Here is a 56,892-nt window from a genome sequence, read left to right as displayed (position 1 = left end):
TCTAAGTGAGTAAAGGAAGGCGGCTATAAAAACAGCCACCTATGATAATTCAACTAACAAATAACGTTTTATTTAAGGTAGGAAAGCAAGGTTTCCTCGTCTGCACCTAAAACATTCTTTTTCACTTCTTTGTCGACGACGTCTGAACATTGAGATGACATTCCGCCTCTCAATTTGCCAAGGAACCCAGGCCCACTAATAATATCTATCGAGCCCAACGCACCTCGTTTACGCTCACCATCTAGCCAGTCAGCAATGTCGCTAGCGAAGCGCTCATCTTCGAGTTCAGCGGCATCTTTTCGATTCATGCTATCAACGCCCGGCACCTGCGAAGCAGGAGCCGATTGTCTGCCGGGTTTATCTGTATAAATGTCTTGGTCACTCGCGCCACTAAACTCATTGTGCCATTTTTTTACTTCAACAAGCGCACTTCCGTGGTTGGTATAGGTGTAAGCTGTGGCGTCGTCGTGGTTGGCCACAATTACGTAGTGTTTTTGAACTGTCATACAGCCTCCTATGTCCATTTATGTAAAACATTCACGTTTATGATGTTCGGTAAAAGGCAAGTATGAAAAATATGCCTGAAACCCGAGATAAAACGCTAATGTAAGAGGGGAGTTGCAATATCAACACCAAAGCTAAAGCAAATAACTGTAGGGCGGCTACTCTGCTCGCTACCTCGAATCGGGGTTCAACCCGTGCAAAGCGCTTGGTAGGAATAATAACTAGGAAGAAGCGAGTTATGCTTAATCCATAAGATTAAGGTAATTTATCTAATCGTAATATATGTTTTTGAACAATAATATTGATTGTAAGGGGGTTGCAGTCTACATTAACCATTATAAGAAATAGGACATAAGAAATAAGAGATAAGGACTTTTCAATGAATAAAATAGGAATTTTAGCGGCGTTTCTATTCTTACCCGCAATAGTGAATGCTTCGACCATGAATGAATCTGAGCAGCCAAACTCCCTTAATAGCCCGAAAAAGGCCTCTTTTACATCAACTACAAAGGCATTAACTGAAACATCAGCCACATGCTATGTTGTTTCTGAATACTACAAAGGAGCAAGGAGGCAAAAAGTGGTCAGCAACCAAATTGAAAATCGCATTATAGACCACGTGAACGCTAAAGATTTAAATCTCAATGATTTAGGTAAAGGTGAGGAATTGACTGGTCTAGAAATTGAAATTGATGGCCATTCAGTAGACCTTAATGTTCATCGTGACTTAAGTGGAGAGTCTAGCATTGCTATTGTTGGTGACGCTGAGAATCGCTTAGTTTTTCGACTTGGCTTTTTGTCGGAACTCTCTACAAATCATAAATATAAGTTAAATTCGGTAGCATTAAGCCTAGAGAGAGGCATGTCTAAAATTGATGGGATGACCCATGCGCTAGCATTTATGGATGGCGAAATAGATGAAACAACTAATACCATTGCTGACGACGAGCAGTGCCGAAGAGAACTTGCTAAAAAACAGGCAAAAAACCAATATTGGGGGGCTTATATTGGCCCAGGTCTAGATTCTTCAAATATTTTAGATACCATTTCTCCAGGAATTTGCAAAAGAACAGTGAGTATGCGCACTTGCTATGCGAGTAATGGCCAGACTCCTTGTACAGAGACAGTGTACGCTTTTCCGGAGCGGTGCGATTGACGGAAAACAGAACTAAATTATGCCTGGCCTTTTCAGCAACGCCTTTACAAGCATTTGGCAGGTTTAGGTAATCCTGCCAGTTTGGTGGCTTGCTTAGCCGGGCCTTTTTTAAAGAGTCGCTGCAGGTAGCGGCTATTACCTTTTTCTGGCCCAAACTTATTGGCCATAGCTTTCACCAAAGCACGAATTGCTGGGCTGGTTTCGTACTCTTCATAGAATGCGCGTACGAAGCGCACCACTTCCCAGTGGGCTTCTGTTAATTCAATGTTCTCTTCTTGCGCCAGCAACTCAACCATATCTTCTTCCCAAAGGGTATAGTCGAGTAAATACCCGGCTTTGTCTGTAGGGATCGCTTGCCCTTTATAATTGAAGCTATAGGTTTCTTGTGTCATGAAAGGGGTATCCAGTGCTGATTTTTTGCTGATATTGCAGCAAGTTCTTTGTGAGAAATAGGATTAATATGTTCGGGAAGATATGCGCCCCTGGTATCCGCATCTGTACTCAAGAACGACAGGTTAAGCGTTGGTTTGTCTTTTGCCGTGCCTTTTGTCGTACTCTCTACCGTGCTTTTTACCGTATTGGCCAGCCGCTCAAAAAACGCGGTGTTTAATGCAGGGGCATAAACGCCATCACCAACAAATACAACATAAGTAGAAGTCGATTGCTCATAAGTGGCTTCAATAAGCTGTTTGTATTCAGTGCTCAAAATTGGCGTTGAAATAGTAATAAGCATTAGAATGTCACCACATGATCTACGCTTTGGATAAGCGTGACCTTTTCTTCTGGGGTTATCCACTCACAGTCTAACTCATCAACTAAACTGTTATTTGAAAGAACCTGCTCAATGTCGTAGGTATCTGCACTTGCTTTACACACAAAGCATTCTTCGATATCGAAAAACGGCATGCTAGCTAAACGTTTGGTGTGATTTTTTATTCCTTTGGTAGACGCTGCCTTAACAAGCTGCAGTACACCTTGGCTTTCAAAAAGCACTTTAACATCGTGCCCATAGTTTGTTGCAGCAAGCGCAAAATCTAAACCGTCTTGGCTTTTAGCATTGGAAAAAGGGCTTTGCGTAAACCTAATAAGTAGTTGCGCCATTAGAATTGTACCAACCTGTTGCAATCATGGAGCGCAGTGAAGAATTCGCCCAAGCCAGCTTGCTCGAAAGGCGCGGTTAAGTTGGCCTGAGACAACCCATTCTCTTTCGCCTCTAACTCACTAACAATACCTCGCTTAACGGCGGCGGTAATGCATACAAGTAATTTCACGTTGTGCTCAGTAGCTAGAGTCTTCCAGCTATCAAGTACGAACAGCTCGTCGCCCGTCTTTAGCATTAAGTTATTGGTGTGGTGTACACCTTCGCTATAAAAGAAAACGTTGTTTATTACATCACCATTATCGATTACACCTTGTGCAAAGGAGAGGGCGCGTAACGCTGTATCGCCTTGAAACGGTGATGATGTGATAAGTACTGAATATTCTGCCATACAAATAAAAACACCCCGGTTAAGGGGTGTTTCTCTTTAAACCTTAAACGCTGTTTTAATCGTCGCCACCAAACGCACCTAGAAGGTGAAGGATAGACGTGAACAAGTTGTATATGTTCAAGTATAGCGAAACTGTTGCACGAATGTAGTTTGTTTCACCACCGTGGATGATACGACTTGTATCAAACAAGATGAAACCTGACATAATAAACACAATCGCTGCACTGATTGCTAAGCTTACCGCTGGAACTGCGAAAAAGATGTTCGCAATAGCAGCTACAAGCACTACAACTAGACCTACTACCAAGAATCCGCCCATAAACGAGAAGTCTTTCTTAGTGGTAAGTGCGTAGCCAGAAAGCGCGAAGAACACAAGGGCTGTTGCACCTAGCGCTTCCATGATCAAGCCTGGGCCCGCAACGCCTAGATAGAAATTAAGCGTGTAACCTAGTGATGCACCCATTAGACCTGTGAATGCAAACACCCAGTAGATACCAGATGCTGAATCAGCTTTTTTCTGAACTACAAATAACGTAATAAAAGCGCCGATAGTCATAACAAGAGACATCATAGGAGAAATGCCTACTGCCATTGCTATACCAGCACAAACCGCACTAAACGCCAGTGTCATCGCAAGCAGCATATAGGTGTTGCGTAGAACCTTGTTCGTCTGCAATACCGATGGTTGAGATGCACTTGAATACATCGAACGTTGATCCATTGTTTCCTCCAACAGGACTTATGATATGACCAAAATGGTACACAATTATTTAGTGTATGTTGTATGGGTTTTAGTTCCCATTTTCAAGTAGTTTCAGATGAAAATGGTGTCAGGTGAATATAAAAACATCTCTTATACGTGCTAAACAGTCTATTTGATTGAAATCTCGGCACTTAGACAAATTTTTTAATTTTTCGCTTTACAGTCATAAAAATATCATTAAGATACGCAGCACTTCAGGAGAGTTGGCAGAGCCCGGTTTAATGCACCTGACTTGAAATCAGACGTGGGGTCAAACCCACCGGGGGTTCGAATCCCTCACTCTCCGCCATATTATGAAAGCCCGCACATTGTTGCGGGTTTTTTTATGCCCGTCTACCTCGTTAGACTTTCGTATAAGACCACAGTCGCATTGTTACATTCCGTTCACATGTTTAGGCTTGCGCTTTTCTTCGCGCAATCTAAAGGTGTTATGTGTCACAAGAAAGTTCTTCTTATCAAAATCTTCACAAACCGAGCAGTAGTTTTAAATCAAGAGACGAATATTTAAATCACGAACTTCAAATACTTTCTCCAAAACGTTGGCGGTTGAACCTGCCTGGTAAAGACTACCGCGTTGAGTGGGAAGACTTTGTGCCAGGCATGGCGGCGACCATAGGAAAAATCGTTATGGTTGCCGCCGTAGTGGGTGCATTCGCAGCACCGCTGGGGCTATCTCCTGAGTTTGTTATTGAAAACGTGCGCTTTGAATTACTCATTGCAGCAGTCTTGTTCGTTGTTCTGATTTCCGGTTTCCTAAACCCGTCAGCTAATTTAGCAGGTACACACGGCCCCTTACTGCCCTTGGTACCCCTTATTGTTGCATCTGGCGGCCATCCCATGGCGCTCGGCCTGCTCATTGGACTATTTGGTTTTATTTTAGGAATAACGAAGGGCGGCAGTGTGCTTGCTAGGCTAACCAGTAACGGTGTATGCGGTGGGTTGCTGTTGTACTTAGGGTTTATTGGCATTACAGGCCAGGTGAAGAAACTCTTTGCGTGGGCAGAAAGCTTCGATATGGCTTTCTTAGCCTTCGTGGTGATCATTGCCACTATTTTAATGTATGCATGGCTAGAGCATATTCAAAAGCGCTGGCTAGCCATTCCGCTTGGTGCGGTGATGGCGGCGGTCATTGCGTTTTCCTTCGGTGCGCCATTTGAGTTCACAACGTCGCCGGGTATGCCTAACTTGAACCCTGCTTATTGGTGGGGGGAAGACACAGGTTGGAAACTAGGCCTGCCAGACTGGTCACATTTCATTGCTGTGCTGCCTTTTGCTGTGCTGGCTGTGTCTATGTGGTCGCCAGATTTCTTAGGTCATCAAGTCTTCCAAAAGCTTAGCTACCCTAAAAAAAGTGAACGAGCGCACATGAATATAGATGACACCATGATTGCTGCATCTAGTCGTCAGGCAGTGGGAAGCCTATTGGGAGGAGGGAATATCTCATCTTCGTGGGGGACCTACATTATTCCGGCTTCAATCGCGCGCAGACCCATACCCGGTGGTGCATTAGTTACTGGCTTTTTATGCGTTGTAGCGGCACTTTGGGGTTACCCCATGGATCTAGCAATTTGGCCGCCAGTACTTTGCGTAGCGCTTATTGTTGGGGTCTTTCTGCCGCTAATGGAAGCCGGTATGCAAATGACGCGTGAAGGTAAAACGACGCAATCTGCAGCATTGGTAGTGATCTCCTCTGTATTAGTTAATCCAGTATTCGGATGGTCTTTTACTATGCTTTTGGATAATTTGGGGCTCGTTGGGTGCAAAGATAGAGCTGGAGAGCTCGGCAAAGCAGGGCGTTGGCTAATTCCAGGAATTACGTTTTTGGTGTTATGTACCGTTATGGCACTAATTGGTATGTTCCCGGGTGTGCCCGCGATTATGGAAACCTTCAGAATGTGATGAGGGCTTTAGGGTAAGGTTACTTCTTTAAAGTTCAAGTTACTGAAACCAGATATGCTATTACGCGAACGGCGTCGGAGGTGTTTCTCCACGCCGTTTTTATTTAATTTATTAAGCTGATATCTCTCATCCACTGAAGTTACGTTTTTACCACATAAATTAAGCGTTACGCGTACCGCAATTTACTTGTCCCAGTAGGGCGTACTTTCAAAATAGCTTGATAAAAAGTCAATGAAAACCCTTAGCTTATTAGAAATGAGCTTACGATGAGGATAGACCGCATACAAAGAGATAGCTTGCGGTACGAAATCGTCCAGTATGGACACGAGTTCCCCGTTTTTGAGCGCTTCACCGGCAATGAAGGTAGGTTGAAGTACATAACCTTCACCCTGCTTTGCTACATTGGTTAGGACTTCTCCATTATTCGCGGTTAGCTTGGGCGTCACAGTCTGGGCATTTGCTTTAAGCGCCGCAATAAGCACTGATTTATCGTTATCATAGTTGACGTAGGAGTACTCAAGATAGTGTTCTGGTTTTAATTCGGCTGGATGTTGCGGTGTGCCATATTTTTCCAGGTAGGCTGGTGAAGCGCACAGGGCCAGCTTTATCGTTGTAATTTTCTTGGCCACCAGCGACGAGTTAGCTAGGTGACCTGCACGTATTGCTACATCAAACCCTTCGTCTATCACATCAATCTTTCTGTCGTTTAGCTGCAAGTTTATCGATACGTGAGGGTGTGCTTGTTGAAACGCACTGAGTGCACTCGCTAAATGTAATGTTGAGAAAGAGACAGGGGCACTTACGTGCAGAACTCCCTTTGCTTCTGTATTGAGCAACCCAAGCTGACTTTCCATATCGGTTACGCTTTCAAGAATGTGATTTGCATGTTGCAAACACTGCTGACCAGCCTCGGTTAGGTGAATTTTTCTTGTAGTGCGATTGAATAAACGCGTATCAAGTTGCTTCTCTAATTCGGCAACATACTTGCTTACGAGTTGATTTGACGTGTCTAGCTTTTCTGCAGCTTTTGTAAAACTGCCTTCATTCGCAACAACGCAGAAGGTTTTCAGTAGCGATAATTTATCCATCGTTTAGCCATTCGTCTCAATAAACAACAAATTGTTGGTAATCATTCAATATTTAACCGCTTTATTCAATAGGTGTTGGTAACTATTCTATATGCATCAGGTTAGCGCTGTGCCAACTCAATGAAGTCAGGCGGAGCGTTCATCACTTTTTAGATATGACACTTTCAATTACGAGAGACTTTGAGGATTCAACAATGAACAAGCAATTTCTGAAAAACATTTTTACTTCTAACAGCAGTATTTCTAGTTTGGTTTTACGTGTGCCTGTGGGCATTATTCTTACCGCACACGGCGCACAAAAGCTTTTTGCGTGGTTTGGTGGTTATGGACTAGAAGGCACAGGTCAGTGGATGGAAAGCATTGGTTTAGCGCCAGGCTTTTTAATGGCATTGCTGGCCGGCAGCGCTGAGTTTTTTGGCGGGCTAGCGCTTATTATAGGTTTTCTAACACGCCCAGCCGCTTTAGTAAGTGCATTCACAATGGTGATTGCGATTTTTAGTGTACATGCAGCAAACGGTTTATTTATGACTAACAACGGTTACGAGTTTGCGCTAACGCTACTTGCTGCAACAGGTGCGCTAGCTATTCAAGGTGGCGGTAAACTTTCAATCGACTCTCTTATTAGTCACAAGCTTAATAAATAGCGGTTGTGAGATTCGACGACTAACGAAACCGGCCCAAATGCGCCGGTTTCAATGGCTATAGAGCCCTTATATCAATCCGCATAGATAATTGCCCACTCATAAGACGCTGGCAAGTTTCCTAGCGAAGCTTGGGAATGCAGGAATGGTATTCTCTACATCTAACAAGGTATGGTTTTATGCAACAGCTAACGCAAACTCGCCCGTCTGTGAGAATTAACACCGCTTATATTTCTCATGGTGGTGGGCCGCTTCCACTTCTTGAAATGCAGTCAGTAGGAGAGGCGAGAACGCCTGCCTATCACATTGAAATGATTGAAGCGCTCAAAGCATTATCAACAGATTTACCCAAACCTGATGCAGTCATAGTGATTAGTGCCCATTGGGAAGATACTGAAGTCTGTGTAACTACTCACCCAGAACCTTCCTTGATTTATGACTATTATGGCTTCCCTAAAGAGGCGTATTCCCTTGAATATCCGGCCAAAGGGGAAGTAGCACTTGCAACTTTATTACTAAAGCGTTTAGCAGGACAAGGCATAGCTGTACGGGAGGATAGGGCACGAGGTTTCGATCATGGAATGTTCATTCCCCTAAGTATTATGTATCCCAGTGCCGATGTACCCTGTATTCAACTATCCATTACGTCTGATTTGGATTCTAAAAAGCATGTTCTATTGGGGGAAGCAATTAGGAAAGCTGTTGAACTCGGGGTAGAGCCTGTAAATAGTGAAGCAAAGAACGAAGTGAATATTTTAGTATTGGGCTCGGGGTCTTCTTTTCACAATATGCAGGGCTTTTTTGATAGCTCCGGTGAGGCAATGCGAAAAGCAACGCGCTTTAATAACTGGCTTCAGACAACTATGCAGACCAGTGCCTACAGCGAGAATGAACGCAAAGCTCGTCTTGTTGAATGGTACAGCGCGCCGGATGCCCGATACGCCCATCCTAGAGAAGAGCACCTTCTTCCACTCCATGTTTGTTATGGCGTTAATAATAGAGCAGCTGATAAAGCTCTGTCTTTAACGCTTCTAACCAAACCTGCAAGCATGTTTATGTGGTGTGATTGACCAGTGCTTCACATTGCCGCGTCAGTGCAACACCTGATTGAAAAACGCCTGCGTTAAACGAGAGCAATTAAATTTTGAACACTTTGATTATCAATTGGTCGTTTGAGTAAAAATGTTAAAATTAGTGCTTTACAGTCCCACATAAATCATTAAGATACGCAGCACTTCAGGAGAGTTGGCAGAGCCCGGTTTAATGCACCTGACTTGAAATCAGACGTGGGGTCAAACCCACCGGGGGTTCGAATCCCTCACTCTCCGCCAAATACGAAAAACCCGCACATTGTTGCGGGTTTTTTTATGGGCTAAATTTACGCGCTTTGGTGTATGGCTAAACCTACGCAAAACTATATTGTTCAAAGCTAAACGAACATTATCATTTTGGCCTCATGAACTGTCGACGTGCATAGAATACCTAATGAGAATTTTTGAGTGAGAACTTCAATCGCTTTTAAAAAACGTCGTTTTAAGTTTTACGTGCATTTATAGTAGGTTAACGCTAATAGTGTTTTTAAATAATGAGAACGCAGGTCATTTTCTACCAAGATGGTTATTATTCTTGCGAAAAGGTGAATATTTCACCAGTTGATTGATTTAATTGAAATTAGTGCTTTACAGCGTCACGTAAATCATTAAGATAAGCGTCACTTCAGGAGAGTTGGCAGAGCCCGGTTTAATGCACCTGACTTGAAATCAGACGTGGGGTCAAACCCACCGGGGGTTCGAATCCCTCACTCTCCGCCATATTATGAAAACCCGCACATTGTTGCGGGTTTTTTTATGGGTGAAATATTTTCTGATCTCATCCTGTCTGTATCTTGTAATTACAGGACATTCCATAAAAACCTAGTTATGTCGCGCTTTATTCATAAAAGCTTGGTATACATAAAGGGTTAGCAATCAACTGAAATCATTACGGCATTTTAAAGCGCTCTTCTTTTAGTCTTATGGCGCTGGTCCTACGCAGTTGGTAGTAATAACAAAAATCGAGAGGACATTATGCAGGCAATGCCCACACTTAATTTACGGGACGGAACAGTTGAGCAAAAAAGACAGGAAATTAAGGCTTATTTCCTCGATTCCTTTGATACCTACGAATCGCTTTTCTCTTGTCTTGCCAATGATGACGTATTTTATCAACGACCTGAAAAGTTGCGCCATCCGTTAATTTTCTATTTTGGTCATACTGCTACTTTCTTTATCAATAAATTAGTACTGTCTAAGGCAATAAACGAGCGCATTAACCCAAAATTTGAATCGCTATTTGCCATTGGTGTTGATGAAATGAGTTGGGATGATCTTAACGATGAAAATTACGACTGGCCGAAGGTGGAAGAGGTGCGTCAATATCGTAATCAAGTGCGCACATTGGTATGCGATTTAGTAGATACCATGTCTTTCAGCATGCCTATTGACTGGGAAAGTCCAATGTGGCCCGTTGTAATGGGAATAGAGCATGAACGTATTCATTTAGAAACCTCATCTGTTCTAATCAGACAGCTACCCATTGCATCGGTACGCCCCAGCCCAGAATGGCCTGCATGTAGCACTATGCAAACTAATGCTGAAGCGTTAGAGGCTAATGTTTTAATGACCGTTCCGGCACAGAAAGTCATAAATGACAAAGCGTGGGACAGTGCTTATTACGGCTGGGACAATGAATATGGTTCTCAGCAAGAATCCGTTAGCGAGTTTAGTGCGTCTAAATTTCTTGTAAGTAATGGTGAGTATTTATCGTTTGTGCAAGACGGCGGCTATAACAACGCAAAATACTGGGAGGCTGAAGGCAATAAGTGGCGCGAATATACTAAAGCTCAGCACCCTGTATTTTGGATTGAAAAGGGTGATGATTATTTATATCGCAGCATGCTTGAAGAGCATCCACTACCTTTAGATTGGCCTGTGGATGTGAATTATCATGAAGCGAAAGCGTTTTGTAACTACTTGAGTGAAAAAACGGGTGATCTTATTCGTCTGCCGACTGAAAATGAATGGCAAGCGTTACGACAGCAGGCTGGTGTAACACAAATCGTATACAGCGAAGGATTCAACATAGCGCTGCAAAAGTATGCGTCGAGTGAACCTGTTAATGTTAATAAGTCCGGCGAATTTTATGATGTTGTTGGCAACGTATGGCAATGGACAGAAACACCCATCTATCCGTTTGAGGGCTTTATCGTTCATCCTCTATATGACGACTTTACAACACCAACATTCGACAATAAGCATAACCTCATTAAAGGCGGTAGTTGGGTATCTACAGGTAACGAAGCAATGAAAGATAGTCGTTACGCTTTTAGGCGCCACTTCTTTCAGCACGCGGGGTTTCGGTATGTTCAAGGAAAGCGAGTTATAGCAGTGAACGATTTTGATTATGAAAGTGATACACAGGTTTCGCAATACAGTGAATTCCATTACGGCGACGAGTACTACGGCGTCCCTAATTTTGCTAAAGCCAGTGCGCAGTTTTGTATTGACGCTATGCAAGGGCGTCAACACGCTAAAGCATTAGATTTGGGGTGTGCCGTTGGTCGGTCTACCTTTGAACTTGCAAAATACTTCGATCATGTCGATGGCATCGATTTTTCTGCACGCTTTATAAAAACAGCGTTTGAGATGCAAGAGCGTGGTGAAATACGCTATAACCTTATAGAAGAAGGTGAACTTACGTCGTTTAAGGCGCGTAAGCTCTCTGCGCTCGGTTTAGATGACAGTGTAGACAACGTTGCGTTCGCACAAGGTGATGCGTGTAATTTGAAGCCGCAATTCAAAGGCTACGACTTGATCTTCTTAGGCAACCTTATTGATAGAGTGTATAGTCCAAGAAAGGTATTAACGGACATGGCCACGCGGCTAAATAAAGGTGGATTGCTCGTTGTCGCCAGCCCCTTTACATGGTTGGAAGAGTATACCGAAAGAAGTGAATGGTTGGGCGGCTATAAAGATGAAAATGGTGAAACGCTTAGTTCTACTCAGGCGCTTGAAGATGCATTAGGTCAGAGCTTTAAACGAATTGCTGAACCTAAAGACATTCCATTTGTCATTCGAGAAACAAAGCGGAAATACCAACATACCCTTTCTGAATTTAACGTGTTTGAAAAGATAGAATAACACGGTGTCTATTAAAGTGTGTGTGTAGCATAAAGTGAGCGCGGTACGCGTGTTTCGCGCTTATAAATATAATAGATTTCAGAAGGCCTTTAGCCAATAGTAAATGCGTAAGGCTATATAAATAGGATAATGTGAAGGTGAGCAACGCGCTAAGCCATCTCCCCGTGTTCAACGCTATGCAAAGCGAGTTTATGCCTTACAAGGATGTATGGCAGGCACCTTCTCACCTGAAACTCGATCAAACCCGTCTTAAATATTCAGCGATATTTCGCCGCTTTCAGGGCGCGTCTTCATCTCAAGCGAACGTTGTCGCGTCTCAGCAAGACCCTATTCCAATGTGGATAGCGGATATGGACATCCCGCCTTGTGATGAAATTCTCAGCGCGATTACACAAAACCTTCGCTCTACTTATGGATATCAGTCCCTTGATATCGGTGACGCGGTAGCAAAACGTTTTGAGCGTACCACGCAAAAAAGTAGTCGATTTAAAGTGGAAAGTGGCGATGTTGTGGATGTTGCGAGCGCAATAGGAGCAATAGACGTTGCACTTCACACTTTTTGCCAACCTGGTCAAAAAGTCATGGTTTTAACACCAACCTATTCCCCTTTAACAGAGACCATTCATAATAACGGCTTAACGCCAGTATCTATTCCAGTCATTCAAAACACGCGTCAAATTCAGACTAAGCTTTCTGAAGTTGCCGCGACAAAGGGTAGCGACAAGAGTCGTCAGGAAGACGTCGAAGGTTCTAACGCAACTATAGATACTTCAGCCTTCGATAGTGCTGCGGCTGCATTCGTGATTTGCCATCCTAATAACCCTACAGGTACAGTGTTAAGTGCAGAAGAGCAGCGTGTTATTATGAGCTTCTGCGCCAAGAACGATATTTTAATGATCACTGATGAGGTGCACAGCGAGTTTGCATTTAACTCGTCAAATGAACCAACGCTAATCCCCATGTTTGGTGCAGAGGTAAGCAATAAGAGCGAAAGGCGCCAAGAAAGTCAAAACGGTGGTAACACCCATACTCATCAACTGCCACGCATTATCCACATTAATAGCGTGTCCAAGGCGTTTAACCTAGCGAGTATTCCAGGTGCATCGTATGCGGTCATTAAGGATGAAACGATCAGAGAGACGTTTGCCCAAGCTATTAATAGCAGGCACCTGAACGCAAGTAACTTAGGAAAAGTTGCGTTGATTGCCGCCTATGAGAAGGGAAGTACTTGGTTAGACAGCGTAAAAAGTGCGTTGAGCTTCAACCGAAAGCTTGTTGTGCGCTTCTTTGAGCACTATGGTTTATCTGTTAATTATACAATGGGCAGCGCTGGCTATTTCTTGTGGCTAGACCTTTCAACATTCCCTTCGCATTTAACACAGCCGAACAGTATCGCTTCTGTGCATGAAGCTCCTTTAGGTGACGCTTCTCGTCAACCTCTCAAATATTCACCCGTGACCACTGTGGAAGGATGTATTGAGCGAGGCGTGATAGGTAACGACGGCGCGACCTTTGGTTCTCCACACCATATTAGGCTAAATTTAGCCTGTCACCCTGCGGTTGTAGAAACCGCGCTGCAAAGACTGTGCTTTATTTCTTAGCGTAGCTTAACCCGCATCTGTTGACCGATAGTTAGTTTAATTCTAAATATTAGAATAATATGCTCAAATATATGACATTTTATTTCTATTAAAGAGGATTAAAATGGCCTTATTAAATAATTAGCCCTTGACACATGTTCTATCGCCCAGCGTTACTCCTGCTGGGCAGAAGAGTCAGTGGCGGCTTACGGTTATAAGGAATGCAAGATGATGTATTTGAGAAAAGCGAATGAAAGAGGAAAAGTGAACTTTGGCTGGCTAAAAAGCCAACATAGCTTTTCGTTTGGACATTATTATGATGCAAAACATATGGGGTTTTCAGCGCTACGGGTTATCAATGACGATGTTGTTCAGGCCGGCAGAGGTTTTGAAACCCACGGTCACAGAGATATGGAGATAATTTCATATGTTGTGAGCGGTGCTTTAAAGCACAAAGATAATACCGGTAATGAGTACGTAGTGCCTGCGGGTGACGTGCAAGTAATGAGTGCAGGTAAGGGTATTATGCATTCAGAGTTTAACCCTTCTACTGAAGAGCCTGTTAACTTTCTGCAAATTTGGATTGTGCCCAATGAAAAAGGCGGTACGCCCAGCTATGCGCAAAAAACCTTTGGCACACAGGCGGGTGGAAATAACCATGATTCAAAGCTTGAATTATTAGTAAGTGATAACGGTAGGGAAGGGTCATTACGCATTAAGCAAAATGCGGCAATCAGCCGTTTAACTTTGAAAGCTGGCGAAACATGGGAGCATGGCACTGAAGACCAAAAGGGTTACCTTCATATGATTAGCGGTAATGTACAGGCTGTGGTAGACAGTGAAACGAATGCAGTTGAAATAGAGGCAGGCGATGCTTTGGGTATTTACGAGCAAGACATCATTCGTCTGAAAGCCTCAGAGGAAAGTGTGGCCTTGTGGTTTGAATTACCTAGATAGCTGCCTAAAAGTAATCTAGATCAATAATTTAGTTTCAAATTGTGTATCTCTACTTCACGAATTCTTATCTCGTGGTATGATGACTTGGATAAGGTTAAAGGCTGGTAATACTTCTCATTAATGAGCATTATCAGCCTTTATTCCAGTTGTATGTAAAACTGAAGTCAGTGAGATACTAGAGTGATAAAAATAATCCTAGCAGATGACCATGATTTGGTCAGAACAGGGATACGCCGGATTCTGGAAGACGTAGACGATTTTACTATTCTCGCAGAAGCGAAGAACGGTGAAGACGCGGTACTTTTGTGCCGAAAAAAACGCGCCAGATGTGGTACTCATGGACGTGAATATGCCCGGTATTGGTGGACTGGAGGCGACAAAGAAAATTGTTCGTATGTCTGAAAATACGCGTGTTATTTGTGTTTCAATGCACAAGGAAAGTCCTATTCCAATGCAAGTTATGGACGCAGGCGCATACGGTTTTCTGACAAAAGATGCAGAGCCAGACGAAGTAATACGCGCTATCCATAAAGTTGCGGCAGGACAAAAGTACGTTGATCAAGAAGTGGCCAATAGCATCGCCATCGGTAAGTTATTGCCTAGTTCGGATAATCCGTTTGACGAGCTATCGAGTAGAGAACTTACAATAGCAATGCGATTAACCGAAGGTCACAAAGTGCCGGATATAGCCCGAGAACTCAGTATTAACTCAAAAACGGTTAATACTTACCGTTACCGAATGTTTCAAAAGTTAGGCGTAAATTCTGATGTAGAGCTAACGCACTTGGCCTATCGTCATAAGCTTATCAATCCTAACACCTTTTAAGCGTCACTAGACGCGCAACGTCAAAGTGATTATGTCTGCATTTGATTCAGCAGCATTTCTTAAGAATCTAACCTCTCAACCTGGCGTGTACCGCATGTACAATAGTCAGGAAGAGGTTATTTACGTAGGAAAAGCCAAAAACCTTAAAAAGCGTGTATCAAGCTATTTTCGTAGTAATCTTGATAACGCCAAAACGCGTTCGCTAGTTAGTCAGATTGCGAACATGGATGTCACGGTTGTAAACAGCGAAACCGAAGCGTTCTTGCTTGAGAACAACTTCATCAAGAAATACAAACCGCGTTACAACGTGGTCATGCGTGACGACAAGTCTTATCCCTTTATCTTCTTATCCGACCACGAACATCCAAGGCTTTCTTTCCATCGCGGCCCTCAAAAGAAAAAGGGCGAATACTTTGGCCCATACCCCAGTGCGTGGTCGGTGCGAGAAAGCTTGCGTTCAATGCAGCGAATCTTCCCCGTACGTCAGTGCGAAGATAGCTATTACCGAGCACGCAGCAGACCTTGTCTTCAGTATCAGATGCAGCGCTGTAGTGCGCCGTGTGTAGAAGGCTATGTGAGCGATGAAGAATATAAAGAGCAGGTCAATTTTGCACGCTTGTTCTTGAAAGGTAAAAACCAGCAGGTCATTGGTGGGCTGGTGGAAAAGATGGAAGCAGCCAGCGAGGCACTCAACTTTGAAGCTGCTGCCCGTTACCGCGATCAGATTAATGCACTAAGAAAAGTTCAAGAACGACAGTGGGTTGCCGGTACTCAAGACGAAATGGATGTGTTTGGGTTTGCGTTCAAAGGCAATATGGCGTGTATTCAGGTAATGTTTATTCGTGAAGGGCAGTTGTTAGGCAGCAAGGCCTATTTTCCCAAAGTACCCAACACTGCCGATGAACAAGAAGTTTTTGAATCTTTCTTCCTACAGTTCTATCTGGCGGGTAACAAAGTTATTCCCAAGCAGATAGTACTTAGCAATACATTAACTGACGAAGACGCTATAGCAGATGTACTAGCCAGTGAAGCGGGACACAAGGTCCAGTTCTACAAAGGGGCGAGGGAAGAGAAGCGCAAGTACCTGCAGCTGGCGCAGTCAAATGCGCAAACTGCGTTAGATGCTCAATACAGTCAGCAAAAGTCTGTGTTTGCACGCTATCTCGACCTAGAAGCGGCACTGGAAGTTGATACGCCTATTCAACGCATGGAGTGTTTTGATATATCACATACGTCTGGCCAGCAAACGGTTGCTTCGTGTGTGGTATTTAATCGTGAAGGTCCGCACAAAAGTGACTATCGCCGATATAATATAGAAGGCATCACCCCAGGTGATGACTACGCGGCCATGGCACAGGCGTTAAAACGTCGCTACAAGTCAGTGAAAGAAGTGCAAAAAATACCTGACCTTCTATTAATAGACGGTGGTAAAGGACAGCTTTCCCAAGCAGAAGCGTTTTTTGAAGATTGGCCCCATGATAAAAAGCCTATGCTGTTAGGCGTGGCAAAAGGCACCACCCGTAAGCCTGGCTTAGAAACACTAATACTGGCAGGTAGCCATCAGGCTCTGCCGATGGACAGCCATTCGCCAGGGCTTCACCTAATTCAGCATATTCGCGATGAATCTCACCGATTTGCCATTACTGGGCACCGCAACCGACGCCAGAAAGTTAAAACCACATCGAGTTTGGAAAGCATACCTGGTATTGGTGCTAAACGCAGACAAACACTGCTTAAATTCATGGGGGGATTGCAGGGTCTTAAGAAAGCCAGCAAAGATGAAATTTCAAATGTACCTGGTATAAGCCCTGAACTGGCGGAAACTATTTACGACCACCTTCATCAATAAATGAATGAGTAACAAGCAATGCATTACAAATTAAGGTAATGTGTTAGAAAAATGAAAGATGCAGAGCTTATACGCTACCGCGCTAAAACGCCCATAGAGGCATAACACCGAGACGTACTTTTTATGTGGACTGTTCCAAACTGTATTACTTTATTCCGAGTAATCCTTATTCCTGTATTTGTAGTTGTTTATTTTCTTGATTGGCGCTGGGCGCACGAGGCAGGCGCATTTATTTTTTGGCTTGCGGCAATAACGGACTGGTTTGACGGCTATCTAGCAAGAAAACTACAGCAGTCTACACCCTTTGGTGCATTCTTAGATCCTGTAGCAGACAAGCTCATTGTGGGCGCTGCTCTTCTTATGATTACTCATAGTTATGCAAACCTGTGGATCACGTTGCCATCTATTGCGCTATTGGTTCGTGAAATTTATGTGTCGGCGTTACGTGAATGGATGGGTTCGAATGGTGTAAGGGATGCGGTTAAAGTGTCTTTTATAGGTAAAGCAAAAACCACTGCGCAAATGTTAGCCTTAATTGGCTTGTTGTCGGGATTAGAAACTTTCATGGGCATAACTATTTATTGGGTTTCTTTAGGTTATATTCTTTTATATTTCTCAGCAGTGCTGTCAATTTGGTCAATGTTTGTTTATACAAAAGCGGCCTGGCCACACCTTCGAAGTGGCGCAGTAAAGTGAAATTGATCGTACATTAATCAAAGTGAATAAAAAAATAGCAAACGATCATAAAAAACCGCATTTATCTCAATTTAAACGCTTTTTTGTGTTGACAGTTTTGAATGGGTAGGTAGAATGCACCCCACATTTCGAGAGGACATCAACCAAACGAAATGGTCGATTAAGACATGCGGGAATAGCTCAGTTGGTAGAGCACGACCTTGCCAAGGTCGGGGTCGCGAGTTCGAATCTCGTTTCCCGCTCCAATCTCTTAGAGATGAGTTTTAATCACGCGCCAGACGCATCTGGCGGAATGGCAGAATGGCTATGCAGCGGATTGCAAATCCGTCTATCTCGGTTCGACTCCGGGTTCCGCCTCCAAACGCTGCATCGCAGCATCAGGTTCTACGCCTGACACCTTTGCTGAAAAGCAACCCGATGCCCGGGTGGTGAAATTGGTAGACACAAGGGATTTAAAATCCCTCGCTGGTAACAGCGTGCCGGTTCAAGTCCGGCCCCGGGCACCATTTCATAGTTTTTAATAGTTTCTTACAGTCAATCTAACACCTCAAACTCCCTATTTTTCAGCATTTACAGTGTCTACCTGTATATTGTCGTCTATTGTCATCTCGTGGTACATGGTGCTACATTCGGTGCTACACAGGTTCAATTACGACTAAATAGCACCAGCAAGTAAGCATGTTGGTAGCACCAGTCGATTAATCAGACGATAGGTAGCACCACATGCCCTTAACAGACATTCAAATAAAGCAAGCTCAAGCAAGCACAAAGGATATTTGGCTCACTGATGAGAAGGGCCTGCGTTTGCTCGTGAAAAAGAATGGCTCTAAGTACTGGCGTCTTAAGTATCGTTTTCAGGGAAAACAAAAGACATTGGCAATTGGCGTCTATCCAGAAGTATCGTTAAAGGATGCACGAGAAGCAGTTTCAGAAGCTAGAAGACAATTAAGAGATGATATTGACCCTAGCGCTATAAAGCAGGACAAGAAGCACCTTTCTTCTGTAAGCGAAATAGAACTGTTTAACACTCAAGCACGGCTTTGGTGGAACAAACAAAAGGGCCAGTGGAGCGAGGGCCATGCCGCCCGAATTTGGACTCGTTTAAATGATAATGCGTTGAAGACGCTAGGCAAGCGGCCCATTGGTGAAATCACACCTCAAGATATAATTAGAACCGTTCAAAAAATAGAAACGCGTGGTGCGCTCGATGTTGCTCAAAGAGTACTTCAAGACATTAGGCGCGTTTGTCGCTTCGCTGTACAGACTGGCGTTTTACTCCATAACCCTGCTTCTGAGCTATCCGGAATACTGGAAAAGCGTAAAACATCGCACAGGGCCTCTTTACCAAGGGAAGAATTGCCACAGTTTCTACGTGATTTAGATGACTACCACCAGCAAGGCCGCTTGCTCACCAAGCTAGCTATTGAACTATTGGTACACACTTTTGTTAGACCTGGTGAGTTAGCCGGTGCCCGTTGGGATGAATTCGACTTAGAAGAAAAGCTATGGCGCATACCAGCGCATAGAATGAAAATGAAGTCTGATCACATCGTGCCACTTTCTAGGCAAGCACTTGCAGTATTAGAAAATACCAAGCCGTTCAGCGCTCGTTTTGAGTTCGTTTTTCCTTCTGAAAGAGATAGGTTTAAGCAAATGTCTGACAATACTATGCGGATGGCTATTTTTCGCATGGGCTATGATGGTGAAACTAAAGGCAAAAGCAAGGCTAACCCACATGGGTTCCGTGCTACTGCATCTTCAATACTAAATGAAACTGGCTTTAACCCAGACGCAATAGAGCGTCAGCTTTCACATATGGAAAGGAATGGTGTTAGAGCTGCTTACACGCACCATGCTCGTTACTTAGAAGAACGTAAAGAAATGATGCAATGGTGGAGTGATTACTTAGATAGTCTTAAGAATAACGGTAACGTTACGCCCATTTTTAAAAAACAAGCCTGATGAGTGTCGTGCAGGGTCAATTAACTACGGTAGGGAATTAATATGGAAATCAATAACAGATTGAAGAATTACTTAGACGCAGGTGAGCATGAGAGTCAGCTACTAGCGTTCACCAGTTTGTATAACACCATGCAGCTTGTTATAGATGGTGGTCGCAGCTATACAGACTCACAGTCTCAGACGTTATCAGAGGCGCTCAGCTTAATGTTACCCGCATTTAAAAGTACGTTAACTCAGCTTGAAAGCATTGGTAAGGGTGATAGTTCTAAAGACCTAGCGTTAATCATTAGGACAAGAGAAGCTTCAAGTGCCCTAGCAGATGAAATGCTAGGCATTCTAGAAAACGGCGTATTCCAACAAAAAGATTCATCTACAGAGTATCAATCTTTTAGAAGTGCCTGTTATAGCGTTAGTTCTCAGATATGTGACGCTTCACACGAATATCATGCGATTCTTCATAAGTATATCGACCCTGACTATAACGTGCTGACTATCACCGCAGCTTAGCCTTATAAACTGGCGCTAGGGTAGCTCCCGAAAAGTGACCCCAATCACCTGTGCCAGTTCCTCTTTATGGGATTCCGTAGGGGTACGGTATGACAAAAATGCTTGGTTCATTAGATGAAGCATTATCATCGTGGGAAAATGAAATTCTTCCTGATCTACAACACAAGGCCAGAAGCATACAAAGCCTTAATAAGGAATTAGCCACGGCACAAAGCGAAGGTAGCCGTGAATATCTTAGTTTACTTATTGATAGGGCCGTGCGCGCTTCACAAGCTATTAGCGACATACCTAGGCTCTTTTATGATAACCCTGATAACGCTTATATCTGGAAAGATGCTATATCCTGTAGCGACTACACAGCTTCAGACTTACTTGCTGTAATTGTAATGGGGTATTTAGGGCCTGATAACCCCCAGGGCAAGCTAACAGCAAAGGATAGGCAAAAGTGGAAAGCTGATGTGGCTCAAACGTCGCAGAAACTCGCCGCCCTTCTATCTGGAAGCGACTTACAATCAGTATCTGACGAAAGAGTATTTAACCTATACAAAGACCTAGCGTGGCTTATTGATTTTCATGTAACGAATAGAGAAGAGGCGAAGGTCTTGAAAGGCGCATTAGAAGATAGAGTATTTGAGTCTTCATTTGGCTTTATGTGGGACTTAGATAGGCTTACTAAGGTTAATGCTGCTTCTGAACGTTTTAAGTCATGGCATGACTTACAATATACCTATGAGCCTTTCTGGCCCGAGATCATCCTAAAGAAACCTAATGACGCCAATGCACCACGGGCTTACTTTATCCGATATGTCACTTACTGTTTGCTTAACCTAACAAACAAAGCCCAAATAGACCGCGTAAAGCGACTTTCTGACACTTTCTATAGTGAGGTCGATACTAAGTCAATACGGGGCCTTACAGCGGATTTAACCGCAGCACACAAAAGGTAGGCCTCTGTGTAATAGGGGAAATGTGATAATTACCGTTTTAAAACCTTTCTAGCGTTTAATGCTACAATTCATGATTTATCGCCACTTACTAGGTATTATGAATTTGCTCGGCGTTACCATGCCAGTAAACCCAAGTCTTTAGAGCGCTGATTGTAACTTTACAAAGCTATTTTACGCGAAGCCTCTTTTGGCGAATTACTGGCAATATGAATACGAAGTTATGCGGTCCCATATCATGGTTTCTAAGCTCTTTGCTGTACCTTGCCAAAAGGTGCTGTTTCGACAGAGTAGCATAATCAGAGATGCAAAGGAGAGTCACAGCGTTGAAGGACTAGTTTCTAACTTAGTCAGAGGCCAGGCTGCTGCATATGTTAGCGGTACATTGCGACCACTAAGTGTTGTGAATGTAAGTTCAAAAAAGTTGTATTTTCATAGCCCGACTAGAATGTCGGGCTATAGGGGAATGAAAGTTAGTCTAGGTTTGAGTGCGCCGGGTTGGCGCTTCCGACGTAGGAGTAATTTCCGGTGCTCTTTGCCTAGAGCGCATCAACATAAATAACTCAGTTTGAAGTTCTTTCTTATGTTCAGCCAGCAAGTTAGTGTTTTTTAAATCCTTCTCACAGCGCTTTATTTGGTCGTCAACCTTCTCATGGTACATTTTATAAGCTCGTTTAGCGGATGCTTCACTAAATGATGACCAGCCTAATAAGACTCTTAAGTACTCGAATAAAAACAACGCACCTGTTATTGTCGCAGGAACAATCGTCATTAGCAGTTCTTTTAAGTCACCGCCTATTTTGAAATATGCAATGATTGCGAGAAGTCCAGATGAAACCCCTCCCGCTCCTAATTTTTCAATTTTCCCTAGTGCCATGACCAAATCCTAATGACTGTAACCGTTTTTCGAGGTCCAGCGCGTAGTCTGTTTTTGGGTCAACTACCACTGAATATGTCTTATCGCCATCCTTGAATGTAAGCTTCAAGTAACGCTTTTGAAATAAACGAGTCCAAATAGGCATTGTTATCGTGAAAGCAATTTTTGCAATCAAGGGCGCAGCTAAGATCGAAGAGATCAAGAATACACCTTCAAGCAGCAAATTAATTTCATGAGAACTCATTAGAGTACCTTTTTAGATTCTTCCACACGATGGCGGATAACTTGTTCAATAGACCTTGTTGTTGTGGTCTTTCCGTCAACGATACGTTCGACAGTCTTTAGTTTTACTTCAAACATGTCACCTTTAATGAACTGACGCTCTCGGTTCGTTATACGTTCCATGAATGCCTCATCGTTCATTCTAGCCGATACTTCATCATTATTGGGCAGTCTGATCTTCCAGCCCGTTTTACTTTCTAGTGCGACAACTGTAAATACTACGTTAATGGCTTTTTCTGTAGTTATTTCCTCTGCCATAAGTCTTCTTGAGGGCGCTTTGAAGTACTCCACTTCTTCCGGTGTTACTTCTTCGACGACCTCGTTGTTATCGTCCAACAGCTTTACTGTAGCACCATCCTCAAAATCAGATGCTTTTTTCACTACTTCGGAAATATGCTTTCTGATTGAAAAGTTAGAAACTAACTTGTCTACAGTTACGGGGATCTTTACTTTTTCACCGTCATCAAATGTAATCTCTGCAACATCATCAATAATTTGCTTTTCAACTTGCTTCCGATTGCGCAGGGCTTTTAGCGCCCCAAAAACAGTACCAATTGAAACAGATGCGGTCGTGGTTGCAATACCAAGCGCACGAAGCACTTCAATACCACCATTATCTAGCCACGCAACAAACTCTACAATGAAAGAGCCTGGTTCGTGTGCTTGAACTTCGACCCTTGCGTCTGCTTCCTCACCATGTAAGACCTTTGTAGACTCTTTTATTAACTGAGACATATTAATCAGGCTGGTGCCCAATATGGATGCATCAATCGTATTATCTGCAGTTGAATTAGAATCGTAAGAAAGCTTGAAGACGTATTTGTTATCCGTAGACATTGAATTTCTCCCTGAAAATTTCGGCGTAATATAATTCATTGTGAGATGACAATACAGAGTTTCTTAGTCCCTGTTCGAATCTCATTTACAATGTTTTAGTTCTTATAAGGTTTAAATCTCATCTATATAGACAAGTCTTTCTAGAATGGCTTACAGCTCGCCGATATGCAATAGCAGCTAACAACCGTAATGTTTTGAATCTCCAGAACGAGAGTACCTAGCTCATTCTTTAGTAGCTCCACAAAAAAATCATTTTTCCGACAAGTATTTCAACAAGTCGAAACCAGCATCTAATTTCCCTTCCCATAATTCTACGCATACTTTCCTAGACATGGTGTTACGTATTGACCAACAGAGAATATAATCCAAAGGCTAAAAGGGCTAGGAAGCAATCATTAAGAATATCAATTTCCGCTACTAATGTGACGTGTGACGTATGTTCTTTTAAATGCTTAGAAGAGTAGCTTCATAGTGAGCATTAAATGTGAATATAGATGGCTAGCTAAATACAGCTTCATTGAGGATTGGGTTCGCAAAGCGACCATCGACGATGGTTATTACTCATAGGTTATCTCTGTGAAAGTACTTTCTTACTGGTTCGAATAGAGAGTACACATCAAGTCATATGGTCATGATTAACCGAATAGCTAATTAAAAGTAAGTTACAAAAAGTTAGGGGGATTTCTTCCTTATTTCCGTGTAAACCCCCTAGGGGGGTTACTAACCATCTGCAAAGTAAACCCCACTTATTATCATTGTTAGAGTGTTCATAATTGTTTCTTCATCAACTGAGAAAGTACTTAAGAGACAATTATGAACAAGAATGTAGCTAACGATTACCCACAAGACGACCCGATTTTAAGAATGAGGGACGTTGAAAAATCCGTAGGTCTGAAAAAGCCAACTATCTACAAGCTTATAAAGCAATCTCAATTCCCTTCACCTATTAATCTAGGTGGTAGAGCAAGCGGTTGGCTTCTTTCAGAAATTAATCAATGGAAAGCTGAACGTATAGCAATATCACGGGGGCAGTAATGCAAAAGACAATCCCGTATAAGCCTGATCACTTCTATTTTCTGGGTTCTACTGTAAATCAAGTTTTAGGCTTTCGAGCTGCTCGCGGTACTGGCCCATGCGAAGTGATGGAAACAGAGAACGAGGGCTATTATTTGGAATATGTCCCCTCTAGTAACTTAGAGCTTCAGTTCAAGTTTAAACACAATACATTGGCTAACGGTGGTAAATGCCTGGTCTACGAAATCCCCGAAACTTTCAACCTTCTTTCAGTAAGCGACAAAGCTAAGCAAATGGGGTTAGACCTATGAAATTACGAGAGCTAACAAGTAAAGAGCACCTCAAACCCGAATACGTGTATATCATTGGGGATAGTGAGCATAGAGTACTCGGTTTTCTTGAAGTGTTACGCGTGGCCCGTCAGCCTATAGAGCAATTCACAGTTAACAACTTAATATACCTCTGCTACCCACCAGCAACCGAAATCAATCAGCTACCAAGGGAAGTCATTAACTTACCTTGTGGCGCTACGTGTGTGGTGCATTGGCTAACCTTCAAAGCAAAAAAACGAAAACCCCAAAAGCCTGTAGCCCTTTTCTCAGCTCATGTGAAATCGCAATCAATGAGCAGAATAAACAAAGCTAAGTCTTGCAGTAAGAAGAGGTATTAATGGGTAAGTTAGATTTTAAAGGCCTAAATGAGTATGCGTTGAGTAATATTGATAGCGTATTACATCATTACTTGCCTAACGGAAAGCATGAGGGCCATGAGTACAAGCCATTAAACCCAAGAAGAGCAGACAATAAATCTGGTTCATTCAGTATTAATACCAATACAGGTGTTTGGGCTGACTTTGCAGATAGTGAAGCGAAAGGACAAGACGTTATATCTTTGGTGGCTTATGTTACAAACAAGTCCCAAGGCGAAGCATTCAAAGAGCTTAGCGATTTACTCAACTATGGTAATAGAGTCGCAACAAAGACAAATAAAAGCGCCACAAATACCCGTAGGAATAGTGAGGAATGGTTACACGTAACGCCTGTGCCGCCCGAATTTGTTAAACGTTGCTTTAAAAAACACCTAAAGCACGGCTTACCTACTTTTACATGGGAATACAGGGACGCTAACAATCAGCTCATTCTTAAAGTACTGCGCTTTGATAAACAAATAGACGGCAAAAGAGAAAAAGTATTTGCTCCGTTAGCCCTATATAGAAACCGTGATACTGGTGAAATCAAGTGGCGATGGTCTATGCCAAAAATAAACCGTCCATTGTACGGCTTACACGAACTAGCCAAGCGCCTCAAATCCACAGTAGTGCTTACAGAGGGGGAGAAGGCCGCAGACGCGGCAAAAGCATTGTTCCCTAGCTGTGTTTGTATGACGTGGCCTAATGGCTCTAAGTCTATCAGTAAGGCCGATTTCACACCGTTGGCTAGGCGCAATGTAATCATATGGCCAGATAATGATAATGCCGGTATTAAGTGCGCCAAAGAGCTTAAGAACTTACTCACTTCACTAGATGCAGCAAGCATTCGAATTATTGATTTAGACAGCTTAGCTAAAACCCCTCTTTCTGAAAGCGAAGGTGGCCCCTTATTTGGTGAAGGTTGCACGTGGCCCGATAAAGCGGATGCCGCAGACGCTATTGAGGTAGGCTGGGGCGCTACACACTTAGAAGCGTTAAAGAAAAGTGGTGAACTATTCATAAAAGAGGCGGTTACACACGCCCCTAGCGATATTAAGCCTAACGTGCCTCAAGGCTTTAAATTAACCGATAACGGTGTAGAAGCGTTTTACAAGTCTGATGACAAAGGCAATGAGATATACAAGCGAATATGTGCCCCTTTAGAACTGTTAGCCTTAACCCGTGATGCTGGTGGCTCTGGTCAAGATTGGGGTGTACTTGTGCGCTTTAAAGACTATGACGGCCAAGAGAAGCGCTTAAATATTCCTAAGCGCCTGTTTGCTACTGACGGTGGTTCAGACATTAGAAAACAATTGCTTTCAGAGGGGCTTCATATAGAGCCACGCTCGCAAGAGAAAGGAAAACTCATTGATTACCTTAACTGCCCTGACATAACCAATAGAGTAGGTTTAGTTAAAAAGTTAGGTTGGCATAAAAACGCTTTCATTTTGCCCGACCAAACAATAGGCGAAACAGAGTCACCGCTTCTCTACGACAATGAAAACGCCCGTGATTGTAAATTAAAGGCCGCTGGCGCTATATCAGATTGGCAACGTGAAATAGCGTCATATTGCGAAGGAAACCCCTTGCTTACTCTTGCTGTATCTTTGGCCTTTGCTGGCCCCCTAGTTAGCTTGATGGGGCTTTCTGAGAATGTTGGTTTTCACTTCTACGGTGACAGTTCGTTAGGTAAGTCCACGTTAATGAATGTTGCTTGTTCTGTGTATGGTAAGCCTAGCGAATTTAAAGGCTCATGGCGTACCACTGATAACGCTTTGGAAGATACCGCAGCTTTACATTCAGACATGCTATTGGCGCTCGATGAGCTGAACGAAGCTAACCCCCTTACTATTGAGGGGATCATATACATGGTTGGTAACGGTAAAGGAAAGAACCGCTCTGGCCCTGACTATGCTAAGAAAAAAACACAGCGTTGGAACCTAGCGTTCTTGTCAAACGGTGAAAAGACTATTGATGACTACTTAGGCAGCATTGGCAAAGCTGTTAATGGTGGTGTTCACATGCGTTTTCTTTCTTTGCCAGCTTCTCAGCACGAAGATGAAGCACTTAAAAAGCGTAATGGCATATACACCAATACACATAACTTTATTAACGGTGCTGCATTGTCTGACCACTTAAACAAGGCGTGTGAAAAGTACCACGGTGAACCGTTCTTAGAGTTTATCAAGCAATTAACCAGTACCGACTTAGGCGAACTAATTAAAGTACATCATGCAGAGATTGCAACATACAGAGAACGTGTGCTTGGTAATGATGCAGGTGGACAAGCGGTAAGGGCCTTTCAAAAATTTGCGTTGGTGGGCTTAGCTGGTGAGCTTGCTTCAACTTTTGGCATTACTGGATGGAGCGAGGGCCATTCTATTCAATCGGCTATATCGTTGTTTAAAATGTGGGTAGATATTCGCGGTGGTACTGGGAACGTGGAAGAAATACAGCTTCTTAATCACCTGGCGAAGCAAATAAAGCTTTATGGTGAAAAGCACTTTAAACGGTGGGATAGAAGAGGGGCAAAAGACCCTATGGTCATTGATGAGCACGTACCATCTAAATTAGAAATGTGGGGCTATAGAGAGCAAATTACTATTAGGCACCCTGACAAAGACGCCACCACAGACCATATGTATTACGTCTATAAAGATATTTTTATGGATGTCATGTGTAAAGGGTTTGATGGTAAGAGGGCCGCTCGACTGCTTAGAGACCTAGGCGTTTCTATGCTTAGACCGTCAGAGTTAGAACGTAAGAAGCTAAACACCTCTGAAGCTCTACCTAATGCTGGTGGTAAGTCTCAACAGGTGATTAAGTTCAAGGCATCTTCACTCTTTGAAGCTGTAGATAGAATGGCTTTAAGCGATAGTGAACAAGACGAAGCTGAACATGCTAAGTCAGCCTGATTATGTGTATATATCAATGGATGATGCTTAATATACTAAGCCTGTTTAGATATACAGGTTTAGTATTGTTACATGCAATTAACTACCTAAGTGCATTGCTCCAACTGCTCATTTCTTTCTCTGTAAGCACCTATAACACACCATCTATCTTATTAAATTTGCACTATGCAGTACCTATTTGCACTTTGTTTATAGCCGTTTGCAGTAGTGCAAATTCTAAATATGTACTTATAAACATAGGGTTACAACTCCCGTTTGCACTATTTGCACTTTTTGCACTCTATTTTACTAGGTCAGGGGTTCGTCCCTTCTACCCTGCGCAACGGGGCATAACGCGCTTTCAGTTGTAAAGACTTCTAAACAGACTTCACACAAGTGAAGTGCAATGGTGTACACCCACCACCATAACCTTTGCCAACAAACTCACTTCACAATGCTATTTGCCTATGCTTTTTCACGGGTCCTTTTGGAAAGGGGGGGTTGTACGGCACACGGAACCGCGTATCTTTAACAGCTATAGAAAATTTCAAAGGGGGGTTATATTTTAATTGAGATAACTTCATTAAAATCATTGGTTTAAATGATATGTAAATTCATACTTAGTTCGATTTATATGCTTTGGCTCAATTTAATGGTGGGCACATTGCACCGTTAAATTGAATGTTTGCACTAAGGTATTGTATACCAGACCTAATTTATAAATATTACTCAAAGGGTAACTGAGTTTTACCTCGTTATGGTTGTCCATACCCAATACAACAACACCAAAATATAGTGTGTCGAATCGGGCTTCTCTTCGCGTGAAAGCAAAAAGTTAAGGGGCACGGGGTTAGATAGGCATATTTCTACTGCAAAAAGTGCAAAAAGTGCAAAAAGTGCAAATGATAGAAATAACTGTATATTTATCAGTTGAATATTGTGTTTGCACTTTTGATTAACGTTTAAAGTAAAGTGCAAATTTAGAAACGATAGTGCAAATTTTTAAGGGCCGAAATATGCTTTTGATAAAAGGTGTAAAGATATGACTGAGTGGGGCTACGGGTTAGTAGTATTGGTGCATGGGCTCATTGCAGCGTATTTATTAACTTATATCAAAAAAAAGGCTAGTGACCTGGCTACAAAGGAAAACCTAGAGGACTTAAAATTACAGCTGCATGAGACAACTACTGTGGTGAAAAGTACCGAACAGCACATAATGTCTGACGTATGGGTAGCGCAGAAAAGGTGGGAAATTAAGAAAGAGTTTTACTCTAATGCACTAGCCAATTTCGAAATAATACTTGATGCGCTCAAAGTCGTCGAGAACAGTCTAAAGCCCAGTGAAAATGACAGGCCGCAACCATCAAAAACATTGGTTAGTGAAAAAGAAAAGATGATCAAGTCTGCCAATTCAATGCTTGAAAATGAAGTGAAAACTATCGGTACTCTGTTTCTTGATAAGGAAGTGCTAAGCGCAATAGACAGGTACCTTAAAGCGGAGGAAAGGAGACAGGCTAAAATTGATTTAGAGCTTCTTGATCCCGACTGCACAGACCCAAGTGTGGGTGAAGAATACCATAGCTGGTCCTCCTATATATGCCACCAGCTTGCTGAGTGCATAGAAGCTCATAGGCTGCTAGTGGAATACGCCAGAGAAGATCTACAAGTGATGTGGCAAAGTGATAACAGGCATTCGAAAAATTACGACAAATAGGAAGCAAATTAATGGAAAAAATACGGGTTACCACGTTTAAAGGTTCCACTGAATCATTTTGCGAAGTATTAGACGAAGCGCAGCTCAAACATAGCAAAGTATTTCATCTATCTGAAAGCGTAATGGCTTCCGGATTAACCATAGAGATTATATTGCACGGCGGCTTTGGGGCACTGGCTGTGGCTTGTTTGGCGTGGGTTCGTTATAAGAAAAATAGGCGTATTAATATCAGAACCAAAGAAGGTACCAGTGTTTGGTTAGAAGGTTATTCAGCAGAGGACGCTACAAAAATCTTGGCGCGAGCTGAAAGTATCGCTGTTATAGAAACGGAGCCGAGTGAAAGCTCGAAAGAAAGAGCTACAAAATAATACCGTTTCGCTATATAAAGTTAATTTTTTATAACCACCAGCGATACCTTAATTATGTAAGGCAAAGCAAGTTAATTGGTGCTACATTTGGTGCTATAAATGATGAGGGTTATATAAAATAGCTAGTTAAATCAATTTGTTAGGTTTGTTTTTTAACTTCGGCCCCGGCACCATTTATCTACTCCCAATTTTCCAAACTTTAAATCAAAAAATTGATAAGATAATTGCGCTCTTTTATCACACGTTTCTATGGTAAAATCCATAAAAATTTTGGCAAAGACGTACTATCTTGAATTCTGTTATGTCACTTCGTTTAGACGAGTTATCTCGTGCTGAACGTCCATTCCACGCTCGTGGGAGTAAAGTAGTTCGCTGCGACGCATGTCTGCTTCCAACGCAAAACTGTATTTGTGAATTTAAGCCTGAGGCTGGCACTGATGTGGCGGTTTTGTTCTTGATGTACAAAGGCGAATATTATAAGCCTACTAATACCGGTCGTTTAATTGCGGACGTGGTTAAAGATAACCACGCATTTTTGTGGAAGCGCACCGAGCCAGAAGAGGCGCTATTGGCGTTACTTCGCAACGAAAAATATTTTCCTATCGTGGTATTTCCACACGAATATGCTGCAACTGAACGTTGTATTGATACGCCACCATTGAATACTGGGAAAACGTTACTATTTATTTTCTTGGATGGAACGTGGCGTGAAGCAAAAAAAATGTTCGTGAAGAGCCCTTACTTGCATGACTTTCCTGTGTTGGGCGTGAGTATGGACGTAGCGTCAGATTATTTACTACGCGAATCTACCCATGATTTCCAACACTGTACTGCTGAAGTTGGTATTAGCGTTTTAGACCTTGCAGAACAGAAGCAAGGGGCGCAAACCTTAGCGCATTATTTCAGTGTGTTTAGACGGGAATATTTAAAAGGTAAGCCGCATTTGCAGCATAAGCTTGCGTTTGCAGAGTCGCAGGTTAAAAGTAACATTTAAAAAGCGTCACTTTTATTTGCGAAAGTATTGTTTTACATCCACTATTTCATATTAACAAAACACGGAGAAAGCGAATGGCATCAGTTACTTTTCAAGGCAATACAGTTACGACAAAGGGTCAGCTTCCTGAAGTAGGCACATCTGCACCAGACTTTACATTAGTGAAAGCAGATTTGGGTGAAGTAACACTGTCTGAGCTTGCAGGAAAAAATGTGGTATTAAACATTTTCCCTTCTATCGACACGGGAACATGTGCAATGTCTGTGCGTAAATTCAACGAAGAAGCGGCAAAATTGGATAACACTACAGTTATCTGTGTATCGGCAGATCTTCCGTTTGCAGCGGGTCGTTTCTGTGGTGCTGAAGGTATTGAAAATGTACTTACAGGCTCGACTTTCCGCTCAAGCTTTGGTGATGACTATGGTGTTACCTTTGAATCAGCGCCGCTTACTGGGCTGCTGTCTCGTTCAGTAGTGGTTATCGATGCCGAAGGCAAAGTGGTTTACACAGAGCAAGTTGCAGAAACAACAGAAGAGCCGAACTACGACGCGGCTATCGCAGCTCTTAGCTAAGTAGATCCGCAACATAGGTTAGTTGGTTAGCTAACTATGTAATGTGTTTGAATACGTACCGATTTGTTTTATCGGGGTATTACAGGGCACTCACTGATGTGGGTGCCTTTTAGGAGAATGTAATGGCATCGGTATTGCTCTCAGTTGGTGAATTAGCCAATGTAATGCAACAAAAGCCGGTAACGCTTGTACGAGCGTTAATGGACGACCCCGTTTCAAAAACACCAGATACGCGCACGGCAATGGTTTTACCTGCGTCAGTCGACTTTGACTTAGATAGTGAAGGTAGCGATCACACTACAGGTCTCCCTCACAGTATGCCTTCTGCAAATGACCTTGCAATTTATCTTGGTAATCAGGGTATAACAGCGAATACACCTATTACGGTATACGATACCCGTGGAATATATTCTGCGCCAAGAGTGTGGTGGATGTTAAAAGCGTTGGGCCACCAAGATGTTTATATATTAAATGGCGGACAGCCTGCATGGGAAAAAGCAGCGCTGCCGGTTTCAGAACAACAACAATACGGAAAATTAACCTATCAAGCTACACCTAGGCCTGGTTGGTTCGCAAATTCCGGTGCAGTTCTTCAGGCAATAAATACTGAAGCACAACTTGTTGATGCGCGTAGCGCGCCGCGATTCAAAGGAGAAGTGTCAGAGCCTCGTGAAGGAGTACGTTCAGGTCATATGCCTGGAGCGTTTAATATTCCTTTTGACACCTTACTCAAAAGCGGGCATTTTTTGCCAGTTGATCATCTTAAGGCTATTTTTGACCGCGCTAATATCGATTTACGCAAACCTATTATTTGTACGTGTGGTTCTGGCGTTACCGCCTGCATAATTGGTGTGGCGGCATTATTGTGCGGCGCTACTCAGGTTTCAGTATACGATGGCTCTTGGTCAGAGTGGGGCGCTGATACTCAATATCCTGTGGTCAAAGATATGTAAAGAGTCGCGGCTTTTAACTAAGTAAATATACAACATGCTAATCGTATAATTAGCGCTATAACTACAGAGTAAGAACAACCTGATGCCATCTGATCAATCTCTACCCAATATTGTTATTCTTACCGGTGCGGGTATTTCCGCTGAATCTGGATTAAAGACATTTCGGGATAATGACGGCCTTTGGGAAAATCATCGCGTAGAAGAGGTGGCCACCCCAGAGGCTTTTGAACAAGATCCTAGCTTAGTTTATCGCTTTTACAACGCTCGACGTGCGCAGTTACAGCAAGACGACGTGAATCCTAATGCAGCGCATGAGGCGCTGGCCAAACTTGAGAAAGCGTTCGGTAGCAACCTGATGTTGGTTACTCAAAATGTGGATGACTTGCATGAGCGCGGTGGAAGCCAGTCTGTTTACCATATGCATGGCAAGCTGCTATCTGCGCGCTGCGCTATAAGCCAGCAGACTTTTGACTGGAGTGATAGTTTTGATCACACCACTAAATGCCCGTGTTGCAACAGAGTAACCTTACGACCGGACATCGTGTGGTTTGGTGAAATGCCCATGTACATGGAAGAGATTTACGATGCGCTTTCAAAGGCTGATGTGTTTATTGCCATTGGCACATCAGGTAATGTCTATCCTGCCGCGGGTTTTGTTCAGATCGCTAAAGAAAGTGGCGCACACACTATAGAGGCAAATTTGGCGCCGGGCGTAACTAATGCACTGTTCGATGAATCGCTAACAGGCCCTGCTTCTCACATCGTCCCACAATGGGTTGATCAATTAATATTAAAGTACGCGCTGTAGGAGGCGCATAACATGCAGTATATGAATGAGTTTCTTACCATTGCGTTGGTACACCTTGTGGCTGTTGCTAGCCCAGGGCCAGATTTCGCGGTGGTTGTTCGAAACAGCGTGGCCTATGGCAGACGTATCGCCATGTACACCAGTATAGGGATTGGCTTAGCTATATTACTGCATGTGGCTTACTCGTTAGTGGGGCTTAGTGTAGTTATTGCAACTACTCCATGGTTATTCACCACATTTAGCTATGCCGCCGCAGCTTATTTACTGTACCTTGCGTTTGGTGCGCTTAGAAGCGGGCCTGTAAAGCAGGACCAGGCAGTTAACGCTGAAAAGAAAACATCCCACATATCTGCAAAGCGCGCAGTTTGGATGGGCTTTCTCACAAATGGACTAAACCCAAAAGCAACGCTATTTTTCCTCTCATTGTTTACTGCAATTATTAGTATTGATACTCCATTTACAGTGAAACTTGGCTACGGTATCTATTTAGCTATAGCTACTGGACTGTGGTTCTGTTTTCTTTCATACCTTTTGAGCACCAGTAAAGTAGCTGAGCTTATTGGTAAAAAAGGGTATTGGTTAGACCGTGCGATGGGGGTGCTACTCGTCGGTTTAGCTGCGAAATTAGTACTAGGTTAACGTTTGTTTACCTTACAAACAGGCATTTGTTTTTGTGAATTGGTATAATCGCGCCGATTTTTCAAAAAGATAAGAGAGTTGTGTGAAAGACGTAAACCAAGACCGCCTGAACGATACGTTGTCTAAACAGTATCAATTTGATACCAAAGGTCTATTGCGCCGCGCTGCCGGTTTAACAAAGGCAAACTTTTCATCATTGCTGCAGGGAAGTGTTGTTCTATTTTTGACGTTTGTCGTGTTAGGTGTATTTGCTCAGCAGTACATCACAATAAATGACGATGGGACCTATGTATTCGAGCATCAATCTATCATAGAAATTGTTGCAATCTGCATCGTTGCCCCGCTGTTGACTGGGTTGTATATGATGGGCGTTTTTGTTGCCCGCGGCACTAAAACTTCAGTATTTACCGTATTCCAGTTTTTCCCCTTGATATTTTTGCTGGCGCTAACTCAGCTAGTGAACAGTATTCTTGTTCAACTAGGTATGATGTTGCTTATTATACCCGGCGTTTATTTTTATTTAGCCTCGTCCTTTTCACTTATGTTGGTTGCTGACAGAAAGTTAACGCCAATTAGCGCGATCATCCTGTCGTGTCGCGTATTTAATGCATACTGGGCTCAAATCGCCAGCATATTTGGTGTGTTCTTTTTACTGTTTGTGTCGGTGCCATTAACGCTGGGCTTTTCACTTATTTGGGTATTACCTTTTTATTTTAGTATGATGGGCTTGCTCTATCAGGAACTGATTGGCGAGCAGGGAGTAAGCACGGAAGCATCTGAAAACGATGTGAATGAGTCTAGCTTCGATGCATAAGCGTGAAACCTTTAAAATTGTCCTCATTACGTTAGGCGTATTGGCGGTAATCGTCATTAACGCCATAATTTTTACTGAGGACGAACCGGATATTTTAGATATACCGCAAACGGTTGAAGCTAAAAAGCCGGTGCCTAACTTCTCTGCCTATACAGATGTAAAAGAGAAGAAAGAGGCATTTTTTAACTATTTACGTCCCGAAATAGAGAAGCAGAATGCGTATCTACTCACGCTAAGACATTACGTACAAACCTTATATAGAAAGGCGTTAGCTAACGATACGCTCTCTGAAGAAGATATGGCAAGGCTTGAATGGTTAGAAGAGGAATATCGAGTTAAGCCAACGCAGCCGCTAAAGTCAAAATTGCTAGCTTTACTACAAAAGATTGATGTTCTACCAGCCGAACTCGTGCTCGTGCAAGCCGCGAATGAGTCAGCTTGGGGCACCAGCCGGTTCGCAAGAAAGGGCTATAACTTCTTTGGCTTATGGTGTTTCTCTAAGGGGTGTGGTTTTGTTCCTAACCGTCGAAACGATGGGGCATCTCATGAAGTCGCCAAATTCGACAGTTTGTCGCGTGCAACGTACACCTACATGCGAAATTTAAACCGCCACGACGCGTATGCGGATTTAAGAGAGATCCGCAGTCGACTGCGTGCAAACCAAATTCCTATTACTGGTGTTGCGTTAGCTGAAGGGCTAATGAACTATTCTGAGCGAGGAGCCGCTTATGTTGAAGAGCTTCAAACTATGATCCTATTTAACGAGGAGTTTTTATCCGAATGATACGCGCTGCTTTATTTTTTGCTTCATCTCTGTTTATTGGTGTAGGCAGTTCTTCCGTTGCTGCTGAAACGATAGATGTTGAGTACAGCCGTTTCTATAGCCATGTTAAAAAGCTGGATAATGAAGATACCCAAGCACTTCAGTTTGCATTCGGGTTTGTTCGTGTTGGCGAAGGGCGTTTATGTGAAGTTAACGGAGCGTCTATCGTAACCGATAAGAAAACAATGCCCTTAGAAGTGAGTGATGAAGGGCGATTCACGGTGCCTACTGAAAAGGCCCTGAAACTTGCCAACGCACTGGTTCGCATCGATTTAAACGAACGCGCGAACGTGTGTGATATGTCGGTACAACTTGAAACCAAGCCGGAATATCTTAAGCAGTATTACACAAAAGACGACCTTACGTTTTTGTATGGTCAGTACGAAGCTTTCTTTAATGAAATGGGAAGCTTCTTGTCTTTCATGATGCCCTCGGTAAAGGGCTTGATGATTCAGTTTGATGACAAGAATTTAGATTTCATTACACCACAAGGTGTGCAAATCAATAACGGCGTGTTGCATCTAGAACAAGATTGGATCAACGACGCAAAAGGCTTAACACTGCCTCACGCGCCGCTACGTGTTACCGCTATGGCTTCAAGCTAGATGCATATTTGGGATTAGGTAAGAAGCTGATACCTAATTTGCTCTGCTAACCGCGCGATGGTTTCTTCGCCCTTCGCGCATAGCTCTTCGGCTCTGTGGAATTCCATAATACCCACGTCGGTAAGCTGAGGCTCAATAAGAATGTCAGGCGGGTCGCCAGCCAAACGTGAACGTGTGACGCGAGCTTGAAGTATCTCAAGTGAACTGCTCATCACGCTCATAATACCCGGCGGGTTTCGCTTGTTCACTTTAGCGGGGACTTCGGTCAACTCTTCTTCCACTTTTTCAATCACATCAGAAGCAATGCCTTCTTCAGTCTTTACATTGCCAGCCGAGACGCTGTCTTTTTCGTCTTTTTTCTCTAGGGCTTTTTCTTCTTTGTTGTCAGGGGAGAACCATTGGCGTAGTACGTTTTGACTCTTTGTAAAAAAGTCCTCAGTTTTGCGCTGGTTTTCTTCATGATCTTGTCTCAACTTTTCAAGACGAAGTGGTCGGAAATCGGCGTTAAGGTTAACCGCGATTACAAAATCGGCCCCTAATTGGCGACATAAGTTCACCGGTACAGGGTTTACAACGGCACCGTCTACCAACCAACGATCACCGTGTGCTACGGGCGCAAAAAGTGCGGGAATAGCGCAGGATGCTTGAATGGTGTCTCCGATAGGACCAGAGTTAAACACCACTTCACGGCCTGTATAAAGGTCGGTAGCCACAGCCGCAAACGGCTTAAGCATGTCTTCATAAGTCGATTCACAAAACTCGCTTGCTAGTTTGTCGAAAACCTTCTGTCCGCTTGCAATGCCGCCGCGTCTAAGTCCTACGCCCATAAGAGCAAGTACCTGCCAGTCGCTAAGGGAACAGGCCCACTCTTTCAAGCCTTCCAGCTTGCCACTTGCGTAGGCAGCACCAACATAAGCACCAATAGAGCATCCCGCTACAACGTCAATTTTTACGCCGAGTTTTTCTAATGCTTCAATTATGCCAATGTGAGTCCAGCCCCTTGCGGCACCGGCACCTAGCGCAAGTCCAATTTTCATTTACTTAGGTTCCATAATGTTTATTACTTCAATAGCATTATCTTCATCACTGAAGTCCGTACTATTTTCTGTAGTGAAAGAAGGTTCATCGAACCCGATATCACCGTCTTCAACCGGGCCTTCTTGTGTAGCTATAGCTTTAAAATCGTAAAGGTTGCTGTCGATTAAGTGTGAAGGCGCTACGTTTTGAAGCGCGCGGAACATCGACTCTATACGACCTGGGAAGCGACGGTTCCAGTCTTGAAGCATAGCCTTTATGTTTTGGCGCTGTAGGTTTTCTTGTGAGCCACAAAGGTTACAAGGAATAATCGGAAATTCAGCGGCCTGAGAATATTTCTCGATGTCTTTTTCTGTGCAGTACGCCAATGGACGAATAACGATGTGTTCACCGTTGTCGCTGACTAGCTTTGGCGGCATAGACTTAAGCTTGCCACCATGAAACATATTGAGGAAAAACGTTTCTAGCATGTCGTCGCGGTGATGACCTAATGCAATTTTAGTCGCACCTAACTCTTTTGCCGTGCGGTACAGAATACCACGGCGCAAGCGAGAACAGAGAGAGCAAGTCGTCTTTCCCTCTGGAATTTTGTCTTTAACAATAGAGTAGGTGTCTTCTTCTACAATTTTGTAGTCAACGCCAATGCTTTCTAGATATTCAGGCAAGATATGTTCGGGGAAACCAGGCTGCTTCTGGTCAAGATTAACCGCAACGATATCAAAATGAATAGGCGCAATCTTCTTTAAAAACAATAAAATATCTAGCATGGTGTAGCTGTCTTTACCGCCAGATAAACACACCATTACTTTGTCGTTGTTTTCAATCATACCGAAATCGCCAATGGCTTTACCCACATTGCGGCGAAGTCGTTTCTGAAGTTTGTTGAAGTTGTACTTTTGCTTACTTTGCGCAGCATTTAATGGCGACGCGTCAGCACTGTTTGTGCCTAAACTCATAATTAACTAGCTTGGTTTGTGATAAAGCCACCATTATACATTAAAGCGGCTTTTCGAGACCATGCTTGTGAAGTTAAATTTGTTGGTGACATACCGTGTTGACCGCTAAGTAACCGCAAACACGGGCTATGTAGTACTAATAAAAAGACTACACCGACAACGGCGACACAAATCCATCTGGCTTAATAGCAAGCACATCGCAATTGAGTTCGTCGATCACGTGTTCTGCAGTGTTACCAATTAGGGCCGCTGAAATGCCCACACGGCCAACGGTACCAATAACAACCAGCTCTGCATCCAGTGTTTTTGCCACTTGCGGGATAACTTTTTCCGGAAGGCCTTCTCTTACTACACATTTGTTGTCAGGAATACCGTACTTTAACGCGTGACTACGCATTTCCTTTAAATGATGATTTTTTACCGCGTCGTGATAGGTATCGGGGTCGAACTCAGGCACTTCTATGGCGATATTAAGTGGTGTAGAAGGGTAACTGTTGACCAAATTTACGCTCCCTTTCAATAAAGAGGCGTAGTCGTTAGCAATGAGGGTGAGCTTATCGTTAAGTGCGGCATGCTCATCGTCTTCACTGCCTACGTTTACTGCAGCAATAATCTCTCCTCCTTCTGGCCAGTCGTGCTCTTTAACGAGCAATACTGGGCGAGGGCATTTACGCATTAAATGCCAGTCGGTGGGGGTGAAAATAACAGAAGCAAGATCGTCGTGCTTTTTGGTTGCCTTTACCACTAAATCTATCTGATTGTTTAGGGTGTAGTAAATAATCGACTCATACGCACGATTATTCCATTCTACAACGATATCAGTTTCAGTGAATCCTTGTTCTCTTAAGTGGGTGGCAAGCCATTTTGCATGCTCCTTTGTAACTGCATCGCGCATTGACTCGCGCTCATCCGGGCTAAGCATGGTCGTCATATCATAAGATAAGTCGTATACCACCATCATGGCGGTAACTGAAGCACCTGTTTTTGAAGCGAGTTCATAAGCACGGCTTAGTGCAGGTTGGTTATCGCGCTCGGCATCTACCACGGCCAGAATTCGTTTACACTCAATCATAACGTCCCCCTAACTACGAAACTTAGTAGTGGCTGTCGAAATCGAAGTTTTCTAATACTAACTATAAACGACATTGGGAAAAACGTAAGTTGTTTTAGATCAAGAATTTTACGAGGCGACCATGAGTGAAGCTACCGAATTGAATATGGAGCAACCGGCGTGGCGCTGAAAGGGTAGATAGGTGGCTAACACTGGTCACAAAAAAGCGCGCTTAGTGCGCGCCTTATTTAACACCTAAAAACGGCTAACCGCAGACAACGCTAGGGCCGTTAAGCGCCGCTAGTTTGGTGTTTAGCCTATCGAAATCCAAAATAGTAATAAGCTTGCCGTCTACTTTTATGATGTTGTCTTTTTGAAAACGGCTTAACAGACGACTAATCGTTTCAATCGTTAATCCTAAATAGTTTCCAATTTCGTTGCGCGTCATGGTTAAGTGGAATTCTCTATGGGAAAAGCCACGCTCTTCAAAGCGTTGCGACAGGTGTGAGATGAAATACAGTAAGCGCTCTTCTGCAGTTCGCTTGTTTAAAAGCATGATCATGTCGTGATCTTGTTTTATTTCAGCACTCATGAAGCTCATGATTTGGTGGCGCAGTTTTGGAAATTGCACTGACATTTCGTCGAGGGTCTCGTAGGGAAGTTCACACACCATGGCAGTTTCTAACGCAGAGGTATAGCTTTGGTGTTTGTTCTCTCTTAATGCATCGAAACCGATAATGTCACCAGGAAAGTGGAAGCCGGTAATCTGTTCTTCACCTTCGGTATTAGTCACAAATGATTTGAATGAACCGGTTCTCACTGCAAATAGAGAACGGAATTTATCACCAGTTTGAATCAGCGTGTCACCTTTATGAAGCGGCTTCTTGCGTTCAATAATATCGTCAAGAGACTCGATTTCTGTTTTGTTTAACGCCACCGGTAAACACAGGTGACTGAAACTACAGTTTTGACAGTGAATAGAAAATTGGCTTCCTTTGCTCATAATGCACGCTCTCTAAAAGAATACCCGACAATAATACACCCATTTTTAAACGATTGCGCCATGAATAAGATAAGCTGCATATATTGCCATTATTACCGCAATAATTTGTCTAAAATGGTTATGTTGAAAACTTCGAACAATATATTGGCTACCAGCGCTTGCAGCGAGCAAGGTGGGTAATGTACCCAAACCGAAGAAGAACATAATAGCAGCGCCTTCTAGCGCGTTACCCGCCGCGAGAGACCAGGTAAGTGTGGAATACACCAAACCGCAAGGAAGCCAACCCCAAATAAAACCATAAGGCAACGCACTTAAAGGGGTCTTAAATGGCAAAAAGCGTTTTGAAAGCGGCTGGACTTTGGAAAATAGGCCTTTACCCGCATTTTCCAGCACTGTTAAGCCAGTCCACCACTTACCCAAATAACACGCCAGTAGAAGCAACATGATTCCGCTAAGTAGGGAAAGGGCATAGTTGGCAAGAGGTATATAATCTGCTGCAATTTTTCCAAGTGCCCCGGTTATTGCTCCGGCGATGGTGTAGCTCACTATACGTCCCATGTTATAGGCAAGGGTATAGGGTAGTGCTGAAGCGCCTTTAGGCGATACCATCCTTAGCGCAGCGACAATTCCACCGCACATTCCCACACAGTGAACTCCACCGGCTAAGCCGATAAGAAAGGCAGAGAAGTAGTTAATCCCTTCCATGTGGCGCTTGGCTTTTGTCTACTTTACTGTCTTGAAGTTGCTTGCGTTGCTCAGCTAGCTTTTTTTCTTCTGGCGGAAGATCATCGTCAAACAGTATGCTATACCCTTGGCGATCCAAATCTTCAAATTGATTGGTTTTCACCGCCCAAAAGAATATCACGATAGCGACGGCAACAATGATGATGGCGATTGGAATTAATACGTAAATAATACTCATGCTATTTGCTCAAAAGTCGCGTTGAGTTTGTGACCACAATGATACTGCTTAACGACATACCAACAACAGCCATCCACGGTGAAAGTAGGCCTGATACGGCGAAAGGTAAGATCAAAACGTTGTAACCTACCGACCAGCCAATATTTTGCCTTATTTTTTGCTTCACTTGGTGCGCAGTTCGAATAAGTTCTGGTACAGAAAGCAGCTGATCGCCAAGCAGTATCACGTCGGCGGCAGTTTTAGCCACGTCTGTGGCATTACCCACTGCAATTGCCACATCAGCGCTGGCAAGAACTGGAGCGTCGTTAATACCGTCACCCATCATCATCACTTTCGCGCCAGATTGCTGCATAGCTTGAACGGCTTCGTACTTTTGCTCAGGTGTTAGGCCACCTTTAGCGGTCGAAATTGGCAATGGTGCGGTAAGCGCATTAACGTTTTGCTGTGTATCACCACTTAAAACGGCGAGGGTATGGCTTTTAGCTAATATATCGAGAGTTTCTTGCGTATCTTCTCTTAGTGAATCCTTTACTTCATACGCCGCCATAATACGCCCCTTAACCGTGAGAAACACGTTAGCTGAAGGGAACGCTTCAATGAGTTTTAGCTGAGATTCGTGAACGCTGAATGCTACAGAACCCATAGAAAACAACGTGTCATTGATCTCACCGCTGATACCTCCTCCTGGCGAAACGGTAAAATTAGTCACTTTGTGTACCGTGTTATCGATAGCGTCAGCACTGCCGCTAGAGGCAGAAGTCTCGCTTAGGGCTACACCGTCGCTAAAGGCTATACCGTCGCTAAAGGCTTTGGCAATCGGATGTTCAGAGCGTGACTCCAAAGCGCGCGCAATTGATAGCGCACTTTTACTATCCACACCGTCAGCGTACCAGGCATTTGAAATAGTAAATTTACCTTTTGTGAGCGTGCCGGTTTTGTCTAATGCGATGGTGTCAATGTCAGTAATTTGTTCAAGCGCATCTGCGCGTTTTAGTAAAATACCTTGTCTGTTTAACTTTGCCATAGCGCAGGTTAACGCTGATGGCGTAGCCAATCCTAATGCGCAAGGGCAGGTTGCAACCAGCACCGATATGGTGATCCAAAATGCCTCGTCGCTACCCTGATACGCCCAAAAGCCATAGGTTAACGCCGAAATCAGCAATACCGCGGTAACGAAATAGCGAGAAAAATTATCGGCTATCTGCGCTGCTTTAGGCTTACTCGCCATCGCACTTGCTTGCAGTCGTACAATTTGATTTACCAGCGCATTTTTAAGGGTCTGCGTAACCGTAATGGTTAGCGTACCATCTTGACAAACCGTGCCGCCGTAAACCGGGCTACTGTTCGACTTACGCACGGGGTTAAACTCGCCGGTAAGCATTGATTCGTCAACCGCTGCGTTGCCGTCGGTTACCACCCCATCAATGGGGACTGTTTCACCAGGCTTCACCAGTACTACGTCATCAATTTTTAGCTGCTTAGCCAGACACTCGGTTAGGCTGCCATCCGGATTTAGTTTGGTCGCTGATACGGGCACATACTGCATCATATTGGCAGAGATCTGTGCGGCGCGATGACGACTGCGATGTTCTAAGAATCGGCTAAGTAACAGCAGAAAAATAAACATACAGATGGATTCGAAATACACTTCACCTTGCTCTAATACTGTAGAGCGAATTCCAGCAATGTAAGTACCGAATATGGCGAGCGTAACGGGTACGTCCATATTAACCGTTTTGGCGCTTAGCGCTTTAGCGGCGCCCACATAAAAGGTGCTGCCTGAATACAGCACCACTGGTGTAGTAAGCGTAAGGGCAACCCAATAAAAATATTGGCGGGTCTCTAACTCAATGGCGCCGAACCAATCAAAATAAAGCCCAGTCATCAGCATCATAACCTGCATGGTCATAATGCCTGCTAGGCCAAGCTTTTTTAGAAAGGTCTTCTGTTCGCGTTTATAACTGGCTTCGTGTTCGTCGGGGTGAAATGGTGACCCAACATAACCAATGCGTTTTAGCGTAGATAGAATTTGGCTAAGCTTAATTTGAAACGGTGACCAAGTGACTAAAGCGCGGCGCTCTTGTACATTCACCGCGACTTGCTTTATTCCTTCAACTTTTGACAACTGCTTTTCGATAAGCCAGCCACACGCAGCGCACGTAATACCTTCAAGGGTTAATTGAATCTGCTTGTCCTGACCTTCTTCAAACACGAACTCTTCTTGAAGAGAAGGGTCGTCATAGACTTTTAGCTTATCTAACGTTTCTAAAATACCGTCGTCAGATTTTTGCGCCGGTTCGGTTCTAAACTGGTAATAGTCTTCAAGGCCGTTGTTAACGATCGCTTCAGCTACCGCTAAGCAGCCAGGGCAACACATGTCTCGTTGTTGCCCTAAAATGACAGTAGTAAATTTCCCATTGTCTGGACTCGCTATAGGCAAGCCGCAATGGTAACAGTCGTGCTTTGTCATTATGGATTGAATTTCATTTTGCCAGTGTGGGGCAGATAGACCGTGTTTTGAATTTTCCAGCTATCATCAATCGGCGTCAGCGATATGCGCCATTTACCGTCAAGGTTTTCTTCAATAAAGCCGCGATAAATACCGTTAGCGTCGCGACTCAATAAAACGCTAACATCGCGCTCTTCTAGCGTTACGTGATAGAAACTTAATTTAACCGCGTTACCTTCTTGAGGAATCCCCGAATGAAATTGCAGCGCTATGCTTCCATTTTCAATGGTTAAATCAGTGGTGATATTCATGCGGCGGGCTATGGCTTCTTTGTCCAGACGGGCATTAATTGCTTTTCCTTCTTTGTAGTAGTCGTCTACCACCAAGCTATCTTCGGTAGAAATAGCAAGGTTTAACAACACGCCACCCATGATGAGTGTAATGATAGGTACGGCAATTAAAAACCAGGGCCAGAACTCTTTATACCAGGGTCTATTCATCGAAATCTTTCTCGTATTTACTTCACTAGCAACGTCGCTAACAACATATTTATTATTGCTACATCAGTTAATAACAATAAATATAGTGTTGGGGACGCAGGTCTAAGGCGCACAAAATGTGTTCGCAACGACACTTTCTGTAATGCTGTCTATATCGCTGTATTTTCTCATAAAAAAAGCCCCGTAGTAACGAGGCTTTTTAAGATATTTAATGATTTAAATCATTAATCATTTGAAAGGCTGTATACATACGCTGCAACAACGTGAATTTTGTCATCACCCAAGGTTTTCTTGAATGAAGGCATTACACCGTTACGACCGTAAGTAAGCGTTTCTGTTACCGCTCTGTGGCTGCCGCCGTATAGCCAGATATTGTCAGTAAGGTTTGGTGCACCAAGTGCTTGGTTACCTTTACCGTCCATACCGTGACAAGCCGCACACGCTGCGAAACGAGCTTTACCTGCTTCTGCAAGCTGAGGGTCCACATCGCGACCGCTTAAACTAAGTACGTAGTTAACCACTTCTTCGATACCGTCTTCACCCATAGCATCTAGCCATGCTGGCATAGCTGCTTTACGACCAAGCGTAAGAGTTTCAACGATTTTCGCACCTGAACCACCGTACAACCAGTCGTTGTCCGTTAGGTTAGGGAAGCCGCCATTTTGACCACGTGCATCAGAACCGTGACACTGAGAACAATTTTGTAGGAACAAACGCTGACCTACTTTATTTGCTTCTGGGTCTTTAGCCAATTCTTCAACAGGAACTTGTGCATACGCTTCGAAGATCGGATCGAACTTCTCGGCAGCAAAATCTAGTTCACGATCATACTCTACTAGGTAGCCTTGCTCTTTAGCATCAATACGCGCCTGAGCTGACTCTTCTAGCGATTGAATATTTTGGTTAGAACTCTTCCAACCCAAAATACCTTCATACGCACCTAGGCCAGGATAAAGCGCTAGGTATAAAAAGCCCCAAACGATGGTCATGTAGAACATAATTGTCCACCAGCGAGGAAGTTGGTTGTTCAACTCCTCAATACCATCAAATTCGTGGCCCATTGACTCACCTTCAGCTACGCCAGTCTTGTTAGAAAGGCACCAGCGAAGAAGGAAGTAGCAACCAATGATTAACCCTAGGGTTATCACTGAAATCCAAATTGTCCAAAACATACTCATGAGTTCGAGACTCCTGCTAATCTTCTTTTGATTTTTCTTTTTCTTCGTCTGCAAACACTAGGTTTGCAGCTTCATCGAATTTTTTCTTGTTGCGGCTGCTGAACGCCCACCATACAACACCGATGAAGCTTACAAAGACGATGACAGTAAAAATGCTGCCTACAATTCCCTGGTCCATATTATTTCAAATGTGTGCCAAGAGATTGTAGATAAGCAATAAGGGCCTGCATTTCCGTTTTGCCCTGTACTGCCGCTTTCGCACCCGCGATATCTTCGTCGGTATACGGAACGCCAAATCCACGGAATACTTCCATTTTTTCAGCTGTTAACTCGCCATTAAGCGTGTTTTCCGCAAGCCAAGGGAAACCTGGCATATTCGACTCTGGTACCACGTTACGAGGATTAAGCAGGTGAACTCGATGCCATTCGTCGCTGTAACGACCACCAACACGTGCTAGGTCAGGACCAGTACGCTTAGAACCCCAAAGGAAAGGGTGTTCCCATACTGATTCGCCAGCAACGCTGTAGTGACCATAACGCTCTGTTTCAGCGCGGAATGGACGGATCATCTGGCTGTGACAACCTACACAACCTTCACGGATGTAGATATCACGGCCTTCAAGCTCAAGCGCGGTATATGGACGTAAGCCTGTTACCGGTTCCATGGTTTGCTGTTGAAACATCAACGGCGTTATTTGAACCATGGCACCGAAGCTGATAGCGATAAGGATTAATACCGTTAACAGACCGACGTTCTTTTCAATTAACTCATGTGCGTTTTTCATTATTCGTCTCCTTTACTACGCCGGCTGAGTCGCTGGGTCTGCAGCGATACTGCCTTTAGGTGCACGAACGGTTTTCCATGTGTTGTATGCCATAACAAGCATACCTGCTACCACGAAACAACCACCAATGAAACGAACCACATAGAAAGGCTTAGACGCTTCTAATGACTCAACAAAGCTATAGGTTAACGTACCGTCAGCATTTACTGCACGCCACATTAGACCCTGTAGTACACCAGACATCCACATTGCTACGATGTATAGAACAACACCGATAGTTGCGAACCAGAAGTGTACGTTAACTAGCTTGGTGCTATACATAGCGCGCTGACCGAATAGCACTGGAATTAAGTGGTAAATTGAACCAATTGAAACCATTGCAACCCAACCTAGAGCACCAGAGTGTACGTGACCAATTGTCCAGTCAGTGTAGTGAGACAGTGCATTAACGGTCTTGATTGCCATCATTGGGCCTTCGAAGGTAGACATACCGTAGAAAGACAATGAAACAATAAGGAAACGCAATACTGGGTCGGTGCGAAGTTTATGCCACGCGCCAGATAGCGTCATAATACCGTTAATCATACCACCCCAAGATGGAACGAATAGGATAATAGACATCACCATACCAAGCGACTGAGTCCAGTCTGGTAGGGCAGTGTAGTGAAGGTGGTGAGGACCAGCCCAGATATACAGAGAGATAAGTGCCCAGAAGTGAACAATTGAAAGTCTGTATGAATAAACCGGGCGACCAGCTTGCTTAGGTACGAAGTAGTACATCATACCAAGGAAGCCCGCAGTCAGGAAAAAGCCTACCGCGTTATGGCCGTACCACCACTGCATCATAGCGTCTACTGCGCCTGCATACAGTGAATACGATTTAGTGAAAGATACCGGAATAGCCATGCTGTTACCAATATGAAGAATTGCAACAGTTAACATGAACGCGCCTAAGAACCAGTTTGCAACATAAATGTGCGAAACTTTACGGATTACTAGGGTTCCGAAGAAGTTAATGATATAAGCGACCCAAACCAGTGCCAAAAGGATATCAATTGGCCATTCTAGTTCAGCGTATTCTTTTGAGCTGGTTAAACCCATAGGCAGGGTGATAACAGCTAAAACGATAACGGCTTGCCAACCCCAAAAGGTAAATGCGGCAAGTTTGTCACTGAACAGTCTTACCTGGCAGGTACGCTGAACGATGTAGTACGACGTTGCAAATAGCGCACAGCCGCCGAAGGCAAAAATAACGGCGTTAGTGTGCAACGGACGCAAACGTGAGAATGTTAGCCATGGTGTGTCAAAGTTAAGCATAGGTGCAAATAACTGCGCGGCAATAAATACCCCTAGGCCCATACCAATGATACCCCAGACTATGGTCATGATGGTAAATTGCCTAACTACTTTATAATTGTAGTCAGGTTGTGCTTGGCTTATTTCACTCATTTTAATGAATCTTCCACTTCAAATGAACTATGGTCTCCAACTGCCGGAATAGTACGGTCGAGACGTGTATCAGCTAAGGAATAACGCTTCACACCGAGCTCGGAAAGAGTAATAATTATTGTCTCCAAGCCAGTTGGTACGCGGATGATAAGGTTTTTAATTACAAAAAGATACCATAAACTACCTAAGCTTGATCTCCGTCAATGAAGAAATACACAAAATTTAAGAAATGCTAAATAACGATAACAATAAACGATCAAAAATTTTACATTCCCAGCTTCCATTAGTGGCTATTATTGTTGTAGCCGTGTGTGTATACCTTGCACATAAATTCCAGTCATCGGTGTTAAAAGACACTAGCGTAGTTAATGGAATAGGAAACAGCTGCAACTTTGTCAATGAAACTTGCGAATTCTTAATTGATGACAGGTTAGCAATTGCCACTTTTTCAGCCATGCCTGAAGCCGAAGAGTCAGTAACGGTTAAGCTCTTAGTTCCTGAGGGAGAGGAAATAGAGAGCGCATGGATTGAAGGGGTAAACATGTATATGGGCAAAATTCCCGTGCTGTTAGATAACGATGGTCAAGGAAAGTGGTCAGGTTGGTTTATGTTAGGTAGCTGTAGTGAGCCAGTGATGAAATGGCAGCTACGTCTAAATATTAAAGATAAAGAAAGCCCCAGCTATTTGTATTTTGTTACACAGCAGTAACTGTATTAAAAGCAATAAGACTCTCCCTAAAGAAAGGGGAGTAAACAAGCAAAAAAGGCCGCTCTTTATTTAAGAGCGGCCTTTTATTAATTACCTGTAAATTGTAGCGTGAACGCTATTTCTTACATTTGCGACTGAAGGTAGTTTTGAATACCTAGTCGCTTAATAAGGCCAAGCTGCTGCTCTAGCCAGTGTGCGTGATCCATCTCTGTATCGTCTAGTAGTACAATTAGCATGTCACGAGTAACATAGTCTTTCTCGGTTTCACAAAGCGCAATAACTTCACGTAACTTTGCATCAACTTCATATTCAACACGTAAATCGCTTTCTAGCATCTCAGGTACATCTTTACCCACTTTGAAGCCTGTGCGCTTCGTCATGTCAGGCGTACCTTCTAAAAACAGCATGCGTTCTATTAGCTTAGTTGCATGTCCACGCTCGTCATCAAATTCATGATCGATGCGTTCGTAAAGCTTATTCAAACCCCAATCAAGATACATCTGAGAGTGAATGAAATACTGATCCATGGCGGCTAACTCATAAGAGAGTAGTTCGTTTAAGCCATTGATGATTGCTTGGTTACCTTTCATTAGTCATCTCCCATTACTTGCGCTTGTAGGTAGTTCTCTATACCCATAGCATCAATTTGGTATTCTTGCGTTTCAATCCAGTCTAGGTGCTCTTCTTCATATTCAAGAAGGTCTTCAAGCAAATCACGAGAAACATAATCCTGCTTTTCTTCACACAGCGCGATAGCTTCACGAAGTAGTGGAAGCTGTTCTTTTTGAAAACGCGCATCACATGACAGCATTTCAACGGTATCTTCACCGATATAAAGTTTGCCTAACGCTTGAAGATTAGGAAGGCCCTCAAGGAATAAAATGCGCTCGATAAGATCGTCCGCTTGCTTCATGTCCTTGATAGACTTTTTATAATTCTTTTCGTTAAGTTCAGAAAAACCCCAGTTTTTGAACATACGAGCGTGCAGAAAGTATTGATTTATCGAAGTAAGTTCACTTGTCAGTACTTCGTTCAATTTTGCAACAACTTGTTTATCACCTTGCATTGTGTAAACCCTATTAACGTATTTGCGTGAAGTTTAGTCTAAATTTGACCGCATGTCAAAAAAAGTCTTTGTAAAACAGTTGTTTACAAACGATAACGTTTCTCAATTCATCCATTGTTCGCATTTAGAACAGCATTACTGTTGTGCATGCGCATAAGCAAGACTTTCTTCAGCAAAACCAAGCCCTGCTTCGGTAAAGAAGTTGAAGACTTTATCTACACCATTTTCTAATAGATGTGACACTTCATCCTCATAGCGTGCAATGGCTGCGACTTTTCCAACATAGCCCGCGTTTTTAAGCTGACGTGTGATGTTTATTGAGTCCTGGATAGAAGGCAGAGCAAGCAAAACAAGCTGAATCTGTTTGATATCTAAATTATCCCACAAATCGACGTCTTCACCGTCGCCGCATATTACGTTTAAGCCTTCGTCTGATAACTCTTTTACTTTTACTCGGTCGGCGTCCATTCCCCATACGCTCACATCACTTAATTTAGATAACGCATTGAAGGCACCGCGACCAACTCGTCCCATCCCCAACACTAAAAACTCCGCGTTGTGGAGAGTAGGATAAATGTCTTCTTTTAAGCGCTCGTTTTTCTCAAAACGTTTAATGGTGTGTTTATGATTGTGATATTGAGAATGAGAATTGCGATAGAGCACGCTGGTGATAACGAATGAAATAGATACGGCTAAAGCAATCACCACTAGCCAAGAGTTTGCCAATAAACCTAATGAAACGGCTAGTGCGCCAACAATAAGGCCAAATTCACTGTAATTTGAAAGCACCAAGCTGCTCAAGTAAGCCGTGCGACCGCGAAGGCGAAGTGACGTAAATAAGCCGAAAAAGAGTGCTGCTTTTAACGGTATAAATAAGCAGAACACGATAGCTAGGACAATCATACTAAGATCGGGAAGGGCGGTAAGACCGATAGTAAGGAAGAAGCCGATTAAGAAGAGATCCTTAAAACTAAGCAGCGACTTCGCTAGCTCCGAAGCCTTTTCATGTTGGGCTAACATGATTCCAAAGATTAGTGCCCCAAGATCGCCTTTAATGTTAACCAGCTCAAACAAGTGATAGCCACCTAAGGCGAGGATAAAGCCAGTAAGCGGAAGCAGTTCACCGTGGCCCGACTTATTAATCATTTTGTTTATGATTGGCATTGCTGGGAATAAGGCCAACAACGCAAGCGCCCACACAGAGGGGAGCTTTCCAGTTGCTGCAACAAGGAAGATAACAGCAAAAACGTCTTGCATGACCAAAATGCCAATGGCAAGGCGGCCGTGGCGGGTTTTACTTTCGCCACTTTCTTCTAATACTTTAACCACGCAGACTGTGCTACTGAAACTAAGGGCAAAAGCGATAAGCGCAGCGCTTTTCCATGTAAGCCCATCAACGAAATTTGCAGCAACCGCACCAATCGCATAGACGCAACAGGTAATAACGCCCACCCATACTAAGGTATGTGAAACGCTTCCCGCCCAAACTTCTCGTCGACTCAAATCGCGGATGTTGAGTTTCAGACCGATGGTGAAGAGCATAATGGTGATGCCCAAGTTGGCTATTTGGGTTAAATCTTCAGTGAGCGTGTAGCCTGCAAAATTTAATAAAAAGCCAGCTACCAAGTAGCCAACTAAAGGAGGAATGCCAATAAGTTTAACCGTTAAGCCGCAAACAAATGCGAAAAGAAGAAATGCATACTCCATGAATTACCTTTCAGAAAATGTTGAACGTAAAATCCGTTACCTTTGTATAGGTCACATCATCTATTAACCAGTGATAGCTACAAATCGCTCTCTCAACTCGCTAATTGAAAGGTTTTAGACTAGCATGCAATGGCTTGTTTTCGCAGCTAAAAAAGCATTGTAATTGCATATTTTGGTAACGCGTAACCCAATTGAGCTAAAAGCTGGCTCAGTATATTTAACTCCTAAATCAGTCATTTACCGCTAAAGTAAATCTAGTTCCCGATTTCAGGTGTATTGAACAGGGTTGTAGGCATATTATTTTGTTTTGATATGACCAAAAATAAAGAAGGACTTTGAATGCGTTTAACAATTCTAACTGTGCTAACCCTGCTGGTCGCTTTCAATGTGGTGATTGGCGTATTGTGGGCGCCCGTGTGGTGGTTTTTACTCTTATCAGTCACGCTACTCATTTTTGGTCTATATGATGCCTTCCAAACAAAACATGCCATTTTAAAGAACTTTCCATTAATTGGCAGGGTACGATGGACCGTCGAGGGACTAAGGCCCTACATCCAGCAATACATCATAGAAACCGATACTGGCGGAGCACCTATTTCCCGCATGTTTCGTTCGATTGTTTATCAACGTGCGAAAAACAGTAGAGAAACTGTTCCCTTCGGTACTCAGCTAGATACGTATAAAGATGGCTATGAGTGGATTGGCCATTCTTTATCTGCTCGCGAAGTGGAAGACATGGATGAAGATCCCCGAGTGACGGTAGGTGGCCCTCATTGCAAAAAGCCGTATCGTGCAAGCATACTTAACATAAGCGCAATGAGCTTTGGAAGCTTGTCAAAAAATGCCATTTTGGCGCTAAATAAAGGTGCTGCAAAAGGCGGGTTTTACCATAACACAGGTGAGGGTGGTCTAACCCCATATCACCTCGAAAATGGTGGCGATATCGTTTGGCAAATTGGTACGGGATACTTTGGTTGTAGAAGTAAAGATGGCGGTTTCGATCCTGTTCTTTTTGAAGAAAAAGCCAAACTCGACAATGTAAAAATGATAGAAATAAAGCTAAGCCAGGGCGCTAAGCCTGGACATGGTGGTATTTTACCTGCGTATAAAAATACCCCTGAAATAGCTAAAATAAGAGGGGTTGAGCCTGGAACTCAAGTTGATTCTCCCCCTAGACATAAAGCGTTTGCAACGCCTTTAGAAATGGTTGATTTTATTAGTCAGTTACGAAAGTTAAGTGGATATAAACCAGTGGGTATTAAGCTGGCGCTGGGTAGAAAAAGTGAGTTTATTGCCATGTGCAAAGCCATGGTAGAGAAGGACGTAACGCCAGATTTTATAACGGTAGACGGGGGCGAAGGAGGTACCGGCGCTGCACCGCTTGAGTACACAAACTCTATAGGATTTCCTCTGCGTGAAGCGTTGGCGTTTGTAGACGATTGTCTCACTGGTTTTGGTATTCGCGACAAAATTAAAATCATTGCTTCTGGAAAAATCATTACCGCTTTTCAGTTAGCGAAAAATCTAAGTTTAGGCGCCGATCTATGTAACAGTGCCAGAGGAATGATGTTGGCACTTGGATGTGTTCAGTCGCTGTCATGCAATACGAATAAATGTCCGACCGGTGTAGCAACGCAAGACCCCAAGCTTGCCAAGGGCTTAAACGTTGAAGACAAGTACGAGCGCGTGTACCGCTTTCACAAAAAAACTATTCATGCGCTGATGGATATCTTGTCTTCTACAGGACATGTGAGAACTAGCGAACTAAATCGTACCCATATATTTAGGCGAGTAGATCAGTGTAATATTGCGCGTTACGACGAGATTTTCCCGTTAGTTAAAACAGGAAGTTTCTTAACCGACGACGTTCCCGATAGATTTAAATTACACTTAAAAGAAGCAAATTCTGAAAGCTTTATGCCTTGTAGTTTATTGGCAGAAATAGAGAAAGAAACGAAAGCGGTATCTTAAAAAAACTAAGCCATGACTCCTAATCAAATACCTATTGTGGAGTCACGCTTAACGATTTTTAATGCCTAAAACTGCGAGTTAATCTTTAGATTGCTCGCTTGGAATACGCAGTTGATAGAGGCGGTAATCACTAGTCCTGTAGGGTGTTACTTTATATTTAGGCTGAAGATACGCCACTAAATCTATTAGTTCGGAAACGGTTAGCTCGTCGTTTACAACTCGCATTAATGACACACCGTCTTCGCTGGTGAAACTGGCAGGCTGTCGAGGAGTAAGTTTGTGTGATGGGTTAATAATACTTGTCACCAACTCTGCATAAGTTTTAATTCTTCCACTGCTGCCTCCCAATGGAATAGGCTTCGCGACTAGGTATTGCGCATTGTCGGACTCTTTTTCTCCTGCAATTCTGTGACAGTCTTGGCACTGATACTTTTTAAATACCAAATAGCCTTTTTCCATATTGCCTTCGGGCAAGCTAAAGCCGCGAGGTGACTGCGCGCCCTGGTCACAGGCGAAAAGGAGAAGCGTTGCTATAACAACTATTGCCGTTTTCATACTCATTTCCCTCTTTCTTTTACGGTAAAGAAGCGTAACGTTCGCTAGAACTAATGTGTATACACTGATTATGAATGAGGCTGCAGACTAATCATTGACCTAGCTCAAAGAATAATTATTTGTATAGCACTACTATTTAATGGAATTAGTTAACGGTATGGTAGAAAAGCACTGCTACCTAACAAAAATTGAGGACAGCCACAATGCAAGGTTACGAGACAATTTTAGTACCTATAGATATTTATTCTGACTACGAATTAGTGGTGGAGAAAGCCATTGCAATAGCAGGCAATAGTCACAAAATTCACCTCCTGTATGTTGCTTATCCACAAACCAATGTAGAGCCTTACGGACTATTTTTAGAACGGGATTTTTCAGAGGAAGTAAGAGAGCAGGCATTAAGGCAATTAAAAGACGTTGCCGCAAAACATGATATACCTTACAGCCACATCAATGTAGAGATAGGTTCTCCTGCTGATGAGATTCACCATATGGCCGAAAAGATTAATGCAGATCTCATTGTTGTCGGCACCCATGGCCAGAGCGGTCTTCGTTTGCTACTTGGGTCAACGGCCAATGCAGTACTACATGGTGTTAAAACAGACGTGCTAGCTGTGAAAGTATAAATTAATGCGGCGATTAGCGTCGAAAATGCTTTAAATATCCATGATAAATACCTTCGCCGTCATGTAGATGTAACGAAGGTCAGTTACGTTTTGTAAGGCTGTAACTAATCTTAAAATTACTTATCATGATAACGAAACGGACAGGTATTTTACGCGTACTCTATGCCACTTACTATTCACTTAAGGGGCTTCGAGCAGCCTTTTTAAGTGAAGCTGCGGTCAGACAAGAAATTTTCGCAATATTGATAATGACACCTGTAGCGTTTTTCATCGACGTTACGCATGTAGAACGTATATTGCTGGTGATATCTTTACTGATTGTGCTTATCACTGAGCTACTCAACACCGCTATTGAGAAACTCTGTGATCATGTCAGCACAGACATCCATTTATTAATAGGGCGAGCTAAAGATATCGGCTCTGCAGCAGTGTTCATTAGCCTAATGACGGCCGGCTTTACGTGGATTAGCATTCTTTGGTAGTGCAATTTGCGATTTATAGGCGGAAAGAAAGCCCTAATTTATAGGGCTTTGATTTTCCGGTCACAACATTCTGATACTAAGGTTCTAATTGTGCTATCTAAGTTTTTAATGTGCGAATAATGCAATGAAGTTTCACCACCGTTATTGATATCTTTTATCGTAAAAACAACATCATCGCCTCGTGAAGTTACGCAGATTCTCACGTAATCATCAGATTGAGCTAATGGCACGTGGAGATATAACGGCTCATTGTTTGAGTTTAAATAATCTAGTGCTGCTTCTTGTGACTTGAATGGGTCTTGCTTCTCGGGTTGGACATTCCATGACGACGAGGGAACCACCATTTCCGCGAGTAATTTTCCATGCTTTGTATCAATACCGCTACTCATATATCACTCCTTTTACTTTAATGTTTGCCAACTTAGAAAACCTATTCATTAATATAGGTTTAGGGCAAATTTACCTTTTGATACGCGAGTAATACAGTTTCAGATTGGTAAAAGGATGTAGAGAGTAGGTGAGTTAGACATTGTTACTGATGTCGATGGTTATGCGTAACCATGTATTAATTAAGTTACTGTATTTAATGAGCTTTATCTTTTTCGTTTTGCCGACAATTTTGCCATTCCACCACGCTTTACGTTAGCCTGTTTTGTATAATGCCCAGGCATTTCCGGTGATTGCCAACCTCCAGCCAGTTGAAGCTCGGGTAAAGATGCGCCATCTTCGGCTAGAGAAACTGCACCACCAACACGACCACTATGAGGGGTAATGTTTTCGCTAATACCTGCGCGTTGAGCAATACGTTGCCAAATCCTGTAGACACTCGAATAGTTAAGTACATTTGCCTTATGGCTGGGAATGTTCTCATCAAATGGCAAAAGTGCTGTTTTATGGTTTGTTAGTCGTCTAAACAAAACGCCTTTGTGCAGCCCGCGTAAATCTGAAGAAAGGCGGGTTGCTTTAGTCTTTGGATCAAGATTAGCTTCGTTAATATACTCTTGAACCATAGATATGGTGCTGGAAGAAATATAGCGATATTGACCTTGACCAGACTGGTCGCTTTTCGAAGAAACAACCAACAGCGTGTTATTACGCGCAGATATATCCTCGATGCAAACTCGAACTAATTCATCAGCGCGAAGCAATGCATCAAACATCAGGTTAATGATTGCAAGGTCGCGGAGCTCTAATAAAGAATCAGGAATAATTGCATTGTTTATTTGTTCAAGCATATCTATCGTAAGCGGAACCGCTTGTTTGTGAGACAAGCGAAACTTTCTATTCTCTATAAGCGATAAACGGATAAAGTCTCTTAGATACGCAGATCTAATAATGGGGTTTGGCAATTTAGCCACGCCCAAAAATTTACTAAGGGCAGATAACCGACGCTTAATGGTTCTATAGGCTAGGGGAGAACGGCACAACGCTTCAACATATTGTTTAATGCAGATCTCATTGTGTTCGAAGTTGTTCTTAAAGCCACTTAATCCAGCTTGCTTACAAAAAATTGCGAACTCATTGTAGTCACTAATGTATGCCCGTTGTGTATTGTATGGAAGCTTGGTAAAAATATCTTGATAATAGCTTTCAACGTTTTTATCAGAAGATGAACATTGACTTGTTGTTAGGTCGTCAGAACCTGACGTGTGCTGCTTACCACGAGAGTACTCGATACCAAAAGCTGGAACCGTCGCGCTACTTGAGTCTTGTGGCTGTGAGCTGCTATCACTGTTGCTGTTAACTAATTGAGTTGTGAGCAAGTATGAGCTATTAGTTTTTGAGGACATTGAGCAACCTGGTGAAGACATTATTGTAACTATTATGCTAGATTTAACAGGACTTTATAAGCTATTGATATATAACAATATTCACGCATGATAACTGTAATTATCATGCGTGAAGTTACGCACTAATCCATTCATCACTCCACAAAGCGCTTTACTATTGTAATCTCAAGTACAGTGCTACTCTATCACATTACTGTATATATAAACAGTTTGGGTGTTTCAATGCCGTCAATTGTTGGCCTATCTCGTAATTATTCCAAACCATATCGCGAGATAAGGCTTGTGGCCTGCTGAGAGAGTACGTTTTTTGTGTAATTTAAATCGTGCGCTACGTAAAATCTGCAAGGTAATACCCCGAATGCGAGCTCAGATTTCACGTAGCGACGCCTAAAAAATAAGCTGAAAAGTGATGAAAAAACACCCTAAGAGCTTATTTATTAAAGAAGTACTTCACATGATTTACTTCCAACATGTTTGCTGGCTAATCGCACATTTTTCAAAACCAAACGAGTTAAAAATAAACGTTATAAAAGCGGAATAGGCGATAACCTAGAAGTTATTACCTTTGCTTTTTATACGCTTTTCATAGAGCGCCTATCTAATGTCGACTACAGTACGACGATAATAAGACGTCGATAATAAGACGTCGATAATAAGACGTCGATAATAAGACGTCGATAATAAGACGTCGATAATAAGACGTCGATAATAAGACGTCGATAATAAGACGTCGATA

General features: G+C 43.1%; 57 protein-coding genes, 6 tRNA genes and 1 pseudogene. 36 read left to right on the top strand and 28 right to left on the bottom strand.

Annotation, left to right across the window (positions count from 1 at the left end; translation table 11 throughout):
* Window positions 1-68: 68 nt before the first annotated feature.
* Window positions 69-506 carry a host attachment protein gene (locus AWH61_RS19580; protein WP_075177986.1) on the bottom strand — a complete coding sequence of 146 codons (438 nt, stop codon included), beginning with the start codon at window positions 504-506 and terminating at the stop codon, window positions 69-71.
* A 377-nt stretch (window positions 507-883) separates the two neighbouring features.
* Between AWH61_RS19580 and AWH61_RS19570 the strand changes: the two genes are divergently transcribed.
* Window positions 884-1,660 (top strand): hypothetical protein, encoded by a 777-nt coding sequence (locus AWH61_RS19570; protein ID WP_249922690.1) that lies wholly within the window; start codon window positions 884-886, stop codon window positions 1,658-1,660.
* A gap of 44 nt (window positions 1,661-1,704) precedes the next feature.
* On the opposite strand, the gene AWH61_RS19565 is transcribed toward AWH61_RS19570, so the two are convergent.
* The 5 genes from AWH61_RS19565 to AWH61_RS19545 are packed head-to-tail and all read right to left on the bottom strand — an operon-like array spanning window position 1,705 to window position 3,871.
* Window positions 1,705-2,052 (bottom strand): TusE/DsrC/DsvC family sulfur relay protein, encoded by a 348-nt coding sequence (locus tag AWH61_RS19565; protein WP_014949623.1) that lies wholly within the window; start codon window positions 2,050-2,052, stop codon window positions 1,705-1,707.
* Complete coding sequence (locus tag AWH61_RS19560) at window positions 2,049-2,393, bottom strand: hypothetical protein (protein ID WP_075177983.1); 345 nt, start codon at window positions 2,391-2,393, stop codon at window positions 2,049-2,051. The genes AWH61_RS19565 and AWH61_RS19560 overlap by 4 nt, the downstream gene beginning before the upstream one ends.
* Window positions 2,393-2,761: a DsrE family protein gene (locus tag AWH61_RS19555; protein WP_075177982.1), complete on the bottom strand. Its 369-nt coding sequence runs from the start codon at window positions 2,759-2,761 to the stop codon at window positions 2,393-2,395. Before AWH61_RS19555 ends, AWH61_RS19560 begins: the two co-directional genes overlap by 1 nt.
* The gene (gene tusD / locus AWH61_RS19550; protein WP_014976653.1) at window positions 2,761-3,150 is read right to left on the bottom strand and encodes a sulfurtransferase complex subunit TusD; all 390 of its coding nucleotides are present in this window, start codon (window positions 3,148-3,150) and stop codon (window positions 2,761-2,763) included. The genes AWH61_RS19555 and tusD overlap by 1 nt, the downstream gene beginning before the upstream one ends.
* 55 nt (window positions 3,151-3,205) lie before the next feature.
* On the bottom strand, window positions 3,206-3,871 hold the full coding sequence (locus tag AWH61_RS19545; protein WP_014949619.1) for a Bax inhibitor-1/YccA family protein: 666 nt from the start codon (window positions 3,869-3,871) through the stop codon (window positions 3,206-3,208).
* A 239-nt stretch (window positions 3,872-4,110) separates the two neighbouring features.
* On the opposite strand from AWH61_RS19545, the gene AWH61_RS19540 reads away from it, so the two are divergent.
* Together AWH61_RS19540 and AWH61_RS19535 are read left to right on the top strand one after the other, a co-directional pair.
* Window positions 4,111-4,202 (top strand) — tRNA-Ser (locus AWH61_RS19540).
* A 143-nt stretch (window positions 4,203-4,345) separates the two neighbouring features.
* Entirely contained in the window at window positions 4,346-5,812 is a 1,467-nt protein-coding gene (locus tag AWH61_RS19535; protein WP_075177981.1) for a DUF3360 family protein, read from the top strand.
* Between the two features lie 182 nt (window positions 5,813-5,994).
* Here AWH61_RS19535 and AWH61_RS19530 read toward each other — a convergent pair whose 3' ends face one another.
* Window positions 5,995-6,900: a LysR family transcriptional regulator gene (locus AWH61_RS19530; protein ID WP_075177980.1), complete on the bottom strand. Its 906-nt coding sequence runs from the start codon at window positions 6,898-6,900 to the stop codon at window positions 5,995-5,997.
* A 194-nt stretch (window positions 6,901-7,094) separates the two neighbouring features.
* On the opposite strand from AWH61_RS19530, the gene AWH61_RS19525 reads away from it, so the two are divergent.
* The 16 genes and pseudogenes from AWH61_RS19525 to AWH61_RS19450 all read left to right on the top strand — a co-directional run bounded on the left by AWH61_RS19525 (window position 7,095) and on the right by AWH61_RS19450 (window position 21,043).
* Window positions 7,095-7,544: a DoxX family protein gene (locus AWH61_RS19525; protein ID WP_014949616.1), complete on the top strand. Its 450-nt coding sequence runs from the start codon at window positions 7,095-7,097 to the stop codon at window positions 7,542-7,544.
* A 176-nt stretch (window positions 7,545-7,720) separates the two neighbouring features.
* Window positions 7,721-8,611 (top strand): DODA-type extradiol aromatic ring-opening family dioxygenase, encoded by an 891-nt coding sequence (locus AWH61_RS19520; protein WP_075177979.1) that lies wholly within the window; start codon window positions 7,721-7,723, stop codon window positions 8,609-8,611.
* A 169-nt stretch (window positions 8,612-8,780) separates the two neighbouring features.
* Window positions 8,781-8,872 (top strand) — tRNA-Ser (locus AWH61_RS19515).
* Window positions 8,873-9,260: 388 nt separating this feature from the next.
* Window positions 9,261-9,352, top strand: a tRNA-Ser gene (locus AWH61_RS19510).
* A 255-nt stretch (window positions 9,353-9,607) separates the two neighbouring features.
* Window positions 9,608-11,719, top strand: a complete 2,112-nt coding sequence (gene ovoA, locus AWH61_RS19505; RefSeq protein WP_075177978.1) for a 5-histidylcysteine sulfoxide synthase — start codon at window positions 9,608-9,610, stop codon at window positions 11,717-11,719.
* A 137-nt stretch (window positions 11,720-11,856) separates the two neighbouring features.
* Window positions 11,857-13,320, top strand: a complete 1,464-nt coding sequence (locus tag AWH61_RS19500) for an aminotransferase class I/II-fold pyridoxal phosphate-dependent enzyme (RefSeq protein WP_075177977.1) — start codon at window positions 11,857-11,859, stop codon at window positions 13,318-13,320.
* 207 nt (window positions 13,321-13,527) lie between these two features.
* Window positions 13,528-14,256, top strand: a complete 729-nt coding sequence (locus AWH61_RS19495) for a pirin family protein (RefSeq protein ID WP_075177976.1) — start codon at window positions 13,528-13,530, stop codon at window positions 14,254-14,256.
* Between the two features lie 180 nt (window positions 14,257-14,436).
* Window positions 14,437-15,082 (top strand): annotated as a pseudogene (gene uvrY / locus AWH61_RS19490) (UvrY/SirA/GacA family response regulator transcription factor).
* Between the two features lie 31 nt (window positions 15,083-15,113).
* Window positions 15,114-16,931, top strand: a complete 1,818-nt coding sequence (gene uvrC / locus AWH61_RS19485) for an excinuclease ABC subunit UvrC (RefSeq protein WP_075177975.1) — start codon at window positions 15,114-15,116, stop codon at window positions 16,929-16,931.
* Between the two features lie 123 nt (window positions 16,932-17,054).
* The gene (gene pgsA / locus AWH61_RS19480) at window positions 17,055-17,627 is read left to right on the top strand and encodes a CDP-diacylglycerol--glycerol-3-phosphate 3-phosphatidyltransferase (protein ID WP_014949608.1); all 573 of its coding nucleotides are present in this window, start codon (window positions 17,055-17,057) and stop codon (window positions 17,625-17,627) included.
* Window positions 17,628-17,796: 169 nt separating this feature from the next.
* A tRNA-Gly gene (locus AWH61_RS19475) sits at window positions 17,797-17,872 on the top strand.
* 41 nt (window positions 17,873-17,913) lie between these two features.
* Window positions 17,914-17,987 (top strand) — tRNA-Cys (locus tag AWH61_RS19470).
* 59 nt (window positions 17,988-18,046) lie between these two features.
* Window positions 18,047-18,133 (top strand) — tRNA-Leu (locus AWH61_RS19465).
* A gap of 217 nt (window positions 18,134-18,350) precedes the next feature.
* Window positions 18,351-19,589 carry a tyrosine-type recombinase/integrase gene (locus AWH61_RS19460; RefSeq protein WP_075177974.1) on the top strand — a complete coding sequence of 413 codons (1,239 nt, stop codon included), beginning with the start codon at window positions 18,351-18,353 and terminating at the stop codon, window positions 19,587-19,589.
* 42 nt (window positions 19,590-19,631) lie between these two features.
* On the top strand, window positions 19,632-20,096 hold the full coding sequence (locus AWH61_RS19455) for a hypothetical protein (RefSeq protein ID WP_075177973.1): 465 nt from the start codon (window positions 19,632-19,634) through the stop codon (window positions 20,094-20,096).
* An 89-nt stretch (window positions 20,097-20,185) separates the two neighbouring features.
* Window positions 20,186-21,043 (top strand): hypothetical protein, encoded by an 858-nt coding sequence (locus tag AWH61_RS19450; protein WP_075177972.1) that lies wholly within the window; start codon window positions 20,186-20,188, stop codon window positions 21,041-21,043.
* Window positions 21,044-21,518: 475 nt separating this feature from the next.
* Here the strand turns inward: AWH61_RS19450 and AWH61_RS19445 are convergent, their stop codons facing one another.
* From AWH61_RS19445 to AWH61_RS19435, 3 genes are read right to left on the bottom strand one after another with little or no spacing between them, the layout of a single operon-like run.
* A complete protein-coding gene (locus tag AWH61_RS19445) occupies window positions 21,519-21,917 on the bottom strand; it encodes a hypothetical protein (protein ID WP_075177971.1) in 399 nt (132 codons plus the stop codon).
* Window positions 21,898-22,161, bottom strand: coding sequence for a hypothetical protein (locus AWH61_RS19440; protein WP_075177970.1), 264 nt, complete (start codon window positions 22,159-22,161; stop codon window positions 21,898-21,900). Before AWH61_RS19440 ends, AWH61_RS19445 begins: the two co-directional genes overlap by 20 nt.
* On the bottom strand, window positions 22,161-23,036 hold the full coding sequence (locus tag AWH61_RS19435) for an LAPAL motif-containing putative phage structural protein (protein ID WP_075177969.1): 876 nt from the start codon (window positions 23,034-23,036) through the stop codon (window positions 22,161-22,163). The genes AWH61_RS19440 and AWH61_RS19435 overlap by 1 nt, the downstream gene beginning before the upstream one ends.
* 813 nt (window positions 23,037-23,849) lie before the next feature.
* Here AWH61_RS19435 and AWH61_RS19430 point away from each other — a divergent pair.
* The 13 genes from AWH61_RS19430 (at window position 23,850) to AWH61_RS19365 (ending at window position 35,922) form a co-directional block, all read left to right on the top strand.
* A complete protein-coding gene (locus tag AWH61_RS19430) occupies window positions 23,850-24,071 on the top strand; it encodes a helix-turn-helix transcriptional regulator (RefSeq protein WP_044447590.1) in 222 nt (73 codons plus the stop codon).
* Window positions 24,071-24,361, top strand: coding sequence for a hypothetical protein (locus AWH61_RS19425; RefSeq protein WP_075177968.1), 291 nt, complete (start codon window positions 24,071-24,073; stop codon window positions 24,359-24,361). The genes AWH61_RS19430 and AWH61_RS19425 overlap by 1 nt, the downstream gene beginning before the upstream one ends.
* 358 nt (window positions 24,362-24,719) lie before the next feature.
* On the top strand, window positions 24,720-27,653 hold the full coding sequence (locus AWH61_RS19415) for a DUF927 domain-containing protein (protein WP_075177966.1): 2,934 nt from the start codon (window positions 24,720-24,722) through the stop codon (window positions 27,651-27,653).
* Between the two features lie 1,021 nt (window positions 27,654-28,674).
* Window positions 28,675-29,346, top strand: a complete 672-nt coding sequence (locus AWH61_RS19410; protein WP_075177965.1) for a hypothetical protein — start codon at window positions 28,675-28,677, stop codon at window positions 29,344-29,346.
* A gap of 11 nt (window positions 29,347-29,357) precedes the next feature.
* Entirely contained in the window at window positions 29,358-29,714 is a 357-nt protein-coding gene (locus tag AWH61_RS19405; protein ID WP_075177964.1) for a hypothetical protein, read from the top strand.
* A gap of 301 nt (window positions 29,715-30,015) precedes the next feature.
* Window positions 30,016-30,708, top strand: a complete 693-nt coding sequence (locus tag AWH61_RS19400; protein WP_075177963.1) for a tRNA-uridine aminocarboxypropyltransferase — start codon at window positions 30,016-30,018, stop codon at window positions 30,706-30,708.
* Window positions 30,709-30,782: 74 nt separating this feature from the next.
* Entirely contained in the window at window positions 30,783-31,280 is a 498-nt protein-coding gene (gene tpx, locus AWH61_RS19395; protein WP_014949606.1) for a thiol peroxidase, read from the top strand.
* Window positions 31,281-31,402: 122 nt separating this feature from the next.
* On the top strand, window positions 31,403-32,233 hold the full coding sequence (locus AWH61_RS19390; RefSeq protein ID WP_075177962.1) for a sulfurtransferase: 831 nt from the start codon (window positions 31,403-31,405) through the stop codon (window positions 32,231-32,233).
* An 82-nt stretch (window positions 32,234-32,315) separates the two neighbouring features.
* A complete protein-coding gene (gene cobB, locus AWH61_RS19385) occupies window positions 32,316-33,041 on the top strand; it encodes a Sir2 family NAD+-dependent deacetylase (protein WP_075177961.1) in 726 nt (241 codons plus the stop codon).
* A 12-nt stretch (window positions 33,042-33,053) separates the two neighbouring features.
* Window positions 33,054-33,680: a LysE family translocator gene (locus tag AWH61_RS19380; protein ID WP_014949603.1), complete on the top strand. Its 627-nt coding sequence runs from the start codon at window positions 33,054-33,056 to the stop codon at window positions 33,678-33,680.
* 82 nt (window positions 33,681-33,762) lie between these two features.
* Window positions 33,763-34,494 carry a YciC family protein gene (locus tag AWH61_RS19375; RefSeq protein ID WP_075177960.1) on the top strand — a complete coding sequence of 244 codons (732 nt, stop codon included), beginning with the start codon at window positions 33,763-33,765 and terminating at the stop codon, window positions 34,492-34,494.
* Window positions 34,487-35,278 carry a glucosaminidase domain-containing protein gene (locus AWH61_RS19370; RefSeq protein WP_075177959.1) on the top strand — a complete coding sequence of 264 codons (792 nt, stop codon included), beginning with the start codon at window positions 34,487-34,489 and terminating at the stop codon, window positions 35,276-35,278. Before AWH61_RS19375 ends, AWH61_RS19370 begins: the two co-directional genes overlap by 8 nt.
* A complete protein-coding gene (locus AWH61_RS19365; protein ID WP_075177958.1) occupies window positions 35,275-35,922 on the top strand; it encodes a DUF2987 domain-containing protein in 648 nt (215 codons plus the stop codon). Before AWH61_RS19370 ends, AWH61_RS19365 begins: the two co-directional genes overlap by 4 nt.
* 14 nt (window positions 35,923-35,936) lie before the next feature.
* On the opposite strand, the gene AWH61_RS19360 is transcribed toward AWH61_RS19365, so the two are convergent.
* From AWH61_RS19360 to ccoN, 12 genes are all read right to left on the bottom strand, one after another.
* Entirely contained in the window at window positions 35,937-36,959 is a 1,023-nt protein-coding gene (locus AWH61_RS19360; RefSeq protein ID WP_014979378.1) for a patatin-like phospholipase family protein, read from the bottom strand.
* A complete protein-coding gene (gene ttcA / locus AWH61_RS19355; protein ID WP_014976625.1) occupies window positions 36,960-37,913 on the bottom strand; it encodes a tRNA 2-thiocytidine(32) synthetase TtcA in 954 nt (317 codons plus the stop codon).
* A gap of 148 nt (window positions 37,914-38,061) precedes the next feature.
* Window positions 38,062-38,985 (bottom strand): universal stress protein UspE, encoded by a 924-nt coding sequence (uspE, locus tag AWH61_RS19350; RefSeq protein WP_014979376.1) that lies wholly within the window; start codon window positions 38,983-38,985, stop codon window positions 38,062-38,064.
* A 244-nt stretch (window positions 38,986-39,229) separates the two neighbouring features.
* Window positions 39,230-39,967, bottom strand: coding sequence for a fumarate/nitrate reduction transcriptional regulator Fnr (fnr, locus tag AWH61_RS19345; RefSeq protein ID WP_014949596.1), 738 nt, complete (start codon window positions 39,965-39,967; stop codon window positions 39,230-39,232).
* 45 nt (window positions 39,968-40,012) lie between these two features.
* Window positions 40,013-40,672 (bottom strand): sulfite exporter TauE/SafE family protein, encoded by a 660-nt coding sequence (locus AWH61_RS19340; RefSeq protein WP_014976623.1) that lies wholly within the window; start codon window positions 40,670-40,672, stop codon window positions 40,013-40,015.
* Entirely contained in the window at window positions 40,659-40,889 is a 231-nt protein-coding gene (ccoS, locus tag AWH61_RS19335; protein ID WP_014949594.1) for a cbb3-type cytochrome oxidase assembly protein CcoS, read from the bottom strand. Before ccoS ends, AWH61_RS19340 begins: the two co-directional genes overlap by 14 nt.
* A 1-nt stretch (window position 40,890) precedes the next feature.
* Window positions 40,891-43,359 (bottom strand): heavy metal translocating P-type ATPase, encoded by a 2,469-nt coding sequence (locus AWH61_RS19330; RefSeq protein WP_075177957.1) that lies wholly within the window; start codon window positions 43,357-43,359, stop codon window positions 40,891-40,893.
* The gene (locus AWH61_RS19325) at window positions 43,359-43,838 is read right to left on the bottom strand and encodes a FixH family protein (protein WP_061485916.1); all 480 of its coding nucleotides are present in this window, start codon (window positions 43,836-43,838) and stop codon (window positions 43,359-43,361) included. The genes AWH61_RS19330 and AWH61_RS19325 overlap by 1 nt, the downstream gene beginning before the upstream one ends.
* Window positions 43,839-44,062: 224 nt before the next feature.
* On the bottom strand, window positions 44,063-45,016 hold the full coding sequence (ccoP, locus tag AWH61_RS19320; RefSeq protein WP_014949592.1) for a cytochrome-c oxidase, cbb3-type subunit III: 954 nt from the start codon (window positions 45,014-45,016) through the stop codon (window positions 44,063-44,065).
* 16 nt (window positions 45,017-45,032) lie between these two features.
* Entirely contained in the window at window positions 45,033-45,194 is a 162-nt protein-coding gene (locus tag AWH61_RS19315) for a cbb3-type cytochrome oxidase subunit 3 (protein WP_014949591.1), read from the bottom strand.
* A 1-nt stretch (window position 45,195) separates the two neighbouring features.
* Window positions 45,196-45,801, bottom strand: coding sequence for a cytochrome-c oxidase, cbb3-type subunit II (gene ccoO / locus AWH61_RS19310; protein ID WP_014949590.1), 606 nt, complete (start codon window positions 45,799-45,801; stop codon window positions 45,196-45,198).
* Between the two features lie 15 nt (window positions 45,802-45,816).
* A complete protein-coding gene (gene ccoN, locus AWH61_RS19305) occupies window positions 45,817-47,250 on the bottom strand; it encodes a cytochrome-c oxidase, cbb3-type subunit I (protein WP_014949589.1) in 1,434 nt (477 codons plus the stop codon).
* 229 nt (window positions 47,251-47,479) lie between these two features.
* Between ccoN and AWH61_RS19300 the strand changes: the two genes are divergently transcribed.
* Window positions 47,480-47,959 (top strand): hypothetical protein, encoded by a 480-nt coding sequence (locus AWH61_RS19300; protein ID WP_039227669.1) that lies wholly within the window; start codon window positions 47,480-47,482, stop codon window positions 47,957-47,959.
* 122 nt (window positions 47,960-48,081) lie between these two features.
* Here the strand turns inward: AWH61_RS19300 and bfr (AWH61_RS19295) are convergent, their stop codons facing one another.
* From bfr (AWH61_RS19295) to AWH61_RS19285, 3 genes are all read right to left on the bottom strand, one after another.
* A complete protein-coding gene (gene bfr, locus AWH61_RS19295) occupies window positions 48,082-48,549 on the bottom strand; it encodes a bacterioferritin (RefSeq protein WP_014949587.1) in 468 nt (155 codons plus the stop codon).
* Window positions 48,549-49,025, bottom strand: a complete 477-nt coding sequence (gene bfr, locus AWH61_RS19290; RefSeq protein WP_014949586.1) for a bacterioferritin — start codon at window positions 49,023-49,025, stop codon at window positions 48,549-48,551. Before bfr (AWH61_RS19290) ends, bfr (AWH61_RS19295) begins: the two co-directional genes overlap by 1 nt.
* A gap of 135 nt (window positions 49,026-49,160) precedes the next feature.
* The gene (locus AWH61_RS19285; protein ID WP_014949585.1) at window positions 49,161-50,732 is read right to left on the bottom strand and encodes a cation:proton antiporter domain-containing protein; all 1,572 of its coding nucleotides are present in this window, start codon (window positions 50,730-50,732) and stop codon (window positions 49,161-49,163) included.
* A 339-nt stretch (window positions 50,733-51,071) separates the two neighbouring features.
* On the opposite strand from AWH61_RS19285, the gene AWH61_RS19280 reads away from it, so the two are divergent.
* Window positions 51,072-52,703 carry an FMN-binding glutamate synthase family protein gene (locus AWH61_RS19280; RefSeq protein ID WP_075177956.1) on the top strand — a complete coding sequence of 544 codons (1,632 nt, stop codon included), beginning with the start codon at window positions 51,072-51,074 and terminating at the stop codon, window positions 52,701-52,703.
* A gap of 78 nt (window positions 52,704-52,781) precedes the next feature.
* On the opposite strand, the gene AWH61_RS19275 is transcribed toward AWH61_RS19280, so the two are convergent.
* The gene (locus tag AWH61_RS19275) at window positions 52,782-53,258 is read right to left on the bottom strand and encodes a c-type cytochrome (protein WP_014949583.1); all 477 of its coding nucleotides are present in this window, start codon (window positions 53,256-53,258) and stop codon (window positions 52,782-52,784) included.
* A gap of 203 nt (window positions 53,259-53,461) precedes the next feature.
* Between AWH61_RS19275 and AWH61_RS19270 the strand changes: the two genes are divergently transcribed.
* Both AWH61_RS19270 and AWH61_RS19265 read left to right on the top strand, forming a co-directional pair.
* Entirely contained in the window at window positions 53,462-53,884 is a 423-nt protein-coding gene (locus tag AWH61_RS19270) for a universal stress protein (RefSeq protein WP_014949582.1), read from the top strand.
* A gap of 125 nt (window positions 53,885-54,009) precedes the next feature.
* The gene (locus AWH61_RS19265; RefSeq protein ID WP_075177955.1) at window positions 54,010-54,366 is read left to right on the top strand and encodes a diacylglycerol kinase; all 357 of its coding nucleotides are present in this window, start codon (window positions 54,010-54,012) and stop codon (window positions 54,364-54,366) included.
* A 38-nt stretch (window positions 54,367-54,404) separates the two neighbouring features.
* Here AWH61_RS19265 and AWH61_RS19260 read toward each other — a convergent pair whose 3' ends face one another.
* Window positions 54,405-54,755, bottom strand: coding sequence for a hypothetical protein (locus AWH61_RS19260; protein ID WP_039233079.1), 351 nt, complete (start codon window positions 54,753-54,755; stop codon window positions 54,405-54,407).
* 204 nt (window positions 54,756-54,959) lie between these two features.
* Window positions 54,960-56,156, bottom strand: coding sequence for a tyrosine-type recombinase/integrase (locus tag AWH61_RS19255; RefSeq protein WP_075177954.1), 1,197 nt, complete (start codon window positions 56,154-56,156; stop codon window positions 54,960-54,962).
* Window positions 56,157-56,892: the final 736 nt, after the last annotated feature.

The sequence above is a fragment of the Alteromonas sp. W12 genome, from assembly GCF_001924945.1.
Lineage (GTDB): Bacteria > Pseudomonadota > Gammaproteobacteria > Enterobacterales > Alteromonadaceae > Alteromonas > Alteromonas macleodii.
Note: the sequence above shows the minus strand (reverse complement) of the source record. Positions and strands in the feature narration are given on the sequence as shown.

Excerpts from the sequence above, each read along its gene's own strand:
- AWH61_RS19580 (WP_075177986.1), bottom strand. The coding sequence starts at position 506 with ATGACAGTTCAAAAACACTACGTAATTGTGGCCAACCACGACGACGCC.
- AWH61_RS19570 (WP_249922690.1), top strand. The coding sequence starts at position 884 with ATGAATAAAATAGGAATTTTAGCGGCGTTTCTATTCTTACCCGCAATA.
- AWH61_RS19565 (WP_014949623.1), bottom strand. The coding sequence starts at position 2,052 with ATGACACAAGAAACCTATAGCTTCAATTATAAAGGGCAAGCGATCCCT.
- AWH61_RS19560 (WP_075177983.1), bottom strand. The coding sequence starts at position 2,393 with ATGCTTATTACTATTTCAACGCCAATTTTGAGCACTGAATACAAACAG.
- AWH61_RS19555 (WP_075177982.1), bottom strand. The coding sequence starts at position 2,761 with ATGGCGCAACTACTTATTAGGTTTACGCAAAGCCCTTTTTCCAATGCT.
- tusD (WP_014976653.1), bottom strand. The coding sequence starts at position 3,150 with ATGGCAGAATATTCAGTACTTATCACATCATCACCGTTTCAAGGCGAT.
- AWH61_RS19545 (WP_014949619.1), bottom strand. The coding sequence starts at position 3,871 with ATGGATCAACGTTCGATGTATTCAAGTGCATCTCAACCATCGGTATTG.
- AWH61_RS19530 (WP_075177980.1), bottom strand. The coding sequence starts at position 6,900 with ATGGATAAATTATCGCTACTGAAAACCTTCTGCGTTGTTGCGAATGAA.
- AWH61_RS19525 (WP_014949616.1), top strand. The coding sequence starts at position 7,095 with ATGAACAAGCAATTTCTGAAAAACATTTTTACTTCTAACAGCAGTATT.
- AWH61_RS19520 (WP_075177979.1), top strand. The coding sequence starts at position 7,721 with ATGCAACAGCTAACGCAAACTCGCCCGTCTGTGAGAATTAACACCGCT.
- ovoA (WP_075177978.1), top strand. The coding sequence starts at position 9,608 with ATGCAGGCAATGCCCACACTTAATTTACGGGACGGAACAGTTGAGCAA.
- AWH61_RS19495 (WP_075177976.1), top strand. The coding sequence starts at position 13,528 with ATGATGTATTTGAGAAAAGCGAATGAAAGAGGAAAAGTGAACTTTGGC.
- uvrC (WP_075177975.1), top strand. The coding sequence starts at position 15,114 with ATGTCTGCATTTGATTCAGCAGCATTTCTTAAGAATCTAACCTCTCAA.
- pgsA (WP_014949608.1), top strand. The coding sequence starts at position 17,055 with ATGTGGACTGTTCCAAACTGTATTACTTTATTCCGAGTAATCCTTATT.
- AWH61_RS19460 (WP_075177974.1), top strand. The coding sequence starts at position 18,351 with ATGCCCTTAACAGACATTCAAATAAAGCAAGCTCAAGCAAGCACAAAG.
- AWH61_RS19455 (WP_075177973.1), top strand. The coding sequence starts at position 19,632 with ATGGAAATCAATAACAGATTGAAGAATTACTTAGACGCAGGTGAGCAT.
- AWH61_RS19450 (WP_075177972.1), top strand. The coding sequence starts at position 20,186 with ATGACAAAAATGCTTGGTTCATTAGATGAAGCATTATCATCGTGGGAA.
- AWH61_RS19445 (WP_075177971.1), bottom strand. The coding sequence starts at position 21,917 with ATGGCACTAGGGAAAATTGAAAAATTAGGAGCGGGAGGGGTTTCATCT.
- AWH61_RS19440 (WP_075177970.1), bottom strand. The coding sequence starts at position 22,161 with ATGAGTTCTCATGAAATTAATTTGCTGCTTGAAGGTGTATTCTTGATC.
- AWH61_RS19435 (WP_075177969.1), bottom strand. The coding sequence starts at position 23,036 with ATGTCTACGGATAACAAATACGTCTTCAAGCTTTCTTACGATTCTAAT.
- AWH61_RS19430 (WP_044447590.1), top strand. The coding sequence starts at position 23,850 with ATGAACAAGAATGTAGCTAACGATTACCCACAAGACGACCCGATTTTA.
- AWH61_RS19425 (WP_075177968.1), top strand. The coding sequence starts at position 24,071 with ATGCAAAAGACAATCCCGTATAAGCCTGATCACTTCTATTTTCTGGGT.
- AWH61_RS19415 (WP_075177966.1), top strand. The coding sequence starts at position 24,720 with ATGGGTAAGTTAGATTTTAAAGGCCTAAATGAGTATGCGTTGAGTAAT.
- AWH61_RS19410 (WP_075177965.1), top strand. The coding sequence starts at position 28,675 with ATGACTGAGTGGGGCTACGGGTTAGTAGTATTGGTGCATGGGCTCATT.
- AWH61_RS19405 (WP_075177964.1), top strand. The coding sequence starts at position 29,358 with ATGGAAAAAATACGGGTTACCACGTTTAAAGGTTCCACTGAATCATTT.
- AWH61_RS19400 (WP_075177963.1), top strand. The coding sequence starts at position 30,016 with ATGTCACTTCGTTTAGACGAGTTATCTCGTGCTGAACGTCCATTCCAC.
- tpx (WP_014949606.1), top strand. The coding sequence starts at position 30,783 with ATGGCATCAGTTACTTTTCAAGGCAATACAGTTACGACAAAGGGTCAG.
- AWH61_RS19390 (WP_075177962.1), top strand. The coding sequence starts at position 31,403 with ATGGCATCGGTATTGCTCTCAGTTGGTGAATTAGCCAATGTAATGCAA.
- cobB (WP_075177961.1), top strand. The coding sequence starts at position 32,316 with ATGCCATCTGATCAATCTCTACCCAATATTGTTATTCTTACCGGTGCG.
- AWH61_RS19380 (WP_014949603.1), top strand. The coding sequence starts at position 33,054 with ATGCAGTATATGAATGAGTTTCTTACCATTGCGTTGGTACACCTTGTG.
- AWH61_RS19370 (WP_075177959.1), top strand. The coding sequence starts at position 34,487 with ATGCATAAGCGTGAAACCTTTAAAATTGTCCTCATTACGTTAGGCGTA.
- AWH61_RS19365 (WP_075177958.1), top strand. The coding sequence starts at position 35,275 with ATGATACGCGCTGCTTTATTTTTTGCTTCATCTCTGTTTATTGGTGTA.
- AWH61_RS19360 (WP_014979378.1), bottom strand. The coding sequence starts at position 36,959 with ATGAAAATTGGACTTGCGCTAGGTGCCGGTGCCGCAAGGGGCTGGACT.
- ttcA (WP_014976625.1), bottom strand. The coding sequence starts at position 37,913 with ATGAGTTTAGGCACAAACAGTGCTGACGCGTCGCCATTAAATGCTGCG.
- uspE (WP_014979376.1), bottom strand. The coding sequence starts at position 38,985 with ATGATTGAGTGTAAACGAATTCTGGCCGTGGTAGATGCCGAGCGCGAT.
- fnr (WP_014949596.1), bottom strand. The coding sequence starts at position 39,967 with ATGAGCAAAGGAAGCCAATTTTCTATTCACTGTCAAAACTGTAGTTTC.
- AWH61_RS19340 (WP_014976623.1), bottom strand. The coding sequence starts at position 40,672 with ATGGAAGGGATTAACTACTTCTCTGCCTTTCTTATCGGCTTAGCCGGT.
- ccoS (WP_014949594.1), bottom strand. The coding sequence starts at position 40,889 with ATGAGTATTATTTACGTATTAATTCCAATCGCCATCATCATTGTTGCC.
- AWH61_RS19330 (WP_075177957.1), bottom strand. The coding sequence starts at position 43,359 with ATGACAAAGCACGACTGTTACCATTGCGGCTTGCCTATAGCGAGTCCA.
- AWH61_RS19325 (WP_061485916.1), bottom strand. The coding sequence starts at position 43,838 with ATGAATAGACCCTGGTATAAAGAGTTCTGGCCCTGGTTTTTAATTGCC.
- ccoP (WP_014949592.1), bottom strand. The coding sequence starts at position 45,016 with ATGAGTATGTTTTGGACAATTTGGATTTCAGTGATAACCCTAGGGTTA.
- AWH61_RS19315 (WP_014949591.1), bottom strand. The coding sequence starts at position 45,194 with ATGGACCAGGGAATTGTAGGCAGCATTTTTACTGTCATCGTCTTTGTA.
- ccoO (WP_014949590.1), bottom strand. The coding sequence starts at position 45,801 with ATGAAAAACGCACATGAGTTAATTGAAAAGAACGTCGGTCTGTTAACG.
- ccoN (WP_014949589.1), bottom strand. The coding sequence starts at position 47,250 with ATGAGTGAAATAAGCCAAGCACAACCTGACTACAATTATAAAGTAGTT.
- AWH61_RS19300 (WP_039227669.1), top strand. The coding sequence starts at position 47,480 with ATGCTAAATAACGATAACAATAAACGATCAAAAATTTTACATTCCCAG.
- bfr (WP_014949587.1), bottom strand. The coding sequence starts at position 48,549 with ATGAAAGGTAACCAAGCAATCATCAATGGCTTAAACGAACTACTCTCT.
- bfr (WP_014949586.1), bottom strand. The coding sequence starts at position 49,025 with ATGCAAGGTGATAAACAAGTTGTTGCAAAATTGAACGAAGTACTGACA.
- AWH61_RS19285 (WP_014949585.1), bottom strand. The coding sequence starts at position 50,732 with ATGGAGTATGCATTTCTTCTTTTCGCATTTGTTTGCGGCTTAACGGTT.
- AWH61_RS19280 (WP_075177956.1), top strand. The coding sequence starts at position 51,072 with ATGCGTTTAACAATTCTAACTGTGCTAACCCTGCTGGTCGCTTTCAAT.
- AWH61_RS19275 (WP_014949583.1), bottom strand. The coding sequence starts at position 53,258 with ATGAAAACGGCAATAGTTGTTATAGCAACGCTTCTCCTTTTCGCCTGT.
- AWH61_RS19270 (WP_014949582.1), top strand. The coding sequence starts at position 53,462 with ATGCAAGGTTACGAGACAATTTTAGTACCTATAGATATTTATTCTGAC.
- AWH61_RS19265 (WP_075177955.1), top strand. The coding sequence starts at position 54,010 with ATGATAACGAAACGGACAGGTATTTTACGCGTACTCTATGCCACTTAC.
- AWH61_RS19260 (WP_039233079.1), bottom strand. The coding sequence starts at position 54,755 with ATGAGTAGCGGTATTGATACAAAGCATGGAAAATTACTCGCGGAAATG.
- AWH61_RS19255 (WP_075177954.1), bottom strand. The coding sequence starts at position 56,156 with ATGTCCTCAAAAACTAATAGCTCATACTTGCTCACAACTCAATTAGTT.